This is a genomic window from Mesorhizobium sp. M0715, assembly GCF_040320355.1.
In the GTDB taxonomy this organism is placed as follows: Bacteria; Pseudomonadota; Alphaproteobacteria; order Rhizobiales; family Rhizobiaceae; genus Mesorhizobium.
This window is the reverse complement of sequence record NZ_JAMYPL010000012.1, coordinates 114,593-172,263: the sequence shown is the minus strand read 5'-3', so window position 1 is coordinate 172,263 and position 57,671 is coordinate 114,593. Positions and strand designations below refer to the sequence as shown.

Sequence of the window (57,671 nt, the reverse complement as noted above, 5' to 3'; positions counted from 1 at the left end):
GACAAGATCGTGCCGGGCCTGGTGATCGCAGCACTGACCTTCGGCCATCTGCCGGCGGTGTTCATTCCGGCCGGACCGATGACGACCGGCCTGGCCAATGACGAAAAGGCCAAGGTCCGCCAGCTCTACGCCGAGGGCAAGGCCGGACGCGCCGAACTGCTGGAGGCCGAGTCCAAATCCTATCATGGGCCGGGCACCTGCACCTTCTACGGCACGGCGAATTCCAACCAGATGCTGATGGAGATCATGGGCCTGCACACGCCGGGCGCTTCCTTCGTCAACCCCGGCACGCCGCTGCGCGAGGCGTTGACCCGCGAGGCGACGAAGCGGGCGCTGGCGATCACCGCGCTCGGCAACGCCTATACGCCCGTCGGCCGGATGATCGACGAGCGCTCGATCGTCAACGGCGTTGTCGGCCTGCACGCCACCGGCGGCTCGACCAATCACACCATCCACCTGATCGCCATGGCGGCGGCGGCCGGCATAGCCATCACCTGGCAGGATATTTCCGACCTGTCGGAAGCGGTGCCGCTGCTGGCGCGGGTCTATCCGAACGGCCTCGCCGACGTGAACCATTTCCACGCCGCCGGCGGGCTCGGCTTCCTGATCCGCGAACTGCTCGACGAAGGCATCCTGCATGAGGATGTGCAGACGGTGTGGGGCGAAGGCCTGCGGCCCTATGCGGTCGAGGCAAAGCTCGGCGCCGACGGAGGCGTGGTGCGCGAGGCCTCGCCGAAGGCAAGCGGCGACGAAAAGGTGCTGGCGCCGTTCAGCAAGGCATTCCAGGCGACCGGCGGCCTGAAGGTGCTATCAGGCAATCTCGGCCACGCCGTCATCAAGACTTCCGCGGTGAAGCCGGAGCGGCGTATCATCGAGGCGCCGGCCAGGGTCTTCGACAGCCAGCAAGGGCTGAACGATGCGTTCAAGGCGGGCACGCTGACCGGCGATTTCATCGCCGTCATCCGCTTCCAGGGGCCGAAGGCCAATGGCATGCCGGAACTGCACAAGCTGACCACGGTGCTCGGCATCCTGCAGGATCGTGGCCAGCGCGTGGCGCTGGTCACCGACGGGCGCATGTCGGGAGCCTCCGGCAAGGTGCCGGCGGCTATCCATGTCACACCGGAAGCGGTCGAGGAGGGTCCTATCGCCAGGATCCATGAAGGCGACATCATCCGGCTCGACGCCGAAGCCGGAACGCTGGAAGTGCTGGTGCCGGCCGGGGAGTTCGCTTTGCGCCGGACGGCGGATGCCGATCTCATCGGCAACGAGTTCGGCTTCGGCCGCGAGCTGTTTGCCGGCTTCCGGCAACTGGTCGGCCGCGCCGATCATGGCGCCAGCGCCTTCGGCACGACATGACGGCAATTCTGCGTAGTTCATGAAAAAGGGCGGCACATGGCCGCCCTCTGGCGGTTGTGCATACGCTTCTAGTGCACGGTTAGCTCCGCTCGCTCGCCGGCCTTGACCGTCACGTTGCCTTCTTTGGAACTGTTATCGGATTTCTCCGAGACGACGGCATAGTCACCCGCCGGGATCGCTGCCTGATACTTCTGGTCGAATGCATAGCCAAGCGACTTGCGGTTGCCGTTGATGTCCTTCTTGGCCTCGAAAATCTCGATCTTCGAGGCTCCGGGCGCGGTGATCGCCAGCACGCCGGCATTCATTGCGACCTTCAGATCCTGAAATTCGCCCACCTTGACAGTGAACGGCTGCTCGACGACGGCGAGATCAACCGCCGCAATCAACACATAGTCATCGGGTGGCAGATCGAATTTGCTGTCGGGTCCGTAGGCATAGGTCACCTCGTCCCTGGTTCCATCGATCTTCTTTTTTGCCTTGAGCACCTTGAAGCCGATGCCTGAACCGTCCGCCTTGTCGCCGCCGGCAGCATAGTAAGCATTGGCAACGACATGGCCGACACCGGCAATCATGTCCTTTTCCACGGTCTTGCCGGCAGCCAGCGGAATCGTCTCGGTAGCCGCGCCCTGCCCGATCGTGACAGTCACCTTCTGGTCGCCGGCCGGCAACACGGCTTTCGTCGTCCCATAAAAGGTCGCGGGCATGTCTGCACCCGGATAATCGATGACGACAGCCGCGCCAACGACGACATCCGCCCCCGCGCTCGGTCGCGGGTGGATGATGAGCGTGCCGGCATTCAAGTTGAAAAGCGGCTTGTAGACCTGGCCGGCCTCGATCTTGACCTTCTGCTCGGTTTTCGCCTGGCCGTCACTGGCCACGACGATATAGTCGCCCGGTTCCAGATTGGCCTTATAGGCACCGTATTCGGTGCTGACGTAGTCGCCGCGCGTACCGTCGGGTTTGGCCTTGTAGATTTCCCAGGCGTTGCCGTCAGTGACGGGATCGCCGCCCTCGGCAAGCACCGCTATCGGCAGGAAATTGAATTCCGCTTTGGCCGGCTCCGGCGCGGGCGCAGGTGCCGGAGCCGGTTCAGGAGCAGGCGCCGCCACTGTCTCGACAAGCGCCTCCTGCAACGCCTTCTCGTCGGAGGCCTGGATGTATTTGCCGCCGGTGTTGTCGGCGAGGCAGGCGATCTGCTTGCCCTCGTCGGCGGTGAGGCCGAAACCGACGACATCGGCGGTGAAGTCGACGCCGGATGCCTCGAGCTCCTTGCCAAGCGCGCAGGGATCGCCGCCGCATGTTTCGAGCCCGTCGGTGATGAGCACGACGGTCGCCTTGTCCTCGGTGTATTTCAACGCCTCGGCCGCCTGCTTGACGGCAGCGGTCAGCGGTGTCTTGCCGAGGAATTTCAGGCTGTCGGCGGCGGCCGAAATGGCGCTGCCCGAACCTGCCTGCGGCGGCACGATCAGCTGGATGTCGTCGCAGCTGCCCTTTTCACGATGGCCATAGGCCATGAAGCCGATCTCGTCGTCGGTGGGGACCGATTGAAGCACGGTTCGAAGCGACTCTCGGGCGATTTCGAGCTTGGGCTTGCCGTCGATCTGCGCCCACATCGAGCCGGACGCATCGAGAATGATGATGACCTTGTTTGCGGCGAAGCCTAACGTCGTCATCGACAAAAGGAGGATCGCCGCAGCGACGCCCCGTGCAAGTCCCGCCATCGAAATCTCCTAAATCCGCCCCTGATCCGGGCGGCAAGCTATTTGACGCGGCGCCGGGACACAAGTCCGGGCGCCCGGTGCGTAGGGCTGCGGACCCAGCTTAACAAAAATACTGGCGACAGCCAGTTCGGCGGTGTCGGCAGCCTTTTTCCCCGGTAATAGGAATTTTTTCTTGACACCATGCCCTCAGCTAAGGTACATATTTGGCTATGGTGCTGATTTGCACCGGTGGCCCGCCGCAATAGGCGGGTTTTTTCGTTTGATGCACCCGTCAGCCTACGCGCGGCGAAGGCTCCGAAAGAACCCATTAACCCGAATTCATGGCCCTGGCCCAATGCGCCGGGGCCGAATGCCGCACTTTTCAACGAAAACGAAACCCGCTCAGTAAGTCGTGCGGCGCTCTTCCGAGGGCGGCCTGCCGAATTGCAGCCGGTAGCTCTGGGCGAAGTAGGAATGCGAGGTGAAGCCGGTCGCGATCGCCACGTCGAGGATCGGCATGTTGGTCTGGCGCAGCAGTTCGCGCGCCCGCTCCAGCCGCAACCGCATGTAATAACGGCCGGGCGTGACGCTGAGATGGCGCAGGAACAGGCGCTCGACCTGGCGCACCGAAAGGCCGGCGGATTTGGCCAGCTGTACCGCCGACAGCGGCTCGTCGAGGTGGTCGGCCATCAGTTCGACGATACGCCTAAGCTTCTCCGACTTGCCGGTCAGGTCGCGTTCCGGCCCGACGCGCTGACGGTCGCCGGCCGAGCGGATGCGTTCGTGCTGGAACTGGTTGGCGACGCCATTGGCGAGGTTCGAGCCGAAATCGCCGCGCACGATCTCCAGCATCAGGTCGATCGAAGTGGTGCCGCCGGCACAGGTGTAGCGCTTGCGATCGATCTCGAAGACGTTGCCGGTGCAGTTGATGTCGGGGAAGCGTTCGACGAAGCCGGCACGGTTTTCCCAATGGATGGTGCAGCGATAGCCTTCGAGCTGGCCGGCCTCGGCCAGCAGATAGGAGCCGACCGACAGGGCACCCAGCGCATTGCCGCGCCGGCCCCAGCTTCGCAAAGCCGCCAGCACCTTGCTCTTGCCGGGGAATTCCGTCGTCAGCCCAACCGAGACGAACAGGATATCGACCGGCGGCAGGTCGGCAACGGCATAGTCGATCTTGAGCGGCAGGCCGTTGGAAGCCATCACCGGATCGCCATCGGCCGACACCGTCGTCCAGCCGTAGAAGTCACGGCCGAGCAACCGGTTCGCCGACCGGAACGTATCGATCGCGGCAGCCAGCGAGAACATGGAGAACTTGTCGACCAGCAGGAATGCGAACTGCCGGCCACCTTGAACGGGGTCCGCGATGACCGGCCGTTCTGAGGGAACACTGGGGTTCGGCAAAGCTGCGGCTTTCTGGCGGGTCAGAAGGACGGCCGTTTCAATCCGGCCGCAAGGTAGGCCGAGGCTAACGTATTGGCCATCAGCATGGCAATGGTCATAGGCCCGACACCGCCAGGCACCGGCGTGATGGCGCCGGCGGCCTTGGCCGCTTCGGCATAGGCGACATCGCCGACGAGGCGGGACTTGCCCTCGCCCTTCTCGGGTGCGGGAATGCGGTTGATGCCGACATCGATGACGGTAGCGCCTGGCTTCACCCAATCGCCCCTGATCATCTCCGGCCGGCCGACGGCCGCGACCAGAATGTCGGCGGTGCGGGCAAGTGCCGGCAGGTCTTTGGTACGGCTGTGAGCGATGGTGACGGTGCAGTTGGCGGCGAGCAGAAGATTGGCCATCGGCTTGCCGACGATGTTGGAGCGACCGACGACGACGGCATTGAGGCCGGACAAATCCTTGCCGCGCACACGTTCGATCAAAAGCATCGAGCCGGCCGGTGTACAGGGCACGAAGGCAGTCTCGAGTTCACCGGTGCCGAGCTTGCCGACATTGATGAAGTGGAAGCCGTCGACGTCCTTTTCCGGCGCGATGGTCTGGATGATCTTGCCGGCGTCGATATGGGCAGGCAGCGGAAGCTGCACGAGGATGCCGTTGATGGCGGGATCGGCGTTGAGGTCGCCGATGATCTTCAGCAATGCCGGTTCCGAGGTTTCGGCCGGCAGCGTGTGCTGGACGGAATGAAAGCCGCATTCCTTGGCGGTGCGCGACTTGGACGCGACATAGACCTGGCTGGCGGGATCCTCGCCGACGATGACCACGGCAAGACCGGGCTTGGGCTTGCCCTTGGCGACAAGCTCGGCCGTCAGGGACTTGACCGTCCCCACAACGTCCCCGGCAACGCTCTTGCCATCAATCACTTCAGCCATGGACCACCCTCAACACCAGAATGCCCAAGCGCGTCGGGTCCCGAAGCGACGCGGGTTTAGATCTTTCACCGCGTGGCATTTTCACGAAAATTCCATCATGCAATCCCGCCAAAGCGCCGTCCCATGCCGTTTACGCGAAACCGGCATGTTTTTGTACGGCACCGCGCAGATTTTTGTGGCTCAGAAGTAGCGGCGGCGCGCGCGGCTCTCGGTCAGTTCGCGAACCGCTTCGCGGAATTCGCGCAGGCTGGCGCGGATTTCCTCGATTGGCGCTTGCTGCTCGGCATCCTCCGCGGCCCGCGACGGCTCCGCCGATTGCTGATGAGGCTGAGGCGCCTGTTGCTGCTGGAGGGGCGGTTGTGGATAGGACTCGGAAGCAGGCTGAGCCGGATCGGGCTGCTGCCCGGCGTTGGCGGCCGGCATCGATGGCAAATAGGGATAGCCCGGCGGCTGCGCGTAGCCCAATGGCTGCGCGTAGGGATAGAGCTGCGGCCCGGAATATGGCCGCTGCGTCACCATGGGAGGCGGCAGTGGCGGCTGCGCCGTCTGCTGCGGATGGCCGCCGGGCTGGAAAGGCGGCGCCGGGTATGCTGTCGCGGCCGCCTGCCGAGGCTCGAAGGCCGGCGCCGACTGGGGATAAGCGCGGTATTGCGGATCCTGCATTGGTTTCGCGTTTTCGGCAGAGGCCCATTCAACGGTATCGAACGGCTCCTCCCGGGATGGCCTGCGGGAGACGGACTTATGCAGTCTCGACAGCAAGGCACCGATCCGGCCGGGACCTTCGGCCGGCGAGACCTCGGCTTGCTGGACAGGCGGTGGCGCGGCCGGCGGTGGTGATGCAGGCGGGGGTGTCGATGGCTGCGGCGCTGGTGTTTGTGGCGGCGCCGGCGGCGCTGCCCGATATGCCTTGTCTTCGTAAGGCGTCCGGCGTTCGTCCGTGCCATGGTCGCGGCGCGAGCGCGAATTGGCGGTGTCACGCAGGCTCTCATAGGCGCCACGCATGGCTCCGAGGCCAATGCCGGAGGCAAAGCCCAGCAACAGGCCGCCGAGCGCGACCACGACCCGCGACGGCCCGTTTGCCTCGAGCGGCGCGAAGGCCTTCGAGATCACGTTGATGTTGGCTGTGTTGATGTCCTTCTGCTCGCCGGTTTCCTTGGCGCGCAGCAGATACTGTTCGTAGACGGAACGCTTGGCGGTCGCCTCGCGCTCCAGTTCGCGCATCGACACCAGGTCGCTGTTGACGTCGCCGCTGCGGACCTTCAGCTGCGCCAGGCGAGAGGCAAGGTCCTGTTCGAGCTGGACCGCGCGCTTGAGGTCGACCTGCAGCGACGAGCCTATACGGCGCAGCTCCGCGGCGATGCGGTCGCGTGCGCCGGCAATCTGGGCATTGAGCGCCTGGAGTTCGGGATGACGCGGGCCGAACCGGATGGCGGCGCGGTCAGCCTCCTGCTTGAGCGACGCATATTGCGAACGCAGATCGCTCATCGTGTTGGAGTTGATCTCCTCCGGCAAGGTGCCGGTGAGGACCGAATTGACGTCGACCGACCGCGCCGAAGCGGCCCGGGCATTCAGCTCCAGCGTGCGGGCGCGGGCAATCGACAGTTGCTCGTTGAGCTTCAGCATCTCGTCATCGCTGATGAGATGGCCCTGCGCGTCGACAAGGTCGTGCGTGGCCCTGAAATCTTCGACCTTGCGCTCGGCGGCCTCGACTCCCTTGCGCAACTCGTCAAGCCGGGCCGTCAGTTCGTCGGTGGCGCGGCCTGCGGTGTCCGACTGTATCTGGCCGAAAGTCTGCAGAAAGACATCCGTCATCGTGTTGGCGATGAGGGCCGATTTCTCGCCATTCTGCGTGGTGGCACTGACGGTGATGACGAAGGTCTTGCCGCCGCGCTCGACCGAAAGGCTCTCGGCCAGATTGCCGACAGCAAGCGCGCGGCGGCGGGCGTCGTCGACACCGCCCGGCCCGTCATTGCGGGACAGGACGGAGCGGATGAGCGACATGACGCTGAGGCCGCCGCCGTCTTGCCCATTGAATTCCGGATCATTGACCAGATTGAGCTTGTCCACGACCTTGTTGAGAACGGTGCCTGATGTCAGCACCCGGACCTGGTTCTCGACGATGGCCAGCGTTGCATCGGAAGCCACGACCGACTGGGTGAGGTCGCGATCGGTGAGCTTCAGGTCGCGTGGGTCGACGATCAGTTCGGTGGTGGCTTCGTATTTCTTCGGCGTCGACAGCGCGATGGTGATGCCGAGCGCGGCGCCCAGTATCGTCGTCGTCACGATCAGCAGCTTCGACTTGCCGACACCGCGCACGACCTGCATCGGGTCGATCAGCGGCTTCCACTGCTGGCTGTCCATGCCGTCGTTTCGGGATACCGACGCGTCGCCTGCAGCGTAAGGGTCCGATGCACGATCGGCGCGACGGGCGCCAGCGGTTTCGGCGGCACCAATTTGTGTCCGTGGCGTGGTTTGCGCGCGGTGCGGCGATGAAGCCCGCTCCTGATGCCCGTCGGTCGCGACCGGATCCGACAGTTTCGGGTTGCGCGCCTCGCGCTGCGAACGGGCGAGGCGATGACGTGTGGCGGCATCCTCGCGCCATGACGGGTCTGCCCGGTCGCCTATCGAGACCAGCGACGCGTCGGGTTCGTCGCCGCGCACAGCCTGGCCAAGCGCCAGCAATGAGCGCTCGCGCTTCCAGTCTTCGCGGTTTTCCCTGTCGACCATCGTCTGGAACTTTACCTTTGGCGACCTGCAAACGGCGATTGGCCATTCGTTAAGCCACGCTAAACAGGCATGGAAAACAAAAGGTTAATTTTCCCGCGCCGAAGCGTCGGTTTCTCGCTTCGGTTGCATCTATTTTCGACACAAGCCCAAGCTCCAGAACGGCACGTTAAGTTTTCCGGCCTAGGCTCTCCTCGAGACATGACGCAGGCCAGTGACATACCGCAAAGGCGGCCCCTCGCCCGGATCGGCAGCTTTTTGGCCGAACGACGGGGGCTGCTTCGCGACTATTTCTCGGCGATCAGCGGCGCCGGCGGGCGACTGGTGTTTTCGCTGGCCTATTTCATCGCGTTGGCCAACACGCTGTCCATTTCCGAATTCGGCATGTTCGCCACCGCATCGGCGGCCGGTGTCATGCTGTCGCGCATCCTCGCTTTCGGGTTCATCTCGGCGCTCTACCGCACCGCCACCATCCGCCCCAATCTGATCGGCACCTTCTCCGCCGGCTTCCTGCTGCTCGGCGTGCTGTCGCTGCCGCTGCTGGCCGCGGCCTCGTTCGGCGTCTATCTGCTTTTCTTCGCCGACACCGTGCCGCTGTCGGTGTTTGCGGCAATCGTCTTTGCCGAAGCGCTGTTGTGGCGGCCGGTCGAGGTAGCACTGATCGTCAACAACGGCCTGGGCAAATTCGGCCGCGCCGCGCTGCTGGCCATCCTGGCGACCGCGCTGCGGGCGCTCGGCGCGGTGCTGTTCATGTTCTCAGCACAACACAGCGTCTGGATATGGTCTTGGTTCTATATCGGCGCCAATGCCGCCTCGCTGCTGATTGCCTTCGGCTTCTTCTACCCGCGCCAGAGGCTGCGGCTGCGGGTCGCTCTGTATCTTCGGCGATTGGCCGATTCCATCTATGTGGCCGGCGCCGAAGTGCTGTTCTACCTGCAGATGGAGTTCGACAAGCTGCTGGTGCTGGCGATCGGCGGCCCGCATCTGGCTGGCATCTACGCCATCATCATGCGGCTGGTAGACCTGACGGCCATTCCGATCCGCACCTTCTCGATGATGCTGGTGCAGCGCATGATGCGCGCACCGGAACTGTTGTCACGGCTGGCGGTCAAGAGCGGCATCGAAGGCGGTGTGTTCGCGGTCTCCACGGCAGCGCTGCTGACGCTTGGCATCGTGCTGCACTTCTTCCCCAACGCACTCGGCAAGAATGTCGCCGAGGCTGCCCCGCTGGTGGTGCTGGCGATCTGCGTGCCGGGACTGCGCAATCTTGTCGAATACCAGGCCGAACTTTTGTTCGCGCGCGGCCAGACGCTGGTACGGGCGCTCAATCTCGGCCTGCTCGCCGCGCTGAAGGCACTGTTGCTGACCTATGTGCTGACGACCATCCTCGACACGCCGAATCTGGTGCTATCGCTCAATGTCGTCTTCCTGCTTCTGTATCTCGCCTCGACGCTGCTCACCTATTCGGCGATGCGCAAGCCGGCGAAGGCGATTTAGCACTAAGAGCGGTCTAGCCCGATCAGACGGCGGATGCGGCCGATGTCGGTGCCGATGAAGGACTGCATGCCGATCGCCACCTGCTCCGGCGCCATGGCGGCAACGAAGCGGCGGAACTCGTCATCCGAAAGCGCTTCGCCGGTCCAGTGCACACGGCAGAACTCTTCGGAACCGTGGAAGTGGCCGGCTCCGTCCAGCAGATCATCGACATAGCGGCCGTAGATCATGCATTCGGAGAATTTGCGCGCCCAGCCGACGACCTCGACCCAGTCGCGGCCATGGACCTTCTCGATCTCGCCGCACATGGCCAGCACGCTGTCGCGCCGCCACGCGATCAGCGTCGAGATATAATCATGGATCGACGTCCGGGACGGGTCGATGCCGAGTGCCGATCCCGCATTGCGCGACCAGATGCGATGCTCCTCATGACCTTCGTCCGCCAGGACACCGTCGCGGCGAAACAGGCGCACCTTGCCGTCGCGCCAGAAGGCGCCGCAGTCGAAAGGTTTGAGGAAAGCGACGTCTGAATCGCAGAAGATGAGCACGTCTTGAGATGCATGCCCCGAGATGGCGATGCGGCGCAATTGCTGCACATGCCAGCCGCGCAGCGGCTGGGTCTTCAGGCTGAGCCAGACGCGCCGGCGAAACAGGCTGAGCGGATCGTCGACGGCGTGCAGCCAGCGCGGCAGCAATTCACGCTCGTCGACGACCGTGCGGCGGCCGGTTTCCAATTGGCGAAACAGACTGACGTCGCGATGTTCGACCAGGATGTAATGGTGCGCCGCGCCCGAAACGTGGCGATCAAGTGTCTCGCACAGCAGGCGGCAGCGCTCGAAGTCGGGCGCGTAGCTTGCCGTCACGATTGCCGCCGTCGGTGTCTGCCGCAGCGGGCTTGGCTCGACAGCGGCACCTGGCACGAACCTGCTGTTCACTTGATATCCCTCGCTGCTTCGGGTGTCCGCGAGAATTTCTGCCTGACGACGCGCAGCAGGAACAGGGGGTTGCCGACCACATAGCGGCGCCACAGGCGGCTCGGTTCGACAGCCAACCGGAACAGCCATTCGAGCCGCAGCCGGCGCATCCACAAGGGCGCGCGGGGCACCGCGCCGCTCAGGAAATCAAGCAACGCGCCGACGGCGATCGGCAGCGTGCAATGGCGCGCGTCGATGTGGCGTTCGATCCACAATTCCTGGCGTGGCACGCCCATGGCGACGAGCAGCACGTCGGGCCGAAGCGCGGCGATCCGGTCGACGATTTCCTGCTCCTGCGAAGCAGGGAAATAGCCGTCATGGATCACCACGAAGCTGTGCTGCACCGCCAATGCGGCCAGCTTGACCGACGCCGCTTCGGCATTGACGCGCGTCGCGCCGAGCAGCCCGACGGTGAGCGGCGTCGTTGAGGCCTGCAGGAAGGCCGGGACGAAATCGGTACCGTTCAGATTGTCGGGAAATGGCGCCCCGTAGAGGAGTCTCGCCGCCAGATCGATACCGATGCCGTCGGGCAGGATGAGGAAATCATCGAGTGCCTCGGCGAACACCGGGTCGGTATAGGCGATGTTGGCGTTGTGGGCGTTGAGGAAACTGACCTTGGTGAAGCGCCGCTCGGCAATCAACCGGTTCAGCAGGGCGATGGCATCGTTCCAGCGGACCGCAACCACCGGGATGCCAAGGATCGTCTTCAGCTTGTCGAGCCCGGACGCGGCGCGGGCGGAATGCATGTTCACGCAAACGCCTCCTGCCTGACGGGAGCGAGTTTTTCGAGGCCGAGCCGGATGGCGGCGTCGAGCGCCTTGACCTGCGAGCCCCGGAACGCGCTGCCGTCAACGTCGCGGATGTCGGCCGCCGCGGCCTCGAGTGCCCTGGCGAAGGCGGCGGGATCGTCGGTGACGACGCAATTGGACGGACGGTGGTCGATGCCGCGCAGCGAACGGCTGGTGGCGACGGAAGGCAGGCCGAGCTCGAAGGTTTCGATTGTCTTCAACTGGACGCCGCTGCCTGCGGTGCTGATCAGCGGAATGACGGCAGCACCGCGCACGAACGCCTGCGCGTCGGGCACGCGGCCGACAAATTCAACACCCGGATGCTTCGACGTGACGCCCGAAGGCATGTGGCCGGCGATGCGGATGCGAAAGTCGGGCCGCAGATGCGGCACGACTTTGCCCAGGAACCAGTCGAGGCCGATGCGGTTCGGCTGCCAGGTCCAGGTGCCGATCAGGGCGGCGTCGCAGTCGATGCGGCGCGGGCCTTTCAGGGTTGGCGCGTGGGCACCGGTCACCAGTGGCAGCACCGCCGAGCGGTCGTGCGAGGCGACACCGAGGGCGGCGCGGTCTTCTTCGGCCAGGGTGAAGACGAAGCGCGCCCGGCGGCAGAGACGCTCTTCGACGATCTTGAGCAGCCTCGCCTCGCGGCGAAACAGCAGGCGCTGGAAGAGGCTGCCAGCGGCAGCGGCATTCTCCCGCGCCGAAAGATGCTCGACATTGTGGGCAACGAAGATCGAAGGCCGGTCGGTGAACAGTTTTTCGAAGGCACCGGCGAACTGCACGGAATTCAGGACATAGCCATCAACCGGTCCAGCGCGCTCAATGGCAGCGAGAACATCGCTGTCGGACACGGCGCGCAGCTTGGCCGAGGCGAAGGTGAGGCCCGAAAGCAGCGCCTTGCCGACCCAGGCCAGCTTTTGCCGCGCGGAGGCATTGTCCGTGCGCACGTCGATGGCACCCAGAACCACGGTGTTTTCGGGGTCGGCCGCGGGTTTTCCCGGCCAGGTGAAGCCGATGACGGTTACGCGCGCGCCAGCGCGCCGCAAGGCAGCGATGATCGCAGCGTTGGCGATCTCGTAGCCCGAGGCGAGAGCGCCGTCAGGCACGATCGATGTGGCGAACAGCAGATGCATCTCACCTATCCTGTGGTGTAGCCGGTAGCAAAGTGCGGTGAACCCTTGATTAAGCCAGCACATTCGACGGCCGAAAGTCCCTGTCTGGCGGGCTTCTCCGTGGAAGGTGATTAACGAAACCTTATCAACCGTGGTGCTACCAGAGCCCAACTCACCATGTGGCTGGACGCGGATGATCCCTTTGCCATCGGACGGTTCGGTATCGATCGCTGGACGCACGCCGCGGCTCGACGTCGAGGCCGTCGAAGCCGTCGTCACCTTGCCGACCTTCAAGCGCCCCGAGCAGGTGCTGGAAACGCTGGCGTCGCTGCGCGCGCAGCAAACCGGCAGGCGCTTTGCCGTGATCGTCATGGAAAACGAAGCCGAGGCGCGGGCCGGCGCCAAGGCAGCGCTGCCGCTGTTCGAGCGGGGCGAAATGTCGGGCCTGGTGATCATCGCGCATGAGCGCGGCAATTGCAGCGCCTACAATGCCGGCTGGCAGACGGCCATCCTGCAATTCCCGAACTTCAGGCATCTGCTGGTCATCGACGATGACGAGATCGCCGATCCGCAATGGCTGGAACGGATGTGCCAGGCTGCCGAAACGCTTGGCGCCGATATTGTCGGCGGCCCGCAGGTGCCCATGTTTGCCGACCCTGCCCATGCGCGATGGGCCGAGCATCCGGTGTTCGCGCCGCCTTATCGGGAAACCGGACGCGTGCCGGCGCTCTATTCGTCCGGCAATCTTCTGGTCGGGCGCAACGTGCTGATCGCCATGGGTCCGCCCTTTCTCGATCTCAGATTCAACTTCATGGGCGGCGGCGATTCCGACTTTCTCAGCCGGTCGGCGCAAAAGGGCTTTGTTCTGGGTTGGTGCGCCGAGGCCAAGGTGCTGGAAACCGTTCCGGCGCGGCGTATCGAAGCCGACTGGATCCGTGCCCGCAGCCTGCGCAACGGCGTGATCTCGACACTGGTCGAAAAGAAGAAGCGTGCCGGCACGCCAATGGCCGGCGCCAAAGTGTTGCTGAAGAGCCTGGCACTGCTTGCCGCTTCGCCCTTTCGCGGCCTGATCCGGCTGGCGCGGACCGGATCGCCTGATATCGCCATCTACCCCGTCCATGTGGCGCTGGGCCGCGTGCTGGCCGAATTCGGATATGCCAATGAGCAATACCGCCAGCCTGAGAAAAACTGAGCACGCGCCGCTCAGCGCCGCGTTCACGCGCGAAGGCGTGGCCACCGCCATTGCCGCGCTGCTGTTCACCGTCATCATGGTGTCCTTCCGGCCGTTCCAGCCGGGCGGCGCAGAACTTACCGGTCAAGGCGGCGACATCGTCAACCAGCTTGGCTTCGGCTCGCTCGGCGCCATGTCGATCTTCTCGCTGATGGCCTTTGCCGATCCGCGCGTCGTGCGCTCGCTGCTCAGCCCATCCTGGGTGCTGATGCTGGGCTTCTTTTTCCTGTCGGTGGTCCTGTCGACCGATCCGCCTTCGGCGATGCGCGCCGCCTCCTTCACCCTGATCGGCATCCTGACGATGGCGACGATCCTGGTGCTGCCGCGCGACGCCGAAGCCTTCTCGAAGGTGATCATCTTCACCGCCGTCGTGGTCATGGGCCTTTCCTATCTCGGCCTCATCGTCTTTCCGCACGAGGCGATGCACACCGCCGACTCGCAGGAGCCCGAGCATGCCGGCCTGTGGCGCGGCGTGTTTACCCACAAGAACATCGCCGGGCCGATCATGGCCTGCCTCAGCTTCGCAGGCCTCTATCTCTACCGGCGCGGACAGCGCTACTGGGGCGCCGGGATCTTCCTCGCAGCGATGATCTTCATGCTGCACACCGGCTCCAAGACGACTGCCGGCCTGGTGCCGTTCTCGATCCTGATCGTGATGTTCCCGAGCCTGATAGGCATGCGGCTCGGCACGCCGATCCTGTTTGCGCTGGCGATCGTCGCGACAGCGGTCGGCACGCTGGGCATCGTCTTCCTGCCGCCTGTAAAACATCTGGCGGCGATCTATTTCCCCGGCATGACCTATACCGGCCGCACGACGCTGTGGGAGTTCGCCGGCAGCATGCTGGCGAGGAAGCCATGGACCGGCTACGGCTATGAAAGCTTCTGGGGCACGCCGCTCTTGCTCAACCAGGACCAGCCCTTCGACCGGCCGTGGGACATCAGGACCATCGTGCACGGCCATGACGGCTATCTCGACATCGCCGTGCTGATGGGCATTCCGGCACTGTGCGTGGCGGTCTACACTTTCCTCATCGCGCCGCTGCGCGACTACATGCGCATTCCGTTGCGCAGGGAAAACATCTTTCTCGGCGACTTCTTCATGATGGTGGTGCTGTTCACGGCGCTGAACGCCTTCCTCGAAAGCTTCTTCTTCCATCGCGGCGACCCGGTCTGGCTGTTCTTCGTGCTCGGCGTGCTTGGCCTCAGGCAAGTGTCGCTGCGGCCAATCGCGGTACGCGATCCCGATCGTGGCTCGCGATCCTGACAGGGCTTCCCCAGGGAAGCGCCAGCGTCTATGTGATGGCTTCCTTCGGAGGGCTTTCGATGACGATCAGACTTGTTCTCGCCGGCTGCGGCAATATGGGCTACGCCATGCTCTCGGGCTGGCTGAAATCCGGCAAGCTTGCGCCGTCGGCGGTCTTCGTGGTCGAGCCCAATGCCGATCTGCGCAATCGCGCGGCAGCGCTGGGCTGCGCGACATCAGCCGATGCCGATGGCATACCGGCCGATGCCGTGCCCGATCTCGTCGTCATCGCGGTGAAGCCGCAAGTGATCCGCAACGTGATTGCCGCCTACAAGCGCTTCGGCGACGGCCGCACCACCTTCGTCAGCATCGCCGCCGGCACGCCTGCCGCCACCTTCGAGGAAATCCTCGGCAACCGCGCGCCGGTCGTGCGCTGCATGCCCAACACGCCCGCGGCGATCGGCAAGGGGATGATGGTGGTGTTCTCCAACAGACTGGTGTCCGACGATACCAAGCGTTTCGTCGCCGACCTTTTGTCGGCGAGCGGCGAAGTGGCCACCATCGACGACGAGGGCTTGATGGATGCGGTGACCGCCGTGTCCGGATCGGGGCCGGCCTATATCTTCCATTTCATCGAGGCGCTGACCGTGGCCGCCGAGAAGGCCGGGCTGCCAGCCAAAACCGCCAAGCTGCTCGCCATGCAGACCGTCTACGGCGCTGCCTCGCTTGCCGCAGAAAGCAGCGAAGAGCCGGGCGTGCTGCGCCAGCAGGTGACCAGCCCCAAAGGGACGACGGCCGCGGCGCTGGAGGTGCTGATGGGCGAGGACCGGCTGACAAATCTGCTGACGCAGGCGGTGGAGGCGGCGCGGTTGCGGTCTGTCGAGCTGGGGAAATAATCCTCAGCTTGCCCCGTACAGCATCTCGTCCTGCAGCCGGCGCAAGGCGAACAGCCTCGTCGTCTGGTCGGGCGATGCATTGTCGGCGGTCAGCAACTCGCCTTTCCTGACCGGTTTCAGCACCCTGCCGCCCTCGAGCAGACCGACCGGCACGGCGCGCTGGGCACGGGCTTCGCCGACGGTCATGGTCCAGGAACGGTAGCAGGTCTCGCCGATCGCATCGAAGGTCTCGGCGGCGGCAAGGTCGCGCTTGGCGACGGCGCACACTTCGGCCACCGGCCTCGGCAACGGCACCATGTCGGGCTTGCCGAAAAGCACGATGCGGGCGGCGGTCAGCGGCACCTCCAGCGACGTCAGATGATAGGGCCGGAACAGGCTGTAATAGGGGCCGTGGCCGATATGCAGATCGTCCATGCGCTCGATGATGCGCGGATGCGTCGCCTCGACGATGACGAAGACGCCAGGCGCGACGCCTTTGCCGACCGTGTAGTCGACGACGCCTTTCTTCAACAGCAGACCGCCATCCTCGCGCGGAATGAGCACCTTGGCGAGGTCGTCGCGGTCGGCCTTGGGGCCGTGCATGCCGGGCACATCGGGCACCAGCCCGGTGGCGTTGGCGATGGCGCACATCTCGACCATGGTCTTGGAGCCGTCGACGAACTCGACCAGCATGCGCGGGTTCATGTTGCGGCGGATCGCTTCGGCGCGATAGTCGTCCGGCACGGCATCGTGGTTGAGCGGGTTGTTCTTGCCCTTGCCGGCCGAGACGATGGTCAGCCCGAGTGCCGACGCAAACTCGATCAGTTCCATGCAGCTCGACGGCTCGTCGCCCGCACCCACCGAATAGACGACGCCAAGCCGGTCGGCCTGCTGCTTCAGATAGCAACCGATGGTGACGTCGGCCTCGACGTTCATCATCACAAGATGCTTGCCGTGCTCCATCGCCATGAGGTCGAAGTCGGCGGCGACACCCGGCTTGCCGGTGGCGTCGATGACGACGTCGATCAGCGGATTGGTGACCAGCATCTCGTTCGAGGTGATGGCGATCTTGCCGCTCTCGATGGCGCCGGTGACTTTCGACGCGGTGTCGGCTTCGACCGCCATGGCTTCATCGCCATAGGCGATGCGGATGGCATCGCGCGCGGTGTGCGGGCGGCGCGTCGAGACGGCGCAGATCGAAATGCCTGGCATCAGCATGCCTTGCGTGACCAGATCGGTGCCCATTTCGCCCGAGCCGATGACACCAATGCGCACCGGGCGGCCTTCGGCGGCACGCCTGGCGAGATCACGGGCAAGGCCGGTCAGGGCGACGTTGATCATGCAGGAATGTCCACAGCTTCGTGATTTGGGATCGGATAGCAGGGAACGGGTTCTATTTGCCAACGAAACCCGGTCGCGACCGGCAATTTCCACGAAATCGTCTCGGAAGGACGTCCTTCGGGGCTCGATTGGCCGAAGCGCAACCAATTGACATCGCAGCGAACAACCCCAATAAAACATTCGTTTGTCAACAAAGGCAAATGTTCACCGACGCGACAGTCGGGAAGCATTCGCCTCTGGCGCAAATTGGGGAGTGTCTTTGCGCCACGGCGTCAAAGGCTGGATGGAGCATCATTGCGAGGCGTCGAGCGAAGGCTCGCGGCTCCAGGGGAGGAAAAATGGATACTGTTCTCGCGGGCCTCAAAGGGGCCATCGATACGCTTGGCCCGACGATCCTGCTGCCAATTGTCATTTTCATCATCGCCGTGGCTCTGGGCGCCAAGGTCAGCAAGGCTTTTCGCGCCGCCGTCACCATCGGCGTCGCCTTCATCGGCATCAATCTGGTGCTTGGCCTGATGTTCACGTCGATTGGCGATGTCGCCAAGGCCATCGTCACCAACACCGGCATTCATCGCGACATCATCGATGTCGGCTGGCCCTCCGCGGCCGCGATCGCCTTCGGCTCGTCGGTCGGCCTCTGGGTCATTCCGGTCGGCATCCTGGTCAATATCGTGCTGTTGCTGACACGCATGACGCGCACGCTCAATGTCGACGTCTGGAATTTCTGGCACTTTGCCTTTGTCGGCTCGCTGGTGGTCGCCGCAACCGACAATCTGGCCTATGGCATCGCGGTCGCAGCACTTGTCGCAGCACTCTCGCTGCTGTTCGCCGACTGGTCCGCGCGCGCGGTACAGCAGTTCTACGGCGTGCCCGGCATTTCGGTGCCGCATCTCGCCTCGGCACAGATTCTGCCGATCGCCATTGTGCTCAACTGGATCATGGACCGCATTCCCGGGATCAACCGCATCAACATCAACACGGACACGATCGAGCGCAGGTTCGGCGTGTTCGGCGAACCTGTCGTGATGGGCCTGATCATCGGCCTCGTGCTTGGTGCGATCGCCTTCTACAATGCGGGTGATCTCAGTGTGGTGCTGGCAAAGGTTCTGGGCACCGGCATGACGCTGGCCGCGGTGATGCTGCTGCTGCCGCGGATGGTCAAGATCCTGATGGAGGGGCTGATCCCCGTTTCCGACGCCGCACAGGCGTTCGTGCGCAAGCGCACCGGTGACCGAGAGCTTCTCGTTGGTCTTGATTCGGCGATCCTGATCGGCCATCCGGCCGCGATCTCGTCGTCGCTGATCCTTGTGCCGATCGCGATCATCCTGTCCATCATACTGCCGGGCAACCGCGTCATCCTGTTCGCCGACCTCGCGGTCATCCCCTTCATCGTCGCGATGACCGCGCCGCTGGTCAAAGGCAACGTGTTCCGCATGGTGGTGATCGGCACGGTGACGCTGGCCATCGGCTTCTACGTCGCCAACGCGCTGGCGCCGCTGTTCACAAGCGCTGCTGTCGCATCGGGCTTCAAGTTGCCGGCGGACGCGCTGCAGATCACCTCGGTGGTCGACGGCTTCCTGTGGGTGCCTTACGTGGTCATCGAGGCGATCCAGGGGATGGGGCTTGTCGGCATCATCGTGATCGCGGTGGTCATCGCGGCATTGTTTGTCCTCTACCGCCGCAATCCGCTCGGCTGGGAGCGGGCCGCGGGCGCCGAGGACGAGCCGGCCGAAGAGACGGCCTGACCTGATAGCGTCCACCCTTTAAACCGATCGTGCGCCCTTTCCGGGGCGCACGATTTCATCGACGGAGCAAAGAATGTCCGACGGCCTCATGCAGCTTCTGGACCCCGACGCGATCGTGCTCGGATCCGATGCCTCGACCAATGAGGAGATCATCCGCATCCTGGCGGGCCGGCTGGAGAGACTTGGCTATGTCAAAAGCAGCTATGCCGACGCGGTCGTGCGCCGCGAATTGACCATCCCGACCGGACTGCCGCTGGAACGCTCCGACAATGTCGCGGTGCCGCACACCGATCCGGAGCATGTGCTGAAGCCTGGCATCGCGATGGGCACATTGAAGCAACCAGTCACCTTCGCCAACATGGAGGATCCCGACGAGATGCTGCCGGTCGGCTTCGTCTTCCTGCTTGCCATCAACGACAAGGACAAGCAGATTGAGGCGCTGCAGGCCGTCATGGCCACCATCCAGAACCCGCAAGCCTTGGATGATTTGAGGTCGGCCAGAACCCTCGAAGACGTGCGAGCCGTACTCGGCTGAAACAAGGAGAAGCAGAGATGTCCAGACAGAAAACCATTCTCTTTGCCTGCGGCACGGGCATCGCCACCTCGACCGCGGTCAATGTCGCCGTCACCGAGGAAATGAAGAAACGCGGCCTCACCTTCAACGCCCAGCAGGCAAAGGCCACCGAAGTGCCTGGACTGGCCGACAATGTCGACTTCATCGTCGCAACCACACCGATCTCCGCTTCGGTGACCAAGCCGGTGATCAAGGGCCTCGCCTTCCTCACCGGCATCGGCAAGGACAAGGTGCTGGACGAGATCGAGGCGCAGTTGCGCAAATGACGGCACAGACGCTACGCGCAGGCTGACGCGGCTTCACACCACCCTGACATAGCTCGTCATTCCCGATTTCTGGTGCTCGATGATATGGCAGTGCAGCAGCCAATCGCCGGGATTGTCGGCGACGAAGCCGAGCTGAACCTTCTCGTTGGGCTGGATGAGATAGGTGTCGGAAATCGCAGGCTGAACCTGGCGCGTCGAGGATGACAGCACCTTGAAGCTCATGCCGTGCAGATGCATCGGATGGGATTGCGGCGTCAGGTTCTCCATGTCGATGACGTAGCTTTGGCCAAGCTTCAGTTCGGCCAGAGGCGCGGTCGGATCCTTGGTGTCGCCGGGCCACGGCACTTTGTTGATGGCCCAGAAACTGTAGCCAAGCGAACCGCAGATGCCATCGCTCGGGACGTTTTCCGCCGTGGCGCTCAGTGCCAGGGAAATATGCCTGGCGCTGGCGAGATCCACTTCCGCCACCGGATTGAGCTCCAGCGGCGCGAGATCGCGAATGTCCCGTTTGAGCGAGTTTCCAGTCGCACGCAGGGTCGCCAGGATTTTTGGCTTGGTGCCCCTGACGTCCCTCAAGCTGACGATCGCACCTTCCTCGTCGGGCATGCGCATGGCCAGCTCCATGCGCTGGCCGGGTCCAAGCAGCAAGGCATCGGGCGAAAAACGTTCAGGCACCGGATTGCCGTCGAGCGCCATGACACTCGCCTCCGCACCGTCGACGCGAAAAGCGTAGATGCGCGTGACGTCGGTGATGGCGACCCTGAGCCGCACCAGCCCTCCCGCCGGCGCGTCATATTGCGGCTGATCCAGCCAATTGGCGGTGCGCACCGTGCCGTAAGTGCCGGTTCTCGCGGCATCGCGCGGCCGGAACTGGTCGATGAACTGACCGTCGTCGCCGAGGCGCCAGTCGCGCAGGTTGAGGACGATTTCGGCATCGAATTTCGGGTCGTTGGGATTCTCGACCACGATCACGCCGGTCAGGCCATGGCCCATCTGCTCCAGTGTGTTGCAATGCGGGTGGTACCAGAAGGTGCCGGCGTCGGGCGGCGTGAAGGCGTAGTCGAAATGATCGCCGGTATAGACGTAGGGCTGGACCAGGAACGGCACGCCGTCCATCTTGTTTGGAACGCGAATGCCGTGCCAGTGGATAGTCGTCGGATCGTCGATCGCGTTGACAAGGCGTGCAGCGAAGGGCTCGCCCTTTTTCATTCTGAGCATGGGCGGCATTCCGGCGTTACCATAGGTCAGCACATCCCTGGTCTGGCCGACATCCATCAGCTTCGCCTGGATCTTTGCCGTCTGCAAAACCACCGGCTCAGTTGTGGCAGCTGCCAAGCCGCCAAGCCGACCCATGGCCGAAAGCCCGACCCCGCCCGCGCCGGCTATCGCTGCCGTTTTCAAAAGCCTGCGGCGTGTGAGTAAGGTCATTCGGCGCTCCAACTGCAAAGGCGACTGCCCGCGAAGGTGTAACCGCCGCGCCATGGATCACAAGCCGGGAACCCGCGCAAATTCTGTTGAGGGCATGCCGTCGCTATTCAGCCGCCTCGGCGTAGTGTGCCGGCACGTAGTTGAGGATGGGGCCAAGCCAGCGCTCGACCTCGGCCAAGGGCATTGCCTTGCGGCGTGCATAATCTTCGACCTGGTCGCGTTCGACCTTGGCGACGCCGAAATAGTAGCTTTCGGGATGCGACAGATAGATCCCCGACACGGACGAGCCCGGCCACATCGCATAGCTTTCGGTCAGGCTCACGCCCGCATTGCCCTCACCGTCAAGCAGCCGGAACAGCGTCGCCTTCTCGGTGTGATCCGGCTGCGCCGGATAGCCGGGCGCCGGACGGATGCCGCGGTAAGGTTCGCCGATCAGCTCGTCGGGCGCCAAGGCTTCGTCGGGAGTATAACCCCAGAATTCCTTGCGCACCTTCTCGTGCATGCGCTCGGCAAAGGCTTCGGCGAAGCGGTCCGCCAGCGCCTTGACCATGATCGACGAATAGTCGTCGTTCGCCCGCTCGAACCGTTCGGCGATCGCCACCTCCTCGATGCCGGCGGTGACGATGAAGCCGCCGATGTAGTCGGGCTTTCCGCTGTCGGCCGGCGCGACAAAATCCGACAGCGCGACATTGGCCTTGCCGTCGCGCTTGGTCAGTTGCTGGCGCAAGGTAAAGAAGGTCGCCAGTTCCTGCGACCGCTTTTCGTCCGTGAACAGCCTGATGTCGTCGCCGACGGCATTGGCCGGCCAGAAGCCGATGACGCCGCGCGGGGCGAACCATTTTTCGGCGATGATCTTTTTCAGCATCGCCTGCGCATCCTCGAACAGCTGGCGCGCGGCGGCGCCTTGCGCCTCGTCTTCGAGAATTTTGGGATAACGGCCCTTCAGCTCCCAGGTCTGGAAGAACGGCGTCCAATCGATGTAGCGCGCGAGTTCGGTGAGATCCCAGTTCTCGAACACCTTGACGCCGGTAAAAGACGGCTTCGGCGGCTCGTAGGCAGACCAGTCGATCCGGTGCGCATTGGCCCTCGCCTTGGCCAGCGGCAGCCGTTGCTTGTCGGCTTCGGAGCGGGCATGTGCATCCGCGACCTTCTTGTATTCGGTGCGCACCGTGTCGACATAGCCGCCCTTGCTCTCGTTCGACAGCAAGGACGACACGACGCCGACCGCCCGGCTGGCGTCGGTGACGTAGACCGTCTGCCCCTTGCTGTAGCGCGGGTGGATCTTCACCGCCGTGTGCACGCGGCTGGTCGTCGCGCCGCCGATCAGCAGCGGAATGTCGAAGCCTTCACGCTCCATCTCGGCGGCCATGTGCACCATTTCATCGAGGGATGGCGTGATCAGGCCGGACAGGCCGATGATGTCGACATTTTGGTCGCGCGCCGTCTGCAGGATTTTCGCTGCCGGCACCATGACGCCGAGATCGATGATCTCGTAATTGTTGCAGGCCAGCACGACGCCGACGATGTTCTTGCCAATATCGTGGACATCGCCCTTCACCGTCGCCATCAGGATCTTGCCCGCGGTCTGGCGTTCGCCATTGTCGATGCCGTTGGCGGCGTTGGCCACCTTCTCGGCCTCCATATGCGGCAGCAGCCCGGCCACCGCCTGCTTCATCACACGCGCCGACTTAACCACCTGCGGCAGGAACATCTTGCCCGCGCCGAACAGGTCGCCGACGACGTTCATGCCGGCCATCAGCGGGCCTTCGATGACATGGAGCGGGCGCTCGGCGGCAAGCCGCGCTTCCTCAGTGTCGGCGTCGATGAATTCGGTGATGCCGTTGACCAGTGCATGGCCGATCCGCTGTTCGACAGTCCATTCGCGCCAGGCGAGATCGCGCTCCTGCGCTTCCTTGCCGGCCGTGCCCTTGAAGCGTTCGGCGATCTCCAGCATGCGTTCGGTGGCGGTGCCGCCGGCCTTGGGCATGCGGTTGAGCACGACATCCTCGCAGGCTTCGCGCAGTGCCGGCTCGATCGTATCGTAGACGGCGAGCTGACCGGCATTGACGATGCCCATGTCCATGCCGCGCTGGATGGCATGGTAGAGGAACACGGCATGCATGGCCTCCCGCACCGGCTCGTTGCCGCGGAACGAGAAGGAGAGGTTCGACACACCGCCGGAAATGTGGACATGCGGCAGCGTCGCGGTGATCTCGCCCGCCGCCTCGATGAAGTCGACGCCGTAATTGTCGTGCTCCTCGATGCCGGTGGCGATGGCGAACACGTTCGGATCGAAGACGATGTCCTCGGGCGGGAAGCCGGCCTGTTCGGTCAAAAGCTTGTAGGCGCGGGTGCATATCTCCACCTTGCGCGCTTTGGTGTCGGCCTGGCCATCCTCGTCGAACGCCATGACGACCACGGCGGCGCCATAAGCGCGCACGAGCCTTGCATGATGCAGGAATGCCGCCTCGCCTTCCTTCATCGAGATGGAGTTGACCAGCGGCTTGCCCTGCACGCATTTCAGGCCAGCCTCGATGATCTCCCATTTGGAACTGTCGACCATGACCGGGACACGGGCGATGTCCGGTTCGGCGGCGATCAGGTTGAGATACTCCACCATCGCCTTCTTCGAATCGATCAGGCCTTCGTCCATATTGATGTCGATGATCTGCGCGCCATTGGCGACCTGGTCGCGCGCCACGTCGAGCGCGGCGACATAGTCACCCGCCGTGATCAGCTTCCTGAACTTGGCCGACCCGGTAACATTGGTGCGCTCGCCTACATTGACGAAGGGAATTTCGTCCGTCAGCGTGAACGGCTCCAACCCGGACAGGCGCATCTTGCGCTCGATGTCGGGAATGGCGCGTGGGGGATACTTTTTCACCGCCTCGGCGATGGCGCGGATGTGCTCGGGCGTCGAACCGCAGCAGCCGCCGACGACATTGACCAGTCCCTCGCGGGCAAACTCCTCGATCTGCGCGGCCATGAAGTCCGGGCTCTCGTCATACCGACCGAATTCATTGGGCAGGCCGGCATTCGGATAGGCGCAGGTGAAGGTGTTGGCGACGCCTGAAATCTCGGCCAGATGCGCGCGCATGGCGTTGGCGCCGAGCGCGCAGTTGAGGCCGATGGTGAACGGGCTGGCGTGGCGCACCGAATGCCAGAAGGCCGTCGGCGTCTGGCCCGACAGCGTGCGGCCGGAGAGGTCCGTGATGGTGCCCGAAATCATCACCGGCAGGCGCACGCCCTTCTCGATGAAGATCTCTTCCGCTGCAAAGATCGCCGCCTTGGCGTTCAGCGTGTCGAAGATGGTCTCTATCAGGATGATGTCGGCGCCACCGTCGATCAGGCCGCGCAGCTGCTCGCCATAGGCGAGGCGCAGATCGTCGAAGGTCACGGCGCGATAGCCGGGATTGTTGACGTCGGGCGACATCGAGGCGGTGCGGTTGGTCGGCCCGAGTGCACCGGCGACAAAGCGGCGCTTGCCGTCCTGCTGCTCGGCCCGAACAGCGGCGCGCCGCACCAGCCGCGCGCCATCGCGGTTCAGCGCGTAGACGGCATCCTCCATGCCGTAATCGGCCTGGGCGATCGAGGTCGAGGAGAAGGTGTTGGTTTCGAGGATATCGGCGCCTGCGATGGCGTATTGATAGTGAATCTCCTCGATCGCCTTCGGCTGCGTCAGGATCAGAAGATCGTTGTTGCCTTGCTGGTGGCAGGCGCAGCCGGCGAAGGCCTCGCCGCGAAACTGGTCCTCGTCAAAGCCGAGGCCCTGGATCTGCGTGCCCATGGCGCCATCGAGGATGAGGATGCGTTCGCGTGCTGCTGCCGTCAGCGCGGCAAGCACTTCCGAGCCGTCCGGTTTTGCCGCGACGGGGCCGAACAAATCGTCCAGCGATGCAGAATTCTGCGACATTTTTTATCCCTTTGGCGACAGGCCTTTTCATGTCACATAAGGATATCTTTATGTCAATATACGGTAGGTGCACGTGATTGTCACCCACCTGTCTCGAAGGCGGGGTCTGTGGCGCCGGTTTTCCGACGGACCTACGCTCTGTCGAAGCTTGCCAGGAAGCGGGCGAAGACCGGATTGAAGCGATCCGGCGAATCCCAGAACGGCGCGTGGCCGGATTTGTCGAGCAGATGGGCCTTGCCTTCCCATAGATTGGAGAATTTCACAGCGGAGACGAAATCGGTGTTGACGAATGGCTCGTCGATGCCGTTCAGAACGGCGATCGGCGGCGTCTTGCCGGCCACGATCTCGCGCTGGTTCCGCCCGGTGCCGGCCGCGAACTTTTCGAACATCAGGCGCCGCGCCCTTCCATCGGTGCGCGCCACCGTGTCGATGAGAAACGGCTCGAACGGCTCGCCGCAGGTGCTGCGCGCATAGGCCTGGACATCCGCGTCAGTGAAGGTTTCCTGCCCGGCAAGGTGCATATGCGGGCTCGGCTTGAAGCCGTTGCCGACCTCCTCGGGCGAGACGGGCGGCGTGCCGGTGATCATCAGGCCAAGCAGGCCGGGAAAGCGGTCGATCATCTCAAGCCCGATATGGCCGCCGAGCGACCAGCCGAAGACGATGGCCTTGTCGATGCCGAGCAGCCCGAGCACTTCGGTCATGGCGTCGGCATAGCCTTCCATGCTGTAGGAACGCTCCGGATCGATCGCATCGGCGGACGCTCCATGGCCGGGCAAGTCGGGAGCGATGAGATGGTAGCGCTCGCCCAACATGCTGTCCAACTGGTTGCGGAAAACGGCGCTGGAAGATGAATTGCCGTGGATCAGCATGACAGCGGTGCCTTCGCCACCGGTCTGGCGAACAGCGATCTTGCCGTGGCTGGTTTCAAGGGTCTTCTGCGAGATCGTCATTGTCCGCTCCGTCGGGAATTGCCCTGTTTTAACGCAGTTGCGCAGCAAAGCGCCACGGCTTCCATACCTTTGCGGGAACCATCTTCCCGGCTAGGTTGCGTTGAAAAATCCTTTTCAAATAAGAACAATTATGCGTAGATTGTCAATTATCCAACTCCCGATGAACGGGAGGAAAACAGGGAACAGCACGATGAAGCCCAAATCCGCCGCAAGTCGAATCCGCCATATGCTGATGAGCACGACGCTGATCGGCATGTTTGCCGTGTCAGGCGCCCCCGCCTTTGCCGAAATCGTCAAGATCGGCCTGCTTGCGCCGCTGACCGGCCCTGCCGCGGCGGACGGCCAGGAATTCCAGCGCGGCGTGCAGATGGCCATCGACGAGGCCAACGCAGCCGGCGGCGTTGCCGGGGATACGTTCGAACTGGTGGTCGGCGACGTCAAGGATCAGTCCGCCGGCAACGTCACCAGCGCGGTCGAGCGCCTGCTTGGCGATCCGGGCGTGCACTTCATGCTGACCGGCTATGCCAGCCTGACCAATTTCGAGATCGACAACATGGCCGAAGCGGAAATGCCTTACATGCTGGCGGCCACCTCGCAGCAGACCAGGGACATCATCGCGCCGAGCCCCGATAAATACATGTGCTGCTGGTCGCTGACGCCTTCCTTCGACGCCTACAACACCGACGTCACCCTGTTCGTCGAGAAGCTCGCGGCCGACGGCAAGATCACCTTGCCGACCAAGAAGGTCGCCATCATCTCGTCCGACAACGCTTATTCGAAGACCATCTCCGAAGGCATGAAGAAGACCTTCAAGGAGAAGGGCTGGACCATCACCGTCGACGAGATCGTGCCCTTCGGCGAAGTGACCGACTGGCGTTCGATCCTCGCCAAGGTGCGCGAGAACGTTCCCGACGTCGTCATCAACACCGACTATCTGCCGGGCAATTCGGCGTCCTTCCTGAACCAGTTCCTCGAGCAGCCGACCAAGAGCCTCGTCTTCCTGCAATACGCACCGAGCGTTCCGGAATTCGTCGAACTGACCGGCAAGAAGTCGGATGGTGTCATCTACAACCTGCTCGGCGGCGCGCTGACGACGCCGAAGAACCCGCGGGCCGACGAGGTGGCAGCCAAGTTCAAGGCAAAATACGGCGTCGAGAGCGGCACCTACGGCATCGGCCTCTACGAAATGACCAATGTCTATTTCGACGCGGTCAAGAAGGTCGGCGGCGCATCCGACCATGCGGCGATCATGAAGGCGCTGTCGGAGACCGACAAGCAGGTCGCCGAAGGGCGGCTGAAATTCGATCCCGCCACCCACCTTGCCACACAGGGCGACGACTACATCCCGATCACCTTCTTCCAGATTTGGGACGGCCAGCGCACGCTGATCTCTCCGGAGAAATACGCCACCGGCGCCTTCAAGCTCCAGCCCTGGATGAAGTAGGGAATGGCCCTGCTTGAACTGGACGACGTGTCGAAGGCCTTCGGTTCGCTGAAGGCCGTCGACGGCGTGTCGTTCAAGGTCGAGGCCGGCGAGATCTTCGGTATCGCCGGCCCGAACGGCAGCGGCAAGAGCACGCTGTTCAACATCATCACCGGCATCCCGTTCGGCCCCGACCGGGGCAACATCCGCTTTGACGGCATTGCCATAAACGGCAAATCGGGACACGCCATCGCGCGCCTCGGCCTCGCCCGCACGTTTCAGCGCGAGACCAGCTTCGACGGGCTGACCGTGTTCGAGAACGCGCTGATCGGCGCCAGTTACGGCAAGCAGGAAAAGACAGCGGCCACGGCCCGCAATGCCGCCGCCGAGGCGCTGGAGTTCGTCGGTCTGGGATCTCAGTCGTTCGGCCGGCTTGCCGGCGAATTATCCGTGTTCGAGCGCAAATGCCTGATGCTTGCCACCGCGATTGCCATGCAGCCGCGCATGCTCTTGCTCGACGAGCCGGCATCGAGCCTGACCAAGCCCGAGATCGAGACGTCGATCGGCCTGATCCGCCGCACCGCCGAGCGCGGCATCACCATCCTTCTGATCGAGCACGTGCTGACCTTCCTGATGAGCCTTTCGCAGCATCTGCTGGTGCTCAACAATGGCCGTGTCCTGGCCGCCGGCGATCCGGCAGGCGTAATCGCCGATCCGCGCGTCATCGAAGCCTACCTCGGCACGAGGAGGTCGGCGGCGTGAACCCCATTCTCAGCGTCGAAGGCGTCACCGCCGGCTATGGCCGCGTCACCGTGCTGCACGATATCTCGCTGGAGGCCGGCCGTTTCGGCAATGTCGGCCTGTTCGGCCCCAACGGCCATGGCAAGACGACGCTGCTGCGCGCAGTCTCCGGGCTGCTGCAGCCGAAGAGCGGCCGCATCCTGTTCGACGGGCAAGACATTGCCGGCCGCAGCGCACGCGCCATCGTCGGCGCCGGCCTGATCCATGTGCCGCAAGGCAACCGGCTGTTTCCCGATCTCTCGATCGCCGACTGCATGGCGCTCGGAGCCTATTCGCCGCGGGCCCGGCCGCATGAGGCGGAGAACCGCGAGAAGGTGATCAAGCTGTTTCCGAAACTGGCGGAACGCTGGCGCCAGCGCGTGCGCACATTGTCGGGCGGCGAGCGCCAGATGGTGTCGATCGGCACCGCGCTGATGAGCCATCCGCGCCTGCTGATCCTCGACGAGCCGACGCTGGGGCTGGCACCCAAGATCAAGGACGAACTCTGCGCCTCCGTCATGGACATTTCGCGCGGCGGCGTGCCGCTGATCGTCGTCGAGCAGGATATCGAATTTCTGCTGGAACTGACGCAGCAACTCTACCTCGTCAACCATGGCGCCGTTGCGACCGAGATCAAGCCGGGCGAAAGCCTCGACCACGGCGAGATCATGTCGATGTATTTTGGCCATTAGGAAAATCCGAAGATGAGCGCATTGGCGGAAATCCTGTTCGGCGGCCTGTTCCAGGGCTCGCTCTACGCCATGATGGCGGTTGGGCTCGCTCTCGTCTGGACGACGATCGGCGTGTTCAATTTCAGCCATGGCGTGTTCATGATGCTGGGCGCCTACATCGCCTGGCAGCTGGTCGAACTCGGCCTGCCGGCGGCGGTCGCCTTTCCCATCGCCGTCGTCGTCATGGCCGGCGTCGGCTGGATCCTGCAGGCGAGCGTCGTGCGGCCGCTGATCGGCCGACCCAACATCGTGCTGGTCGTCGTCATCACCACGCTGGCAGCCGGGTCGCTGATCGAGAACGGCGCGCTGACCATCTGGGGACCGCGCTCGAAGCAGATCCCGGCGCTGATCGCCGGCAACACCACCATCGGCGGCGTCGGCGTCTCCCTGCACCAGATCGCCATCATCGTCATCACGCCGCTGATCCTGACCGCACTTTGGATGTTCCTCAACCGCACGCGGCTCGGGCTGGCGCTGCGCGCCGTGGCGCAAAACGAAGATGCCAGCCACCTTGTCGGGCTGAACGTCACCGCGCTCTATGGGCTGGCCTTCGCCATCGCCGCTTCGCTCGCCGGGCTCGCCGGCATCTTCATGGGCGGCTACCGTTTCATGTCGCCGGTGATGGGCAGCGACCCGCTGCTCAAGGCGCTGATCGTCGTCGTCTTCGGCGGCATATCGAGCATATCGGGCCCGATCTTCGCCGCCTATCTGATCGGCTTCTTCGAGGCAGCCTGCAGCTATTATTTCGGCTTGTACTGGACGCCGGCGCTGCTGTTCGGCGTGCTCATCCTGACCCTGATGGTGCGCCCCGAGGGCATCTTCGCCAGCCGCTCCCGAGGCCTAGCATGACCGACACGACATCGCTGATCGCGCCTGGCCACGCCGAGGCGGCAACCCCGATCGCTCCAGGCCGCACGCCGTGGAAGCAGGAGGCCATCGGCTTCGTGCTCGGCTTCGCGCTGCTGGCGCTGCTGCCGCTGATCTTCGGTGACACCTATGCCCGCCACATCCTGATCATGGCCTTCATCTATGCGATCGTCGCCTCGAACTGGGATCTTAGCCTCGGCTATGGCGGCGTTTTCAATTTCGGCCATCTGGCGCTGTTCGGCATCGGCGTCTATGCCTACAGCCTGCTGACCAAGCTGGCCGAATTCGACCCGTGGATCGCGCTGTTTGCCAGCGGTGTCATCGCCACGCTGGCGGCGATCCTTGTGACCATCCCGATCCTGCGGCTGAAGGGCATCTACATCATCCTGGTCACTTTCGGCTTCGCGCAGCTGGTCATGCAGGTGATCATCAGCCAGTCCGCCATCACCGGCGGCACGCAAGGGCTGGTGCGCATTCCCGGACTTTACGTGTTCGACCACAATATGGTCCGTGACGGCAAGTCAGCCTATTTCTACATCGCGCTGGCGATGCTGGTGGCGAGCACGCTGTTCCTGCGCGTGTTCGTGCGCTCACGCGCCGGGGCCAGTATCGTCGCCTTGCGCGACAATGAGGAATACGCCGTCAGCCGCGGCGTCTCGATCGTCCGCCAGCGCATGCTGACGCTTGCCGCGAGCGCCTTCTTCACCGGCATCGCCGGCGCCTTCTACGCCGCCTACCAGCGCAATGCCTCGATCGACGTCTTCGGCATGAGCCTGGCGACCATCATCCTGTCGATGGTGCTGCTCGGCGGCACCAGCACCATTTACGGCGCCATCATCGCTTCGTTCGTGCTGACGATCTTCGCCGAATGGATGGCCGATTTCGGTGCGTGGCGGCCGATGATCACGGCGGTGCTGATCATCGGCGTGATGCTGGCCTACCCGAGCGGCCTGGTCGGCATGATCAAGGCTTCATGGGGCGCCGTCGCCGGACGCCTGAAACGCCCGGCCTGACCGTTTCGGAATAGCGGCTCCGCCTCAGCGGATGCCGCACCAGTCGATGACCGAAGCAGCGATCACCTTGGCGGTCTCGACCACCGATTCGACCTCGACATATTCGTCGGAACCGTGAAAACCGTCGCCCGACGGGCCGAAGATGACACCGTCGACGCCGGCGCCGGCATAGTGCGCGGCATCGCACACAGCGACGAAGCCGCGCGCCTGCGGCGCCTTGCCGACCATGGCCTTGCGCTTCATCAGCGAGGTCACCAGCGGATGATCGACCGGGGTGTTCATCGGCGGGAAATACAGCCCGCCGAGCTCCCATTGGATCGCAGGCGGGTTGTCGCGCAGCCACGCATCGGTCTGGGCGAAATGGTGGACGAACGTCTCGAAATCGCGGCGGTAGTCGGCCGAGTTCTCATCGGGCAGGAATTTCATGTCGAGATCGAGCACCGCGACGTCGGGAATGATGGCCGGGTTGGTCATGACGGTCGGCAGGCCGTGTTCGCCAAGGCCGGTGCCGCCATGCATGACGCCGATGTTGATCGTGTTCATACCGAGCGGCAGCAATGGATGCGATTTCGCCCGCGTCCGGTCCAGTTCATACTGGCGCACGGCGGCGATGAAGCGAGCGGCGATCTCGATGGCGTTGACGCCCGGCTCGAGCCGGTCCTTGTCGTGGCGCTGCGGATAAATCTCGTTGTAGCGCAGCGCCGAATGGGCGTTGCGGCCGCGGATCGTCACCCGCGCCCATTCGAGCCCGCCTTCGACGGGCAGGACATCGCCCCAGGTCGGTTCGGCGACCAGCACCGCCTTGGCGAGCTTGCCCTTCTTCACCGCGTCCATGGCGCCGAAGCCGCCGGCTTCCTCGTCGACGACGGAATGGATGGCCAGCCGGCCCTGCAGCGTGATGCCCGCCTTGCGGATCGCATGTGCTGCGGCGACGCAAGCGGCGACGCCGCCCTTCATGTCGACGGCGCCGCGGCCATAAAGGCGGCCATTGGTGATCTCGCCGCCGAACGGATCCACCGACCAGTCCTTCATCGCGCCGACCGGCACGACGTCGATGTGGCCGCACAGGATCAGGCTGCGGTCCTCGTCTCCCGCCCATTCGCCGACCAGATTGGGCCGGCCGGGCAAGGCATCCCATTGCTCGGTCTTGAACCCGTCCTGCCTGAGGATCGGTTCGAGCAGCGCCTGGACATCCGCCTCGCGGTTGATCGCCGGGTTGGGCTCGAATTTGGGGTTGACCGAAGGGATGCGAACCATGTCGCGGGTCAGGCCGATCAACCAGTCGCGATCGGTCTCGATCTCAGCCTGCACGGCATCGATGATGGTCTGGTTGTCGGGCATTGTCGCTTCCTTCTCTGCGTCGCGGCGCTTTGCAATCGCTGCACTGGGCGCAACGACACTATTTCCTTGTGGTTTTGGATTTGGCGGCGTCGTCGGCCGATGACGACAGGGCGGTATCGAGCGTGACCGCATTGGCGCTGCGGATCCTTTCGATGTCCTCGATGCGCTTGCGCACCCCGGCGCCGTGGCTCTCCAGCGCGTGGGCAAACACGGTTTCCATCTGGGCAACGGCCGTCGCCAGCGTGTCGAACGGCGAGTTGGCGTCGATCGCGGCGACCATGGTCAGGTCCGCTATGTCAGATATCGGCGACAGCCAGACATCGGTGAACAGCAGGATGGAGACGCCGCGCTCCTTGGCCTGCTGGGCAAAGCTCACCACGTCCGACTGGTAACGCCGGTAGTCGAACACGACGAGGAGGTCGCGCTTGCCAAGGTCGATCAACAGGTCGAAATCGGCGGGGCTCAACGAACCGATGTCGCGCACGCCGGAGCGGAACTGCAGGAGGTAGCCGGCCAGCATGGAGGCGATATGCCGGCTGAACCGGCCGCCCAGCAGCACGACCTGGCCCTTGCTCTCCAGCAGCATGTTGACGGCGCGCGTGTAGGCCTGCACCGGCACTGCCGTGCGGGTGCGCTCCAGGCTGTCTGAAACCGAATGGAAATAGGTAAGTGCGGTGCCTTCGCTGGAGCCGCCCGGACGCTTGGCCTCCATCATCAAAAGCGGCGAATGCAGCCTGGATTCGACTTCGGTGAGCAGGCGTGCCTGGAAGTCGGCAAAGCCGACATAGCCAAGCTTGGTCATCAGCCGCGTCACGCTCGGGTCGCTGACGCCGGCGCGCCGTGCCAGCCGGGTCGCGGTGCCCAGCCCCGACATCGGATAATCGGCGAGCAGGACCTGGACGATCTTCTCTTCCGCGGAGGTGAACGCCACGGTCGTATTGGCCAGTTCTTCGCGGATCGACATTGTCATCGCCTATCGTCGACGGAAAGACAATTATCTTACAATTTCGCACATGTTTGTCAAATTTGGAACTTTTCTTACAGAACCATCGAGAGTTCGGCATGACTTGCAATCCCATGACAGCCAAGCCAGTCGTGCAACACATCCACGTCGGCTCGAACGAGGGCTTGCGTCTATCTGAAGCTGGCGATGGGCAGGAACTTGACCGCTGAACCGGTGAAGCGTCGGTGATCGGAGGTCTGTCCTCGCGGCTGGAATCCATCGAGATAGATGTGCTCCGGCGCTGTGCGGATGAGATTGGCGGCAATGACGGACGCCGCCGCAGGGCTAGCTCCGCCGGCGATGCCACGACCCGTCTCAATCAGCCGGCCGGACAACGCTGCCGGCACGATGACCGCGGTGGCTTCGGGATCGAGATTTGGCTGGACACGGTCGGCCTTCGGGCTGGTCCTGACGCGATCTTCGGGCTTCGATTGGGCAACCGAGACCCGCTGGCCGGCCAACCCATTGTGGCCGTCATCGGCGTGGTTCAAGGCCAGCAAGGCAGCGACCGCATCGCCGGCTTTGTCTGCTTCAGGCTGGCGCATCGGGCTTGTCAAGCTTTCCGGTCGCCATGTCGGCAACGGGATGTTGAGCGCCACAAGGTCCGGCGCGCCGCTCGCGGGGCCGGCATCCGACTTGCCCGAGGGAATTTCAGCATCGGTTGCCGCTGGATTGGCCAGTTCGGCCCGCGCCGTGGAAGCGTTGGCTGTTGCAAGTTGCGCGATTTGCGGGGTCGGAATGCTGGTCGTTGGCCCGGTGCGCGGGGCGAAGGCTGGCAGCGGCACTGAGCCCGGCGCCATCGCCATGACGATCGCTTCAGGCGTCTTTCCTTCCGGCCCAATCGACGATTCTTCGACCCGATCGACGGAAGCCATCTGGATGTCAGCGCGCTGGGCATCCTGCGGCGGCACGATCGCGATGCCGGCGGGCCTGGGTTCAACGGACTTGGCCGGCTTGCGTGGCGCCGGCACCGCTTCGGCGACATCATCGGTCTCGTCCGCGCCGCGCCCGCCCAAAAGCGTCGCCAGCAGGCCGCGCGGCCTGCGTTGGCCGCCGTCGGCACTTGCCAGGTCGATGTTGGGCGCGCCGGTGCCCTTGCGCGACTTGTAGGCGGCAAACGCCTGCCCATAACCGGGCAGCGGTTTGCCGTCGCTCGGCACATGCAGCGTATTGCCGTTCGGGAATACCCTTGCGAGTTCCTGGCGGCTGATGCCAGGCCAATGCCGCACATTGCCGACATCCATATGTATGAAAGGCGAGCCGGAGGTCGGGTAATAGCCTACGCCGCCGCCCTGCATCTTGAGGCCGATGTCGCGCAGCTTCTTCAGCGGCACATCCGGCAGGAAGAAGTCCATCGCGCGGCCAACCATGTGTTGGCTTTCCCGAGCCACGCCCTTCGAGCGGCTGCGCAGCATGGCGTTCGTCGCTGGCGACCGATAGGCGCTGACCACGTGAATATAGGCTGTCGAGCCGCTGGCGCGATAGGCCTGCCAGACAAGATCGAGCAGGCGCGGATCCATCTTCGTCGGTTCGTTGCGACGCCAGTCGCGCAGCATCAAATTGATCTTCTTCAATCCCGCCGGATCATAGCGCCCATTGCGCTTGAACACGATTTCAGCCTTCTCGCCCGTATGGAGATGTTGAATCTTCAAAGCACGCGTCTCCGCGAACGCGCCGGTAACGAACAGACATAAGAACGCTGCCATGATGGCCGGCAGTGTCCAAAGACGGGAAGCACCGGGGGCGTTTTGCACGTTTTCGCTCACGTTCATGCCTTGCACGTTCTTTTGTTTCGGGCGGTTTTAGGTTCCGCCCAGATCAGGAGCCTTTCGGCCCTCTTCCTGACAAGCATGGACTTGACCGACGCAGACGGGCATCCATGCCACAATACGTCATGTCGATGAACAGCATCTTGGTTAACGAATCGTGTCTTGCCGGGAATGCGCTTCGGCTGGAGTTGCCTGTGGCAGCCATTTTCTGGAGCAATGCACCGCTGATGAGGTCCGCCAGCACGACGGCCGCGCCGTTCCCGTGTAGCCGCCTCGCCCTTGCAAATGCAGAGGACGAATGTGCGGCAACAAGGATGTTGGAAACTGGTGCTGCGAGAGAGGATTGAACTCTCGACCTCTCCCTTACCAAGGGAGTGCTCTACCACTGAGCTACCGCAGCCGCTGATGGCGGGGCTTCTGCCATATCGAACCGGCAAGCGCAAGGCCAAGCGCAACGCTTCTGTGAAAGCCTTTGCCGGATAGCTTTTAATGACATGGGGGCGCCACAATGTTGGCTATCCCTGAATGGCGGGCTGGCTGCTCACGGGCCAGAGCGGGACAATGGATGACAAGGCAATTCCAGTGAAAAAGGATGGTCCACCGAATAACAGCGCAACAATCCGCAAGGATCGGCTGGCAGAGCAATTGCGCGCCAATCTGCAGAAGCGCAAGGCGCAGTCACGCTCGCGGCGCACCGGAGATGCAGATCAACGGCCGGACGGGCTCGCTGCATCGAAGGAAATACAAAAAGATTAACTCAAATCGGCCACTCTTGGCCCGGGGTGGGCGAAATCCCATTTCTTGAACCAGCGTAATTCTTGAACCAGATCGGCCAATGGTCTAGACGGGCCGCTACTCAAACGATTGAACCGGCCCTGTTTGGCCGAGAGGGACTTTCTTCCATGGATCGCATCAGAATTGTCGGGGGCAACCAGCTCTCCGGAAGCATTCCGATCTCGGGCGCGAAAAACGCGGCGTTGCCTTTGATGATCGCCTCGCTTTTGACCGACGACACGCTGACGCTGGAAAACGTGCCGCATCTGGCCGATGTCGAGCAACTGATCCGCATCCTGGGCAACCACGGCGTCGATTATTCGGTCAATGGCCGCCGCGAGAAGCAGAATGAGGGCTATTCGCGCACCATCAACTTCTCCGCCCGCAACATCGTCGACACCACAGCGCCCTACGAGCTGGTGTCGAAGATGCGCGCCTCGTTCTGGGTGATCGGCCCGCTGCTGGCCCGCATGGGCGAAGCAAAAGTGTCGCTGCCGGGCGGTTGCGCCATCGGCACGCGGCCGGTCGATCTGTTCCTCGAGGGCCTGCAGGCGCTGGGTGCCGACATCGACGTCGACACCGGCTATGTCATCGCCAAGACAAGGAATGGCCGCCTTGTCGGCAACCGCTATATCTTCCCGAAGGTCTCGGTCGGCGCCACCCATGTGCTGATGATGGCCGCGGCGCTCGCCAAGGGCGAGACGGTGCTGGAAAACGCGGCTTGCGAGCCCGAGATCGTCAACCTCGCCGAGTGCCTCAATGCCATGGGTGCGAAGATTTCCGGCGCCGGCACGCCGACAATCACCATCGACGGCGTCGAATCGCTCTCCGGTGCGCGCGTACGCGTCATTCCCGACCGCATCGAGACCGGCACCTATGCCATGGCCGTCGCCATGACCGGCGGCGACGTCGTGCTCGAAGGTGCGCGTCCGGATCTGCTGCAGACCGCACTGGACGTGATCGCCCAGACGGGTGCGGAGATCACGCCGACCAATTCCGGCATTCGTGTGAGGCGCAACGGCGCCGGCATTGCGCCGGTCGACGTGACGACGGCGCCGTTTCCGGCCTTCCCGACCGATTTGCAGGCGCAGTTCATGGGCCTGATGACGATGGCCAAGGGCAAGTCGCGCATCACCGAGACGATCTTCGAGAACCGCTTCATGCATGTGCAGGAACTGGCGCGGCTCGGCGCTCACATCACGCTTTCGGGCCAGACGGCGATCGTCGACGGCGTGCCGAAACTGAAGGGCGCGCCGGTCATGGCGACCGATCTTCGCGCCTCTGTCTCGCTGGTCATCGCCGGCCTGGCGGCGGAAGGCGAGACGACGGTCAACCGCGTCTACCATCTCGACCGCGGCTTCGAGCGGCTGGAAGAAAAGCTATCCAACTGCGGCGCGGTGATCGAGCGGATTTCCGCATAGGCCAATCGCAAGGCCTCGCGGTGCGGTTGCGCGGACGGGAAAGACCGCCTAACAGAAGGTTCAGTTATCAACCTTCAGGTGCGAAATCCGCATGACTGCCCTTAAGCTTATCGCGCTCGACGATCAGGATCTGAGCATCGTTTCGGCCCATGTCCAGGATGCCGTGATGAAGGTCAGCGACCTCGAATTCCTGCCTGCGGCCAAGCGTTTCCTGCTGACCATGAACCGTTTCGTCTGGGAGGCCAAATCCGGCCTGTTTCGCCAGCACAATGAGCGGCGGCAGGCGGTGCTGCATTTCGACCGGGTGCTCGGCGCCAAGACCAACGGCATCGCCCGCGACAAGCCCAATGAGGTCCTGTCGCTGCTGGCGATCAGCTTCATCGAGATCAGCAAGCCGGCGGGCATCGTCGAGCTGATCTTTGCCGGCGGCGGCACGATCATGCTCGACGTCGAATGCATCGAGGCGCGCCTTGCCGATATTGGCGGGGCGTGGGAAGCCACCTCGCGCCCCATCCACAAGGCCTGAGCGTCCGATGGCCATCAAGCTTCGTCAGTCCGACGCCGATTTCGAGCAGCGTTTCGCCGCCTTCCTGTTGACCAAGCGGGAAGTGTCCGCCGACGTTGATGCCGCGGTGCGCGACATCATCGCGCGCGTGCGCGCCGAAGGCGACGCGGCGCTGATCGACTATTCACAGAAATTCGATCGCGCCGATCTGACTGGATTGGGCATCGCCGTCTCGAAGGACGACATCGCTCAAGCTTACAAGGCTGCCGACTCAAAGACGATCGAGGCGCTGGAATTCGCGCGAGACCGTATCCGCTCCCACCATGAGCGGCAGCGGCCGAAGGATGATCGCTATACGGATGCCGCCGGCGTCGAGCTCGGCTGGCGCTGGACGGCGGTCGAGGCGGTCGGGCTCTATGTGCCGGGCGGCACGGCGAGCTATCCAAGCTCGGTGCTGATGAACGCCATACCGGCCAGGGTGGCCGGGGTCGAGCGCATCGTCATGGTCGTGCCGGCGCCCGGCGGCATCATCAATCCGCTGGTGCTGGTGGCGGCCGACATATCAGGCGTGTCGGAAATCTACCGTGTCGGCGGCGCCCAGGCGATCGCAGCCCTCGCCTACGGCACCCGGACTATAAAGCCGGTCGCCAAGATCGTCGGCCCGGGCAATGCCTATGTCGCGGCGGCCAAGCGCCAGGTGTTCGGCACCGTCGGCATCGACATGATCGCCGGGCCGTCGGAAGTGCTCGTCGTGGCCGACGGCAGCAACGATCCGGACTGGATCGCGGCCGACCTGCTGGCCCAGGCCGAGCACGATGCATCGGCGCAATCGATCCTGGTCACCGACGATCCGGCCTTCGGCATCGCTGTCGAACAAGCGGTCGAGCGCCAGTTGCAGAGCCTGCCGCGGGCCGAAACGGCTGCGGCGAGCTGGCGCGATTTTGGCGCCGTGATCCTGGTTCCAACCATTGAATCCGCGCTGCCGCTGGTCGACCGCATCGCCGCCGAACATGTCGAACTGGCCATCGACGATGCCGAGGGTTTCCTGGCGCGGATGCGCAATGCCGGTGCCGTCTTTCTCGGCCGCCACACGCCGGAAGCCATCGGCGACTATGTCGGCGGCTCCAACCATGTGCTGCCGACGGCACGCTCGGCGCGCTTCTCGTCGGGCCTGTCGGTGCTCGATTTCGTCAAGCGCACGTCGATCCTCAAGCTTGGACCGGAGCAGTTGCGTATCTTGGCGCCGGCGGCGATTGCGCTCGCCAAGGCGGAAGGCCTTGAGGCGCATGGACGCTCCGTCGCCATACGGTTGAACATGTAGGCGGCGATGTCTGGCCCCGATCAAACCCGCGCCAGGCTGATCGATGTCGAACTCGATGAATCGATCGGCCGGTCGACACCCGATGTCGAGCATGAACGCGCGGTGGCGATCTTCGACCTGATCGAGGAGAACAGTTTTCAGCCCGTCAATGACAGCGGCGACGGCCCTTACCGGCTGAAACTGTCGCTGGCCGAGCAGCGCCTGGTGTTTGCCGTGGCGCGCGAGGATGGCACCGCCGTCGTCACTCATATCCTGTCGCTGACGCCGCTGAGGCGCATCGTCAAGGATTACTATATGATCTGCGAAAGCTACTACGACGCCATCCGTTCCTCGACGCCGAGCCACATCGAGGCGATCGACATGGGCCGCCGCGGCCTGCACAATGAAGGTTCGCAGACGCTGATGGACCGGCTATCCGGCAAGATCGACATAGACTTCGATACGGCGCGCCGGCTGTTCACGCTGGTCTGCGTACTGCACTGGCGGGGCTAGCCCTGGCACCCGGCGCCCTACCCCGTTCGATCCTGTTCCTGTGCGGCATGAATGCCGTGCGCTCGCCAATGGCAGAGCAGCTGGCGCGCCGCATGCTGCCCGCGGCCATCTTTGTCGCTTCGGCCGGCGTTCGCGCCGGCGAGCGCGATCCGTTCGTCGATGCGGTGCTTGCCGAGGAAGGCCTGTCGTTGGGCGAGCGTCACCCACGGACCATGGACGATCTCGAGGACGATTATTTCGACCTCATCGTCACGCTGGCGCCGGAAGCGCACCACGCCGCACTTGAACTCACCCGCTCGCTCGCTGTCGAGGTCGAATACTGGCCGACGCCGGACCCGACCGACGCCGCCGGCACGCGCGAACAGATCATGGCGGCCTACCGGGACGTGCGCGAGCGCCTGAAAGCGCGGATCGGGCGTCGATTCACACCTCCGGAGGCCGCCGATTAAGCGTGTTCACAAGCGGACGATTATCATATAGGTTCCGCCGAAATTCCGGCCAGGGCGCTGGAACTACCATCCAAGCAAAGGTATCGAATGCCGAAGGAAGAAGTCCTCGAGTTTCCGGGTGTCGTGACGGAATTGTTGCCGAACGCGATGTTCCGGGTAAAGCTCGAAAACGAACACGAAATCATCGCCCATACGGCCGGCCGCATGCGCAAGAACCGCATCCGCGTGCTGACCGGCGACAAGGTTCTGGTCGAGATGACGCCATACGACCTGACCAAGGGCCGCATCACCTATCGTTTCAAGTAAGCAAAGCCCGACTGGTCCGCGATGAGCATTTTGCAGAAGCTGGTGCTTGCCTCGGGTTCGCCGCGCCGAATCGAGCTCTTGCAGCAGGCCGGCATCGAGCCGGACCGCGTGCTGCCGGCCGATGTCGACGAAACGCCGCTGCGTGCAGAGCATCCGCGCTCGCTGGCCAAGCGGCTGTCGAAGGAAAAGGCCGAGAAGGCGTTCGCGTCGCTGAAAACCGAAGCCGACTACGCGCCGGGCTTCGTGCTGGCCGCGGATACGGTCGTCGCCGTCGGGCGGCGCATCCTGCCCAAGGCAGAAACCCTCGACGACGCCGCCAACTGCCTCGGGCTGTTGTCGGGCCGTTCGCACCGGGTCTATTCCGGCATCTGCCTGATCACCCCGGGCGGCAAGCTGCGTCAGCGGCTGGTCGAGACGCGGGTGCGCTTCAAGCGGCTGCCGCGCGAGGAGATCGACGCCTATGTCGCGTCGGGCGAATGGCGCGGCAAAGCGGGTGGTTACGCCGTCCAGGGTCTCGCCGGCGCCTTCGTCGTCAAGCTGGTCGGCTCCTACACCAACATCGTTGGGCTGCCGCTGTATGAGACCGTCGCGCTGTTGAGCGGCGAAGGCTTCAAGGTGCATGGCGGCTGGCTGGCGGGAACCCGGCTGTGAATTCCGACTCCAAAGTCACGCCCTTACGCCCAAAGCGCCCCTGCCCCGAATGCGGCAAGCCCTCGGCGCGCGACACCTTTCCGTTCTGCTCGACGCGCTGCAAGGACATCGACCTCAACCGCTGGCTGAAGGGCGCCTATGTCATCAAGGCCCGCGATGACGAGGAAGAGACGGACCCCGACGCTCCGAATTAAGGCTGGGCGCCGCCGATCAGGCGGCGGCCTCGTTCTTGCGCTTCAAGCGCGCCCAGGCAGGCAGCCATTCACCATGAGCAGCCAAGAGATCATCGACCAGTGACCAGATCTGGTCGAGATCGAGTTCGGCCGCGGTATGCGGGTCCATCATCGCCGCGTGGTAGATGTGTTCGCGGTTCTCCGTCATCAGCGCTCGCACCGTCAGTTCCTGCACGTTGATGTTGGTGCGGATCAGCGCGGTCAATTGCGGCGGCAACTCGCCAATATAGGTCGGCTGGATGCCGGAGGCATCGACCAGGCACGGCACTTCGGCGGCGCAATCCCGGGGCAGCGAGGTGATGCAGCCATTGTTGCGGACATTGCCGTAGATCACCGACGGCTCGCCGGTCCAGACCGAATTCATGATCGAGGAGGCATATTCCCGGGACTGCTCGACTTCGATGCGATCGGCCGAACGGTAGGCTTCCGCCTGCCCCTTCCAGCGCTCGATCTGCTCGATGCAGCGCTTGGGATACTCATCCAGCGGGATGCCGTACTTCTCGATCAGGTCCGGGCGGCCGTTCTTGATGAAATAGGGCGTGTATTCGGCGAAATGTTCCGAGCTCTCGGTGACGAAATAGCCGAGCCTGGTCAGCATCTCGTAGCGCACCTTGTTGGGGCAGCGCGGGTTCCAGCCGGGCTTCGGCGCGCGGCCCTCGCGATAGGCGCGCACGAGATCGGGATAGAGGTCGCGGTAGGAACCGTCCGGCTGGCGATGCTCGAAGCTGAGATAGAAGGCCATGTGGTTGATGCCGGCCGAGCGATAGCGGATCTCTTCGTAGGGAAGGTCGAGATCGTGCGCCAGCTCCATTGCCGTGCCCTGCACGGAATGGCAGAGACCGACCTGCCTGATGTCAGGGTATTTCTCCGCTATCGCCCAGGTGTTGATCGCCATCGGGTTGACATATTGCAGCATGATCGCCTGCGGGCAGACGGCGAGCATGTCCTCGCAGATCTTCCACAGATGCGGCACGGTCCTCAAGCCGCGCATAATGCCGCCGACGCCGAGCGTGTCGGCGATCGTCTGGCGCAGGCCGTATTTCTTCGGCACTTCGAAGTCGGTGACCGTGCAGGGCTCGTAGCCGCCGATCTGGAAGGCGACGACGACGAAATCTGCGCCCGCCAGCGCCTTGCGCTGGTCCGAATGGGTCTCGGCCTTCGCCTTGACGCCGAGCGTCGCGATCAGCTTGTTGACGACGATGGCGCTCTCTTCCAGCCGCTGCGGATTGATGTCCATCAGCGCGATGGTCGCGCCGGAAAGCGACGGGCGCTGCAGCACGTCGCCGACAATGTTCTTCATGAACACCGTCGAGCCTGCGCCGATGAAAGTGATCTTGGGATTTCTTGCCATGCTAACCTCCGGCATATGTTCAGGCCACGTCGAAAGCGGCCCTGACGAGCCGTTCCGTGTAGGCGGTCTTGGGATTGGACAGGACGTCGTCGACGGGGCCCTGCTCGACGATCTTGCCGTTCTGCATGACGATCACGCGATGGCACAGTGCGCGCACCACCTTGAGGTCGTGCGAGATGAAGAGGTAGCTGAGGCCGCGCTCGTCCTGCAGCTTGCGCAACAGGTCGATGATCTGCGCCTGGACGGAGAGATCCAGCGCCGATGTCGGCTCGTCGAGCAGGATGAATTCGGGTTCGAGTGCGATGGCGCGGGCGATCGCGATGCGCTGGCGCTGGCCACCGGAGAATTCGTGCGGAAACCGTGACAGTATATCGCCCGGCATGCCGGCGCTGACCAGCGCGTCGCGCACCCGTTCGACCCGCTCGCGCCGCGTCGCCCCTATGCTGTTGACGATCAGCCCTTCCTCGATGATCTGGCCGATCGTCATGCGCGGGTTGAGCGAGGAGAACGGATCCTGGAAGACGATCTGCATGCGCGAGCGCAACGGCCGCATCTGCGCCCGCGACAGGCCGTGGATCGGCTTGCCGTCGAAACGGATCTCGCCGCGCTTGGCGTCGATCAACCTGAGCAGGGCCTGGCCGAAGGTGGTCTTGCCTGAACCGGACTCGCCGACCAGCCCCAGCGTCTCGTGGCGACAGAGTTTCAGGCCGAGATCGTCGACGGCGACCAGCTCTCGCCAGTCCGGTTTCAGGAAGGTGCCGTGGCGCAGCATGAATGAGACGCGCACGCCGCTGGCCTCCAGGATGGTGCCGCAGCCCTCCGGCAGCGGCTTCGGCTGCCCCTGCGGCTCGGAAGCCAGCAGCCGTCTCGTATAGGGGTGCTGTGGATTGGCGAACAGCCGTTCGGTGACGTTGTGCTCGCACATTTCGCCATGCTGCATGACATAAACGTAGTCGGAGAACTGGCGCACCACGGTCAGGTCGTGGGTGATCAGGATCACCGCCATGCGCAGTTCTTTTTGCAGGCTGCGGATCAGGTTCAGGATCTGCGCCTGGACGGTGACATCGAGCGCTGTGGTCGGCTCATCCGCGATCAGCACATCGGGATTGTTGGCCAGCGCCATGGCGATCATCACCCGCTGGCGTTGCCCGCCCGATAGCTGGTGCGGGTATTGCTTGAGCCGCGCGGCGGGATCGGGAATCTGCACATGCTGCAGAAGTTCCAGTGCGCGCGCCCAGGCCTGCTTGCGGCTGACTTTGCGATGCACCCGGATCGCCTCGACGATCTGGCTGCCGACCGTATAGATCGGGTTGAGCGAGCTCATCGGCTCCTGGAAGATCATCGAGATGCGGTTGCCGCGCAGCTTGCGCCGGGCGCTCTCGGGAAATTTCAGGATGTTTTGCCCGTCATAGCAGACGCTCGATCCGGGGGACACGGTGGCGCGCCGCGACAGAAGGCCCATGACGGTGCGCGCCGTCACCGACTTGCCCGAACCGGATTCGCCAACGATGGCGATCGTCTCGCCGCGATAGAGCTGAAACGAGATGTCCTTGACCGCGTCGACGACGCCATGCTCGACCTTGAAGGCCACGGCGACGTTGCGGGCGTCGATGATCGGCTGGCCCCGGCGTCCGTCATGGTCGTGACGGACGGTTGGTGCGAAGGATTCGGCGAGCGCGACGGACATCTCAGGCACCTCAATAAGGGTCGACGGCGTCGCGCAGGCCATCGCCCAGCGCGTTGAAGGCAAAGACGGTGACGAGCACGAAACCGACCGGCGACAGGATCCAGGGATAGGTGCCGATGACGGAATAGGTCGCGGTGTCCTGCAGCATCAGACCCCACGAGATCAGCGGCGGCTTGACGGCGAAGCCGAGGAAACCGAGGAAGGATTCGAGCAGCACCACCGTCGGGATCGCCAGCGTCACGGCGACAATCACATGGCTCATCACATTGGGGAAGATGTGCTGCATGATGATGCGACGGTCGGTGGCGCCGACCGCCATGGCGGCGCGCACATACTCGATCCGCGCCAGCGCCAAAGTCTTGCCGCGCACCTCGCGAGACATCTGCGCCCAACCCAAGGCCGACATGACGATGATGACGAAAGCGAGGAAGACGTTGGTGGGAGCGGTGACCGGGATCAGCGTCGTCAGCGCCAGATAGAGCGGCAGCTGCGGGAAGGCGAGCACCAGTTCGACGAAGCGCTGCATCCAGACATCGAACCTGCCGCCAAAATAGCCGGAGACCATGCCGACGGTGGTGCCGATGACGGTGATGATGAAGACGACCGTCAGCGCGATCATTAGCGAGACGCGCGAGCCATGGATGGCACGCGACAGCACGTCGCGGCCGAACTTGTCGGTGCCCAGGAAATGCACCGGCTGGCCGTCCAGCGAGCCGAACAGATGCCGGTCCGCCGGCAACAGCCCGAAGAGCTTGTAAGGCGCGCCATGCACGAAGAAACCAAGCAGCCTTGGATGATCGTAGTCGGGACCGACGACGGGCTGGAAAGTGACCGGATCGAGGTCCGCCGAATCGGCCAGCGCATAGACCCTCGGCCGCGCGACGAAACCGCCATCTCTGTCATGGAAAACAGGCACCTGCGGAGGCGCGAAGCCGACATCCGTCACCTTCGGGTCCATTGGCGCGATGAACTCGGCGAACACGGCCATCACCAGCAGCAGCACGACGAGCCAGAGCCCGGCCATGCCGGTCCAGGAGCGCTTCAGCCGGCGCCAGACAAGGGCGAGGTAGCTTTCGTTACCGCGCGCCGGTTTGGCTACGATGCGACCTTCGGCCGGCAGCGGTGGAGGGGATGGATCGCGCGCCAGCATCTCAGCGCTCCCCGAACTGGCGCACGCGCGGATCGAGCAGCACGAGCAGCATGTCGGCGATGATGTTGCCGACGATCAGCGTCGCCGACAGCACCATCATGAAGGTGGCGGTGACATAGACATCGCCGACAGCCATGGAGCCGACGATCGCCGGGCCGACAGTCGGCAGCGCGAAGATGATCGCCGTCTCGATTTCGCCGGTCAACATGTAAGGCAGCACCACACCCTGATACATGATGAGCGGGTGCAGTGCGTTAGGCACGGCGTGGCGCATGACGACGGCGGCGCCGGTCAGCCCCTTGGCCCTTGCCGTCTCGACATATTGCGCGTTCAGCGTATCGAGCAGATTGCCGCGCATGACGCGCATATTGTAGGCGAGCCCGCCGAAAGTCGCGATCGCCACCACCGGCCAGACATGCTTGACCAGATCGACGAATTTGGCCCACGACCACGGCGCGCCCCCATATTGCGGCGAGAAGAATGAGCCGATCTCCGACACGTTGAATTGGAAGACCAGGAGATAGACGATGATCAACGCCATCAGGAAGCGCGGCACCGTCATGCCGAGGAAGGAGATGGCCGACAGCGCCGAGTCGATCCAGGTGTATTGCCGGGTCGCCGCCCATATGCCGAATGTTATGCCCAGCACCGAAGCCAGCAGATGGCAGACCAGCGCCAGGAGAAGCGTGCGCGGCAGGCGCTCGCCGACCACGTCGGCGACCGGTTTGTTGTAATAGAGGCTGTAGCCGAAATCGCCTCGGGTGACGATGCCGCCGATCCAGTTGAGATACTGGAGGGGAAGCGGCTTATCGAGACCATGCTCGATGCGGTAGGCCTTTGCCTGCGCGTCGGCCTCGGCGAAGGAGGCTCCACCCTGGTTGATCGCCTGCGAGCGGATGTAGTCGGCATAATCGCCCGGCGGCGCCTGGATGATGGCAAATGTGGCCAGGCTCAAAATGGCGAGGACCGGGATTGCCGACGCTATTCGCGTGAGCAGGAATCGCAGCATGGACGGTTCGTTTCCTCGTCTCGCCGATCGCGCCCTTGGTTGCGTCCGGAGGTTGGTTTGTCCGGCCGCGCCAGCGGCGCGGCCGGAGGTCTCTCAGTCAGGGAGGTAAACCTAATTCATCGGCCCCTTCTCTCCGGGTTTGCCGGGCAGTTCTTGCGGGAACAATTCGTATTTCGCCTGCTTGTCGGCCGCGACAAAGACCCGTTCGCGGATGATCGAATCCTCGGCCCAGTTGAACATGAAGATCGGCGTGCCCTGTGGGATGTTCGAGAAACGCTTGTTGACGATCAGCGCGCCGGGATACTCCGTCAGGCCGACATTGTAGACGTGCTCCGTCGAGATCTTCTGGAATTGTTTCATCAGGCTGGCGCGCTGGTCATTGTCCTGGGTGGAGACGAACTTGTTGACGATGTCGACGAGGTCCTTTTCGAACGGCATCACATCGACCTCGCCGTTCTCCGGCGCACGATGGTCCCAGCTGGTGCGCGGACCGACCGGGGCAAGCTGCACGGTGTTCTGCACCACCGACGTCAGTTCCTGTTCGTTGCGACGGACCAGCCAATCGAAGCGGCCGGAATATTGCGAAGCGTCGCGTTGGGTCCCGTTGAGGCCGTTGAGCACGACCCGAAGCCCGAGCTTTTCCATCTGGGCGACGACGCCTTCGGCAAGGCTCTTGTCGGTCGTGTAGTCGTTGTTGACCAGCATCACGATCTCGACATTCTTGCCGCCGGCGGTGCCGGAAGGGAAATTCACGAAGCCGTCGCCGTCCGTATCCGTGAGGCCGGCCTTGGCGAGTTCGGCCTTGGCGCCCTCGAGGTCGAAGGGGTAGTAGACCGTCGAAGCGCGGTCGTAGAAGCTGGTTCCTGACGACAGGCCGCCGGGATAGATGGCGGTGAACGGTCCCTTGACCAGCGAGTCGCCGAGCGCCTTGCGGTCGAGCGCCATGGTGACGGCCTTGCGGAAATCCTCGTTGCGGTTCAACTCGCGGATCGCCTGGCCGCGTTCGTCCGGATTGCCCCAGCCATTGGCAGAAAAATTAAAGCGCAGATTGTAGCCGATGAGCCGCGGGCCGAAAGCAAGACGGGCCGGCGCGTTCGCCTCTGCCGCACGCTTCAGCGAGGCGACGAAGTTTTCCGGCTGCTCCAAATTGGAAAAATCGGCCGCGCCGGCCACCGCCTGGACATCGCGGTCGGCCCAGGTCGACAGCTTGTAGTGCAGTTCGTTGAGATAGGGCAGTTGATTGCCCTTTTCGTCGACCTTCCAGTAATAGGGATTGCGGCGCATGACGATGATGTCGTCCGGCCGGTATTCGACCGGCACCCAGCCACCCATCACCGGCATGTTCATGAATTCCGGCGGGAAGGCATTTTTGAACTGATCATAGGTATTCTTCGAGTATTTCGGATGCTGCGGCTTCAGGATGTGCGCGGGGCCCGGACAGAAGGTGCCGTAGGCCATGGCGTACAGGTACTGCTTCGGGAAGGCATCCTTGAAGGTCCATTCGATGGTGTAGTCGTCGATCTTCTTCAGCGTCGTGCCGACGCCGAAGGTTTCCGGCGTCGCACCGTTCAGCGGCGAGACGTTAGGATCGACCACCTCGTCGTCCCAGTAGAACATGACGTCGTCGGCATTGAAGGGCACGCCGTCCGACCACTTCGCTCCTTCGATGAGGTGCATGGTCAGCCTGTGGCCATCGCTCGACCAATCCCAGCTCCTGGCCAGGTTCGGCAGCGGCTCGGTGTCCTTGGCCTCGACCTGGAACAGCGGGGCGGTGCGCGTCAGGCATTCGGAGAGGCCGATGTCGATGCCGCCCCAGCCTTGCGTCTGACCGGCGCCGTAGTTCCAGCCTTCCGGCCGCCCGCCGATGACGTGGCGCATCGTATCGCCATAGACGCCGATGCCGTCCTGCATGTTGCCCGTCTTGTAGACCAGCGGATCTTTCGGCAGCCTGTCTTTCACCGGCGGCAGCTTGCCGGTCTTGACGTATTTCTCGGTGACCCAGTCGGGCTCGTGATATTCGGGAAGCGCCTTGAACTCCAGGATCGAGTCTCGCGCGACATAGTTGATCTTGCCCTCGGCGGGAAACGGTGTCGGCGCCGGCGGAACCGTCGGCTCGGAAGCGTAAGCACTGAGTGCCGAGACCGAGACGCTCAGCGTCAGTCCGGCAGCAAGGCCGATATTGCGTAAATTCCTCACGGTCTCTCTCCCTCTTGTTTGTCCGGAGCGTTTGCACCCGCTCCGCCTCTCCTCGAATTCAAACGGCTTCGTGGCAATGAATCCGCCTCCCATGGATCCACCATCACCGCATGAATTTTCAGCCGGCCCGCCTCAGCCGGCTTGCTTCAGCGCGGCTTTTTCGGCGCGCAATTCCTCGATCGAGCGAACGCTGCGCCGTGCGGCGCCCGCCCACTCGCGGGTCTTCACCTGAGATGTCGACAGCCGCTCCCTGGCGGCCGGAACCGCATGGGCATATTGCGGCAGCCAGGCTGCCTGGGCGACGACCATTTCGTCGACCATCTGCCAGACCTCCTCCGGCGTCGAAACCGCGCCGACCAATGGGTCATGCAGCACGGCGAGCTTCAGAAGATCGATCTCGCCTGATATCGCGGCATGCACCGACATGCGCTGGACGTTGATCGAAGCGATGCAGGTGGCGGCGCAGGCTTCCGGCAACGTGATGCCGGCGGCCATGTTGATGCCAAAACGGTCGACGAAGCCCGGCGACTCGATGATGGCGTCCTGCGGCAGGTTGGTAATCACGCCATTGTTCTTGACGTTGAAGTGGCCGCGATAGACCCGGTTGGTCTCCAGCGCCTCCAATATGTGGCTGGCATGCTCGTTGGAGCGCTTCTCCCGGTCGATCGGCTTGGACGCCGCTTCGAGGAACTGCGGATATTCCGTCTCGAACCAGTTGCGGGTTTCGGTGGAGTAACGGAGATAGCCGCCAGTCTCGCCATGGATCCAGTCGGACATATCGATCCAGCGCGTGATCTCGTCGGGACGTTTGCGGTACCAGGGCAGATATTCGGAAAGATGGCCGTTGCTTTCGGTCGAATAGACGCCGAAGCGCTTCAGGACATCGATGCGCAGTTTCTCCTGCCTGGAATAGACGGGATGCGCCTCGAAGGCAGCCACCAGTTCGTCCTTGCCGATGGAGCGGCCGTTCAGGCGCAGGCCGATGAACCAGGTCTGGTGGTTGATGCCGGAACAGACATAGTCGAGCTCCTGCGTGGACTTGGCGCCAAGCACCTCGGCGATCTGCTCGGCGCCGTGCTGGACGCCGTGGCAGAGCCCAACAGTGTCGACCTTGCCGTATTCGATCGCCGCCCAGGTGTTCATCGCCATCGGGTTGGCGTAGTTCAGGAACTTGACGTTCGTCTCGGCGACCTCGCGCATGTCCTTGCAGAAATCCAGGATCACCGGGATGTTGCGCTGGCCATAGAGAATGCCGCCGGCACAGATCGTGTCGCCGACGCATTGGTCGATGCCATATTTCAGGGGAATGCGGATATCGTCGGCATAGGCTTCGAGACCGCCGACCCGCACGCAGCTGATGACGTAGCGAGCGCCTTCGAGAGCCTGGCGGCGGTCGGTCGTCGCCGTCACCCTGGTCGGCAATCTGTTTGCCTCGACGATCTTGTCGAGGATCGCCTTGATCATCTGAAGGTTGTGCTCGCTGACATCGGTCAGCGCGAATTCGATGTCCTCGAATTCGGGCACGCACAGGATGTCGGTGAACAATTTCTTGGTGAAGCCGACGCTGCCCGCGCCGATGATAGCGATTTTGAAACTCATCAGCCGCACCTCATTCCACTTCGAATTGCAGGCAAGGAATGACAATGGGAAGCTGTAGCCACATGCCGACATGTATGCAGGACAAGCCGGAATCGGGCTCGCCAACCTCCCCGTCCGCTCCTCGACTGCGGATCTCTCTCGCTTTTCGACGGGGATTATGCGCTTATTCGCGAGCGCGACCAGAGAAGGATTATGCTTTCGGGGGTAATTTTGTGCTGCAGGATTTGATACAAAACGGACAGTCCATGCGCACGATCTCGCTGCCGCGCGGCCGCCAGCGCCTGCATGCCATGCCGACGAGCACGGGCTATGAAGTGCGCGAGGACGAGATCTACGACTGGGATGGGCGAAAGCGCGGCCAGACGCCGTTCACCGTGCTCCAGCACACGATCAGCGGGACTGGCCGGCTGCGCTACGAGAACCGCAATTACCGCCTGCAGAAGAACGACACATTGCTGGTGCTGGTGCCGCACAACCACCGCTACTGGCTGGCTGAGGACGAGCGCTGGGAGTATTTCTGGATTTCAATGAACGGCGAGGAGGCGTTGCGCATTCACAAGTCGATCCTCAGCGTCTCGGGTCCTGTATTTCGGCTGCAGCCGGCGACGATCGATCATCTTGCCGATTGCAGCCTGCGCCTGATCAAAGGCGCCGCTTCGCCGGGTGCTGCTTCGGCGGTCGCCTACGAGGCTGCGATGGCGCTCTATGACGATGTCTTCGGCTCCCATGCCTTTGCCGAAAAACAGAGCGCCATGCAGCCGGTCATCGATCACATCAACGCAAATCTCGACAAGCCGCTGCCGGTGGCGGACCTTGTCCAGATCAGCGGCCTCAGCCGGGCCCATTTCTCACGCTGTTTTGCTGAAAGCGAAGGCTTGCCGCCTGCCGAGTTCGTGCTGCAGCAGCGTCTGCAACGCGCGGCGAAGCTGCTGACCAAGGCGGATTTTCTGCCGGTGAAGGAGGTCGCCATCCTGTGCGGCTTCGAGGACGCGAACTATTTTTCGAAGGTCTTCCGCCGCTGCTACGGCATCACGCCGAGCCAATTCCGCACCACAGGCATGTACGCCAATTTGCGGACTCCGGCCAGGCGTGGCGTCAGGGCGCCTGATGACGAGACCTGACGCCGCGACCGTTAAGCCGGCAGCCAGCTAGGCAGCGCGCAGACTGCCGCCATCCAGCCATTCGAGATCGGCTTGCGAAAGCGTGATGTCGAGAGCGCGCAGGCTGTCGTCCAACTCATCCAGCGTGCGTGGCCCGATCAGCGGGATGGATGGGAAGGGCTGAGCGAGCACATAGGCCAGCGCAATATGGATCGGGCTCTTGCCCAGTCTCGCGGCAAGTTCGATCGCCCGGTCGCGGCGGCCGAAATTCCGCTCGGAGTACCAGACCCGCACCAGCTCCTCATTGTCTTGCTTGTCCCGACCTGCGCGATCGGTGAAGAAGCCGCGCCCCTGGCTCGACCAGGCGAAATTCGTCATCTGCCTGGATGTCAGCCAGGCCTTCCATGCATCCGTGGAGGACGTGACGCAGCCTGCCCAGATCGGCTCCAGCATTTCAGCCAGCGAGAAATTGTTGGACAGCGCGCCGGGCTTTTGCTTGCCGGTGCGTTCGGCATAGGCAATCGCCTCATCCATGCGTTCCATCGTCCAGTTCGAGCCGCCGAACGGGCCGCGGATGCGGCTTGCCTTCACCTCACGATCCATCGCATCGACGAATTCGCCGACCGGCACATCCGGATTGTCGCGGTGCATGAAGTAGACATCGACATGGTCGGTCTGCAGGCGTTCGAGCGACTGGTCGAGCTGCTTGCCGATCACATCGGGATAGCACAGCGGCGAGTGCGCGCCCTTGGCGATGACCACCGATTGCGCGCGTACGCCACGGTTTTTCAACCACTCGCCAAGCAGCTTCTCGGTATAGCCGCCGCCATAGACATAGCCGGTATCGAAAAGATTGCCGCCGGCCTCGAAAAAGGCATCGAGCAGGATCGAGCCTGAGGAAAAGGTACGGAAATCCTCGAAGCCGAGCGCCACCACCGATTCCGGCTTCGACAGGCCAGGAATGGTGCGCTTGGCGATCGCCGTGCCGCCGGACCGCAAAGGCCGGCCGGAGATGGTATTGATGCGTTGCTGGGCCTTCTCGATCCCGTATTCGAGGCCGGCGGCCGCCCGCCATTTGTCCAGTACACGCAAGGTGCCGAGGCTTTCCGCCCATGCCATGCCGGGCCAGGCGAATTCTTGGCCGCCGGCGCGGATGGCCTCACCGGCTGCGTCGACCTCGAAGGAATAGACATGACGCTTCTCGTTGACGCTGATGGTCTCGCGCGTGCCATCGGATGCGATGACGTCGATCCGGCCGAGACCAACGTCGCGGTTGCCGCCGGCGAACCAGAAGTCCGGCACCTCGATGCGGCCTTTGGTGCCGAGGATGCGCAGAACATTGTCCTGGTTAAGCGAGATGCTGCAGGAGACTTCGGCGACAATGCCACCCGGGAAATGCAGCAGCGCCGAGGCCCATTCGTCGACGCCGGACTGGCCAAGATGGGCAGTACCGACCACCTTGTCAGGCTCGGCGAAGGGTTTTCCGGCCGCGGCGCCGGCAATCAACCGCACCATCGAGACGGGATAGCCGCCGACGTCAAGAATGCCGCCGCCGGCGAGATCGTTGGCGTAGAGCCGGTGCTCCGGCATGAAGCGCGGCATCGCAAAACCAAAGCTCGACTTGATCATTCTGATCTCGCCGATGACGCCCGATCTGATCAGTTCCACCAGCTTCAGCGTCTGCGGATGCAGCCGGTACATGAAGGCTTCGCCGAGAAACGTGCCGGCCTTGCGCGCGGCATGCATCATGGCGTCGGCCTCGAAGGCGGTCAGCGCCAGCGGCTTTTCGCACAGCACATGCTTTCCTGCCTCGGCCGCCTTGATCGCCCATTGCGCATGGCCGGGATGCGGTATCGAAATGTAGACGGCATCGATTTCGGGATCAGCAAGCAGCGCATCGTAGCCATCGACGATGCGGGCGCCGGGGAAACTCTCGGCGAGGCCGGGCTTGGCGGGATTGCGGGCACCGATGGCGACCAGCTTTCCGGTGCGCGAATCGGCCACGCCACCGGCAAAGGACTGGGCGATGCTGCCCGGTCCGAGGATGCCCCAGCGAATGGGCGTGGTTGCGGTCATTGTCATTCTCCTTGAAGGCTGGAAACGGCGGCCGGTCAGCGCAGCCGCAGTCCTTTTTCGTCGAACAGGTAGGATTTGCGGATGGAAACGGTGATCTCTGATGTGTCGGGGACCTTTGTCGCGTCGCGCTGGATCACCACGTCGTCACCATTGGCCGTTCTTGCGTAGAGGAAACTTGTGCCGCCCAGGTGCTCGACCACGTCGATGGCAACCACAAGGTCGGCGTCGCCCTCTCCGGCATTGCCGAAATGTTCGGGCCGCACGCCGACAATGACCTTGCTGCCGATTTTTGGGCTGCCCATTTCGGGTGCAGCGCCGGTCAGCGGTTGCGTGATGCGGGTCTTCTCCTGACCCGCCAGATCGACCACCACGCCACCCGCATCGTGCCCGACAACCCGGCCCTTGATGAAGTTCATCTTCGGCGACCCGACAAAGCCCGCAACGAACTGATTGTCGGGGTTGTCATAGAGATCGAGCGGCCGGCCGATCTGCTCGATATGGCCGGCGCGCATCACGACGATCCTGTCGGCGAGCGTCATCGCCTCGGTCTGGTCGTGCGTGACATAGATCATTGTCGTGCCGAGTTCCTTGTGCAGCCGGGAGATCTCGACGCGCATCTGGACGCGCAATTCGGCGTCGAGGTTGGAGAGCGGCTCGTCGAACAGGAACACCTGCGGTTCGCGCACGATGGCGCGGCCGATGGCGACGCGCTGGCGCTGTCCGCCGGAGAGTTTTTTCGGGCGCCTGTCCATCAATTCGCTGATGCGCAGGATCTCGGCCGCCCGCTTCACCCGCCGTTCGGTGTCGGCCTTTGGATTGCCGGTCATGCGCAAGCCGAAAGAGAGGTTCTGTTCGACGCTCATATGCGGATAGAGCGCGTAGGACTGGAAGACCATGGCGATGCCGCGGTCGGCCGGCTCGACATCGTTGACCACCTTGCCGCCGATGGCGATCTCGCCGCCGCTAATGTCCTCGAGCCCGGCGATCATCCTGAGCAGCGTCGATTTTCCGCAGCCGGAGGGGCCGACGAAGACGACGAACTCGCCGTCCTTGATGTCGATGCTCGCGCCATGGACGACCTCGAAGACGCCGAAGCGCTTGACGACACTGTTAAGCGTGACCGTTGCCATGCTGCCCCTTACTTGACCGCGCCGGCGGCGATGCCGGCGATGAAATGGCGCTGCAGCAGCACGAAGACCACGAGCATCGGCACCGTCAGCATCACCGCACCCGCCATGATGCCGCCCCATGACACCTTGGTGAGGCCGATCAGCGTGCCGAGCGCTACGGGTGCTGTCATCGAACCCGGCTGGCTGTTGATCAAAAGCGGCCACAGATAATTGTTCCAGGAGGCGAGGAACAGGATGATGGCGAGTGCGGCCAGCATCGGCCGCGCCAAAGGCAGCGCGACGAAGAGGAAGATGCGCCATTCCTTGACGCCCTCGACGCGCGCCGCATCGAAGAGATCGTCCGGCATCATCGAAAAACTCTGCCGCATGAACAGCACGCCGAGCGAATTGAACAGCGGCGGGACGATCAGCGCCACCCAGGTGTTGGCGAGCTTGAAGTCGCGCGCCACCATGATGAATTGCGGGATCAGCACGACCGCATAGGGCAGCGTTATGGTGCCGAGGATGATGGCGACAACCACGCCCTTGCCGAAGAACTGGTAGCGGGCCAGCGCCCAGCCGGCCATCGACGTCAGCAGCACCGACAGGAATGTGTAGGTCACCGCCACCGAGACCGAAATGCCTATGGCGCCGACGAAGTTCGTGTCACGCTGCAGATTGTTGAAATTGTCGATGAAATTGCCGTGCGGCAAAAGCTCGATGCCGGGGCTGAAGATGCCGTTGTCCGGCATGGTCGAGAACACGACCATCATCCACAGCGGAAACAGCCAGATCAGCGCCAGCGGCGTCAGGAACAGATGCAGAGCGATGCTGCGTCCCAATCTGGCTGCGGAGCGCGAACTCATTTCGGTTCCCTCGTCAGCCACAGCTGCGCCAGCGTGATGGCGATCGCCAGCCCGGCCATGGTGTAGGCGACGGCCGAGGCGTAGCCGAAATTGAGCGACCGAAAGCCCTGGCGGTAAAGCAGCAGGCCAAGCGTCTCGGTGCCGCCGCCCGGCCCGCCGCGCTCGGTGATCAGGAAGGGCTCGGTGAACAGCTGCATGGTGCCGATGATCGACAGCACGAGGCAGAACACGATGACCGGCTTGAGCAACGGCAGGGTGATGTAGAAGAACTGCTTGAGCTTGCTGACGCGGTCGAGCGTCGCCGCCTCGTAGACATCTTCGGGAATGGACTGCATGCCGGCGAGCAGGATGATGGCGTTGTAACCGGCCCAGCGCCAGGTCACCGCGATCATGATCAGCGCCATCGCCGGAGTGACGTTGGAAAACCAGTCGACCTTGGGCAGGCCGATGCTGTTCAGGAGCTTGTTGATGATGCCGAAATCGAGGTTGAACATCAGCCGGAACACCGCCGAATAGGCAACTTCGCCGACCACCACGGGGGCGAAGAAGGCAAAGCGGTAGAGGCCGCGCGCCTTCAAGAGCGGCGAGTTCAAAAGCACCGCCATGACGAGCGCCAGCGAGATCATCACCGGCACCTGGATGACCAGGATGAGCAGCGTGTTCTTCAGGGCGTTGAAGAAGGCCGGATCGCCGATCAACCGGCCCCAGTTGAAGCCGGGCGCGAACCGCCACGGCACGGTACGCGTCGCCTGGAAGGAAATCATGAAGGAGCTGATGATCGGCCATACCCAGAAGATCGCGAAGATCAGCAGATAGGGCGTGAGGAAGCGATAGGCCGTGGCGTTGCGATTGCGCATCTTCCTCCTCCTTCATTTCGTTGCCGCTTCGGCCATGGCCCGCAGCAGCGGAGCCGGTTTGCCAGCAAATACAGGTCCCGTGGGAGAACCCCACAGGCCGCGACCAGGTCCGGGCGGCGCAAACGCCTGTCCCGGACCCGGCTTGGGAGGTTATGACTTGACGGGCAGTCCGGTTGCCGCCGCGATCTGGCTTGCGGCATCGTCGAGTGCCGTCTTGGCGTCGGGGTAGCCGCCGGCCAGATACTTGGTCTGCACGGCGCGGACGATGATTTCGGCGTCGCTCTGGAACTGCGTGCCGCGGCTCGGAACAACCTTCGGCAAGGTGCCGAGAATGTCCTTCCACACCGCCTGGCCGCCCCAATAAGGCAGGCCTTGCGCGACATAGGGATCGTCAAGCGCCGAGATCAGGGACGGCACCAGGCCGAACTCCTTCAGCATCGTGATCTGGCCTTCATTGGTTCCGAGCGTGTATTTCAGATAGGCGTAGGCGGCCTCCTTGTTCTTCGACGCCGAGGTGATAGCCAGTGAGGAACCGCCGAGATTGGCGGCGCGCGGCCCGTCGGCGGTGAGGCTCGGCATCAGATAGACGCCCCATTTGCCGTTTTCACCGGCAGATTCGGTGCGAATGGTGCCCTCATACCAGCCGCCATAGATCTGGGTGGCGACGGTGCCGGCGGTGTTGTTGGTGATCTTGGTGCCCCAGTCGGCCGACGAGATGATGCCGGCGTCCTTCATCTCCTTGACCTTGGTCATGGCATCGACGCATTTGGGCTGGTTGACCGTGATCGATTGTCCGTCCTCGGAGAAATAGGCGCAGCCCTGTTCGTTGGAGATCATGCGGAAGAATTCCGAGTCACCGTTGAAATCGGCATTGGTCATCGAGACGCCTGGGTTGGCGGCCTGGATTTTCTTGCCGGCGGCGATGAAATCATCCCAGGTCTTGATCGAAGTCGGATCGACGCCGGCCTTTTCGTAGAAGTCGCGGCGATAAAAGGCGGCCACCGGGCCGGAATCCCACGGCATTGCGTAGGCCTTGTCGCCCACTTCCAGCTCGGTGCGCTTGAAATCGGGGAACTTTTTCTGGTCGTCGGCTGTGTAGCCCAGCGTATGCAGGTCGACGAAGCAGTCGGGGAACTGGCTCCAGTAATTCTCGGCCTCACCGTTCTCGACGGTGACGATGTCGGGCAGGCCTACGCCGCCGGCGGCGCAGCCGGCGATCGACTTGTCGTAGGTTGGCTGGTTGCCGAGATCCTGGACCGTGACCTTGACGTCGGGAAATTGCTTGTTAAAGCCGGCAATGGTCGCCTTCAGCGATGAAGCCGCGACATTCCAGCTCCAGATGGTGATTTCGCCGGATTGCGCGAAGGCCGGGGCTGAGCCCAGGGCAAGCGCGAGCGCGGCGCAGGTCATTGTGATGCGCATTGAAATCCTCCCATTCATTTGCTCTCTCACTGTGAGCGTGGCTAGACTATGCAGTGGGCAAGGCCTGTCGCCGTCAAAGGGAATATGAAATTGGCGGAAAGTAAGATGCCTGAACGGCCGTTCTACCAGCCTGGG

49 protein-coding genes and 1 tRNA gene (2 of these 50 running past the window's edge) are annotated in these 57,671 nt (G+C 63.4%); 24 read left to right on the top strand and 26 right to left on the bottom strand.

The window, feature by feature from the left end; genetic code table 11:
• A protein-coding gene (gene edd / locus NKI21_RS16945; protein ID WP_352553680.1) for a phosphogluconate dehydratase crosses the window boundary here: on the top strand, positions 1–1,356 show its 3' portion. Its footprint begins 468 nt before the window's first position; only the last 1,356 of its 1,824 coding nucleotides appear in the window; its start codon lies beyond the left edge, outside the window; its stop codon occupies positions 1,354–1,356.
• Between the two features lie 68 nt (positions 1,357–1,424).
• Here the strand turns inward: edd and NKI21_RS16940 are convergent, their stop codons facing one another.
• The 4 genes from NKI21_RS16940 to NKI21_RS16925 form a co-directional block, all read right to left on the bottom strand.
• Complete coding sequence (locus NKI21_RS16940; RefSeq protein ID WP_352866426.1) at positions 1,425–3,077, bottom strand: vWA domain-containing protein; 1,653 nt, start codon at positions 3,075–3,077, stop codon at positions 1,425–1,427.
• Positions 3,078–3,458: 381 nt separating this feature from the next.
• On the bottom strand, positions 3,459–4,457 hold the full coding sequence (locus tag NKI21_RS16935; RefSeq protein ID WP_032908654.1) for a GlxA family transcriptional regulator: 999 nt from the start codon (positions 4,455–4,457) through the stop codon (positions 3,459–3,461).
• A gap of 20 nt (positions 4,458–4,477) precedes the next feature.
• A complete protein-coding gene (gene folD, locus NKI21_RS16930; protein ID WP_023809192.1) occupies positions 4,478–5,377 on the bottom strand; it encodes a bifunctional methylenetetrahydrofolate dehydrogenase/methenyltetrahydrofolate cyclohydrolase FolD in 900 nt (299 codons plus the stop codon).
• Between the two features lie 180 nt (positions 5,378–5,557).
• Entirely contained in the window at positions 5,558–8,104 is a 2,547-nt protein-coding gene (locus tag NKI21_RS16925; RefSeq protein WP_023809193.1) for a GumC family protein, read from the bottom strand.
• A gap of 198 nt (positions 8,105–8,302) precedes the next feature.
• On the opposite strand from NKI21_RS16925, the gene NKI21_RS16920 reads away from it, so the two are divergent.
• Positions 8,303–9,598 (top strand): lipopolysaccharide biosynthesis protein, encoded by a 1,296-nt coding sequence (locus NKI21_RS16920; RefSeq protein ID WP_023809194.1) that lies wholly within the window; start codon positions 8,303–8,305, stop codon positions 9,596–9,598.
• 2 nt (positions 9,599–9,600) lie between these two features.
• Here NKI21_RS16920 and NKI21_RS16915 read toward each other — a convergent pair whose 3' ends face one another.
• From NKI21_RS16915 to NKI21_RS16905, 3 genes are read right to left on the bottom strand one after another with little or no spacing between them, the layout of a single operon-like run.
• Positions 9,601–10,530 carry a DUF6492 family protein gene (locus NKI21_RS16915; protein WP_023809195.1) on the bottom strand — a complete coding sequence of 310 codons (930 nt, stop codon included), beginning with the start codon at positions 10,528–10,530 and terminating at the stop codon, positions 9,601–9,603.
• Positions 10,527–11,321: a WecB/TagA/CpsF family glycosyltransferase gene (locus NKI21_RS16910; RefSeq protein WP_023809196.1), complete on the bottom strand. Its 795-nt coding sequence runs from the start codon at positions 11,319–11,321 to the stop codon at positions 10,527–10,529. The genes NKI21_RS16915 and NKI21_RS16910 overlap by 4 nt, the downstream gene beginning before the upstream one ends.
• Complete coding sequence (locus NKI21_RS16905) at positions 11,318–12,490, bottom strand: glycosyltransferase family 4 protein (protein ID WP_352722960.1); 1,173 nt, start codon at positions 12,488–12,490, stop codon at positions 11,318–11,320. The genes NKI21_RS16910 and NKI21_RS16905 overlap by 4 nt, the downstream gene beginning before the upstream one ends.
• A 172-nt stretch (positions 12,491–12,662) precedes the next feature.
• Between NKI21_RS16905 and NKI21_RS16900 the strand changes: the two genes are divergently transcribed.
• Genes NKI21_RS16900 through proC form a run of 3 tightly spaced genes read left to right on the top strand, consistent with a single transcriptional unit; the run spans position 12,663 to position 15,839 of the window.
• Positions 12,663–13,661: a glycosyltransferase family 2 protein gene (locus tag NKI21_RS16900; protein ID WP_023809197.1), complete on the top strand. Its 999-nt coding sequence runs from the start codon at positions 12,663–12,665 to the stop codon at positions 13,659–13,661.
• Positions 13,630–14,964, top strand: coding sequence for an O-antigen ligase family protein (locus tag NKI21_RS16895; RefSeq protein ID WP_023809198.1), 1,335 nt, complete (start codon positions 13,630–13,632; stop codon positions 14,962–14,964). Before NKI21_RS16900 ends, NKI21_RS16895 begins: the two co-directional genes overlap by 32 nt.
• Positions 14,965–15,023: 59 nt before the next feature.
• Complete coding sequence (gene proC, locus NKI21_RS16890; protein WP_023809199.1) at positions 15,024–15,839, top strand: pyrroline-5-carboxylate reductase; 816 nt, start codon at positions 15,024–15,026, stop codon at positions 15,837–15,839.
• Between the two features lie 3 nt (positions 15,840–15,842).
• On the opposite strand, the gene NKI21_RS16885 is transcribed toward proC, so the two are convergent.
• Positions 15,843–17,159 carry an NAD(P)H-dependent oxidoreductase gene (locus NKI21_RS16885; protein ID WP_352461267.1) on the bottom strand — a complete coding sequence of 439 codons (1,317 nt, stop codon included), beginning with the start codon at positions 17,157–17,159 and terminating at the stop codon, positions 15,843–15,845.
• A gap of 338 nt (positions 17,160–17,497) precedes the next feature.
• Here NKI21_RS16885 and NKI21_RS16880 point away from each other — a divergent pair, with 338 nt between their 5' ends.
• From NKI21_RS16880 to NKI21_RS16870, 3 genes are all read left to right on the top strand, one after another.
• Complete coding sequence (locus NKI21_RS16880; RefSeq protein WP_128302666.1) at positions 17,498–18,904, top strand: PTS galactitol transporter subunit IIC; 1,407 nt, start codon at positions 17,498–17,500, stop codon at positions 18,902–18,904.
• A gap of 73 nt (positions 18,905–18,977) precedes the next feature.
• A complete protein-coding gene (locus NKI21_RS16875; protein ID WP_127267974.1) occupies positions 18,978–19,439 on the top strand; it encodes a PTS sugar transporter subunit IIA in 462 nt (153 codons plus the stop codon).
• A 17-nt stretch (positions 19,440–19,456) separates the two neighbouring features.
• A complete protein-coding gene (locus tag NKI21_RS16870) occupies positions 19,457–19,744 on the top strand; it encodes a PTS sugar transporter subunit IIB (protein ID WP_023809203.1) in 288 nt (95 codons plus the stop codon).
• A 33-nt stretch (positions 19,745–19,777) separates the two neighbouring features.
• On the opposite strand, the gene NKI21_RS16865 is transcribed toward NKI21_RS16870, so the two are convergent.
• The 3 genes from NKI21_RS16865 to NKI21_RS16855 all read right to left on the bottom strand — a co-directional run bounded on the left by NKI21_RS16865 (position 19,778) and on the right by NKI21_RS16855 (position 26,035).
• Positions 19,778–21,172, bottom strand: a complete 1,395-nt coding sequence (locus NKI21_RS16865) for a multicopper oxidase family protein (protein WP_352866421.1) — start codon at positions 21,170–21,172, stop codon at positions 19,778–19,780.
• 103 nt (positions 21,173–21,275) lie between these two features.
• On the bottom strand, positions 21,276–25,085 hold the full coding sequence (gene metH / locus NKI21_RS16860) for a methionine synthase (RefSeq protein ID WP_352441058.1): 3,810 nt from the start codon (positions 25,083–25,085) through the stop codon (positions 21,276–21,278).
• Between the two features lie 131 nt (positions 25,086–25,216).
• Positions 25,217–26,035 (bottom strand): alpha/beta fold hydrolase, encoded by an 819-nt coding sequence (locus NKI21_RS16855; protein WP_352441060.1) that lies wholly within the window; start codon positions 26,033–26,035, stop codon positions 25,217–25,219.
• Positions 26,036–26,225: 190 nt separating this feature from the next.
• Here NKI21_RS16855 and NKI21_RS16850 point away from each other — a divergent pair, with 190 nt between their 5' ends.
• Genes NKI21_RS16850 through NKI21_RS16830 form a run of 5 tightly spaced genes read left to right on the top strand, consistent with a single transcriptional unit; the run spans position 26,226 to position 30,849 of the window.
• Entirely contained in the window at positions 26,226–27,479 is a 1,254-nt protein-coding gene (locus tag NKI21_RS16850; RefSeq protein WP_352441061.1) for an ABC transporter substrate-binding protein, read from the top strand.
• Between the two features lie 3 nt (positions 27,480–27,482).
• Entirely contained in the window at positions 27,483–28,220 is a 738-nt protein-coding gene (locus NKI21_RS16845) for an ABC transporter ATP-binding protein (protein WP_352441062.1), read from the top strand.
• A complete protein-coding gene (locus tag NKI21_RS16840; RefSeq protein ID WP_127269236.1) occupies positions 28,217–28,930 on the top strand; it encodes an ABC transporter ATP-binding protein in 714 nt (237 codons plus the stop codon). The genes NKI21_RS16845 and NKI21_RS16840 overlap by 4 nt, the downstream gene beginning before the upstream one ends.
• Positions 28,931–28,942: 12 nt before the next feature.
• Positions 28,943–29,818, top strand: a complete 876-nt coding sequence (locus NKI21_RS16835) for a branched-chain amino acid ABC transporter permease (protein ID WP_352441064.1) — start codon at positions 28,943–28,945, stop codon at positions 29,816–29,818.
• Positions 29,815–30,849 (top strand): branched-chain amino acid ABC transporter permease, encoded by a 1,035-nt coding sequence (locus NKI21_RS16830; protein ID WP_352866417.1) that lies wholly within the window; start codon positions 29,815–29,817, stop codon positions 30,847–30,849. The genes NKI21_RS16835 and NKI21_RS16830 overlap by 4 nt, the downstream gene beginning before the upstream one ends.
• Positions 30,850–30,873: 24 nt before the next feature.
• Here NKI21_RS16830 and NKI21_RS16825 read toward each other — a convergent pair whose 3' ends face one another.
• The 4 genes from NKI21_RS16825 to NKI21_RS16810 form a co-directional block, all read right to left on the bottom strand.
• Positions 30,874–32,190, bottom strand: coding sequence for a M20 family metallopeptidase (locus NKI21_RS16825; RefSeq protein ID WP_352441067.1), 1,317 nt, complete (start codon positions 32,188–32,190; stop codon positions 30,874–30,876).
• A 58-nt stretch (positions 32,191–32,248) separates the two neighbouring features.
• Positions 32,249–33,154, bottom strand: a complete 906-nt coding sequence (locus NKI21_RS16820) for a MurR/RpiR family transcriptional regulator (RefSeq protein ID WP_128302676.1) — start codon at positions 33,152–33,154, stop codon at positions 32,249–32,251.
• Positions 33,155–33,324: 170 nt separating this feature from the next.
• Positions 33,325–34,965, bottom strand: a complete 1,641-nt coding sequence (locus NKI21_RS16815; protein WP_502895929.1) for a peptidoglycan L,D-endopeptidase MepK — start codon at positions 34,963–34,965, stop codon at positions 33,325–33,327.
• A gap of 322 nt (positions 34,966–35,287) precedes the next feature.
• A tRNA-Thr gene (locus tag NKI21_RS16810) sits at positions 35,288–35,362 on the bottom strand.
• Between the two features lie 161 nt (positions 35,363–35,523).
• Here NKI21_RS16810 and NKI21_RS16805 point away from each other — a divergent pair.
• The 9 genes from NKI21_RS16805 (at position 35,524) to yacG (ending at position 41,075) form a co-directional block, all read left to right on the top strand.
• On the top strand, positions 35,524–35,718 hold the full coding sequence (locus tag NKI21_RS16805; protein ID WP_023809256.1) for a hypothetical protein: 195 nt from the start codon (positions 35,524–35,526) through the stop codon (positions 35,716–35,718).
• Between the two features lie 146 nt (positions 35,719–35,864).
• The gene (murA, locus tag NKI21_RS16800) at positions 35,865–37,157 is read left to right on the top strand and encodes a UDP-N-acetylglucosamine 1-carboxyvinyltransferase (protein ID WP_023809257.1); all 1,293 of its coding nucleotides are present in this window, start codon (positions 35,865–35,867) and stop codon (positions 37,155–37,157) included.
• Positions 37,158–37,248: 91 nt separating this feature from the next.
• Positions 37,249–37,683: a DUF2948 family protein gene (locus tag NKI21_RS16795; protein ID WP_023809258.1), complete on the top strand. Its 435-nt coding sequence runs from the start codon at positions 37,249–37,251 to the stop codon at positions 37,681–37,683.
• 7 nt (positions 37,684–37,690) lie between these two features.
• A complete protein-coding gene (hisD, locus tag NKI21_RS16790; protein ID WP_352441082.1) occupies positions 37,691–38,983 on the top strand; it encodes a histidinol dehydrogenase in 1,293 nt (430 codons plus the stop codon).
• 6 nt (positions 38,984–38,989) lie between these two features.
• Entirely contained in the window at positions 38,990–39,475 is a 486-nt protein-coding gene (locus tag NKI21_RS16785) for a UPF0262 family protein (protein WP_013530198.1), read from the top strand.
• Positions 39,463–39,924, top strand: coding sequence for an arsenate-mycothiol transferase ArsC (locus NKI21_RS16780; protein WP_081734750.1), 462 nt, complete (start codon positions 39,463–39,465; stop codon positions 39,922–39,924). Before NKI21_RS16785 ends, NKI21_RS16780 begins: the two co-directional genes overlap by 13 nt.
• Positions 39,925–40,011: 87 nt before the next feature.
• The gene (gene infA, locus NKI21_RS16775; protein ID WP_006200926.1) at positions 40,012–40,230 is read left to right on the top strand and encodes a translation initiation factor IF-1; all 219 of its coding nucleotides are present in this window, start codon (positions 40,012–40,014) and stop codon (positions 40,228–40,230) included.
• A gap of 21 nt (positions 40,231–40,251) precedes the next feature.
• Complete coding sequence (locus tag NKI21_RS16770; RefSeq protein WP_023809261.1) at positions 40,252–40,881, top strand: Maf-like protein; 630 nt, start codon at positions 40,252–40,254, stop codon at positions 40,879–40,881.
• Positions 40,878–41,075 carry a DNA gyrase inhibitor YacG gene (yacG, locus tag NKI21_RS16765; protein WP_023809262.1) on the top strand — a complete coding sequence of 66 codons (198 nt, stop codon included), beginning with the start codon at positions 40,878–40,880 and terminating at the stop codon, positions 41,073–41,075. The genes NKI21_RS16770 and yacG overlap by 4 nt, the downstream gene beginning before the upstream one ends.
• 16 nt (positions 41,076–41,091) lie before the next feature.
• Here yacG and NKI21_RS16760 read toward each other — a convergent pair whose 3' ends face one another.
• The 6 genes from NKI21_RS16760 to NKI21_RS16735 form a co-directional block, all read right to left on the bottom strand.
• A complete protein-coding gene (locus tag NKI21_RS16760) occupies positions 41,092–42,465 on the bottom strand; it encodes an alpha-glucosidase/alpha-galactosidase (protein ID WP_352441083.1) in 1,374 nt (457 codons plus the stop codon).
• Between the two features lie 19 nt (positions 42,466–42,484).
• On the bottom strand, positions 42,485–44,152 hold the full coding sequence (locus NKI21_RS16755) for an ABC transporter ATP-binding protein (RefSeq protein ID WP_352676233.1): 1,668 nt from the start codon (positions 44,150–44,152) through the stop codon (positions 42,485–42,487).
• A 10-nt stretch (positions 44,153–44,162) separates the two neighbouring features.
• Positions 44,163–45,302 (bottom strand): ABC transporter permease, encoded by a 1,140-nt coding sequence (locus NKI21_RS16750; protein ID WP_128302683.1) that lies wholly within the window; start codon positions 45,300–45,302, stop codon positions 44,163–44,165.
• Between the two features lies 1 nt (position 45,303).
• Entirely contained in the window at positions 45,304–46,311 is a 1,008-nt protein-coding gene (locus NKI21_RS16745) for an ABC transporter permease (protein WP_127296635.1), read from the bottom strand.
• A gap of 111 nt (positions 46,312–46,422) precedes the next feature.
• A complete protein-coding gene (locus NKI21_RS16740) occupies positions 46,423–48,507 on the bottom strand; it encodes an ABC transporter substrate-binding protein (RefSeq protein ID WP_352866410.1) in 2,085 nt (694 codons plus the stop codon).
• Positions 48,508–48,639: 132 nt separating this feature from the next.
• Positions 48,640–50,106, bottom strand: a complete 1,467-nt coding sequence (locus NKI21_RS16735) for an alpha-glucosidase/alpha-galactosidase (protein WP_352676229.1) — start codon at positions 50,104–50,106, stop codon at positions 48,640–48,642.
• A gap of 245 nt (positions 50,107–50,351) precedes the next feature.
• On the opposite strand from NKI21_RS16735, the gene NKI21_RS16730 reads away from it, so the two are divergent.
• A complete protein-coding gene (locus NKI21_RS16730) occupies positions 50,352–51,227 on the top strand; it encodes an AraC family transcriptional regulator (protein ID WP_352676227.1) in 876 nt (291 codons plus the stop codon).
• Between the two features lie 27 nt (positions 51,228–51,254).
• On the opposite strand, the gene NKI21_RS16725 is transcribed toward NKI21_RS16730, so the two are convergent.
• The 5 genes from NKI21_RS16725 to NKI21_RS16705 form a co-directional block, all read right to left on the bottom strand.
• Positions 51,255–53,282 carry an aldo/keto reductase gene (locus tag NKI21_RS16725; protein WP_352866405.1) on the bottom strand — a complete coding sequence of 676 codons (2,028 nt, stop codon included), beginning with the start codon at positions 53,280–53,282 and terminating at the stop codon, positions 51,255–51,257.
• Positions 53,283–53,317: 35 nt separating this feature from the next.
• Positions 53,318–54,412: an ABC transporter ATP-binding protein gene (locus NKI21_RS16720; RefSeq protein ID WP_023809270.1), complete on the bottom strand. Its 1,095-nt coding sequence runs from the start codon at positions 54,410–54,412 to the stop codon at positions 53,318–53,320.
• Between the two features lie 8 nt (positions 54,413–54,420).
• Positions 54,421–55,257: a carbohydrate ABC transporter permease gene (locus NKI21_RS16715; RefSeq protein WP_352553766.1), complete on the bottom strand. Its 837-nt coding sequence runs from the start codon at positions 55,255–55,257 to the stop codon at positions 54,421–54,423.
• Positions 55,254–56,114 (bottom strand): carbohydrate ABC transporter permease, encoded by an 861-nt coding sequence (locus NKI21_RS16710; RefSeq protein ID WP_352441091.1) that lies wholly within the window; start codon positions 56,112–56,114, stop codon positions 55,254–55,256. Before NKI21_RS16710 ends, NKI21_RS16715 begins: the two co-directional genes overlap by 4 nt.
• Before the next feature lie 150 nt (positions 56,115–56,264).
• A complete protein-coding gene (locus tag NKI21_RS16705; RefSeq protein ID WP_023809274.1) occupies positions 56,265–57,536 on the bottom strand; it encodes an extracellular solute-binding protein in 1,272 nt (423 codons plus the stop codon).
• 84 nt (positions 57,537–57,620) lie between these two features.
• On the opposite strand from NKI21_RS16705, the gene NKI21_RS16700 reads away from it, so the two are divergent.
• Positions 57,621–57,671, top strand: partial view of a helix-turn-helix domain-containing protein gene (locus NKI21_RS16700; protein ID WP_196815295.1) — the 5' end (the start) only. It continues 843 nt past the right edge of the window; the window shows 51 of its 894 coding nt (coding positions 1–51); the start codon lies at positions 57,621–57,623; its stop codon lies off the right edge, out of view.

Coding starts and splice junctions, on each gene's coding strand:
- NKI21_RS16940 (WP_352866426.1), bottom strand. CDS start 3,077: ATGGCGGGACTTGCACGGGGCGTCGCTGCGGCGATCCTCCTTTTGTCG.
- folD (WP_023809192.1), bottom strand. CDS start 5,377: ATGGCTGAAGTGATTGATGGCAAGAGCGTTGCCGGGGACGTTGTGGGG.
- NKI21_RS16925 (WP_023809193.1), bottom strand. CDS start 8,104: ATGGTCGACAGGGAAAACCGCGAAGACTGGAAGCGCGAGCGCTCATTG.
- NKI21_RS16920 (WP_023809194.1), top strand. CDS start 8,303: ATGACGCAGGCCAGTGACATACCGCAAAGGCGGCCCCTCGCCCGGATC.
- NKI21_RS16905 (WP_352722960.1), bottom strand. CDS start 12,490: ATGCATCTGCTGTTCGCCACATCGATCGTGCCTGACGGCGCTCTCGCC.
- NKI21_RS16900 (WP_023809197.1), top strand. CDS start 12,663: ATGATCCCTTTGCCATCGGACGGTTCGGTATCGATCGCTGGACGCACG.
- NKI21_RS16895 (WP_023809198.1), top strand. CDS start 13,630: ATGAGCAATACCGCCAGCCTGAGAAAAACTGAGCACGCGCCGCTCAGC.
- proC (WP_023809199.1), top strand. CDS start 15,024: ATGACGATCAGACTTGTTCTCGCCGGCTGCGGCAATATGGGCTACGCC.
- NKI21_RS16885 (WP_352461267.1), bottom strand. CDS start 17,159: ATGATCAACGTCGCCCTGACCGGCCTTGCCCGTGATCTCGCCAGGCGT.
- NKI21_RS16880 (WP_128302666.1), top strand. CDS start 17,498: ATGGATACTGTTCTCGCGGGCCTCAAAGGGGCCATCGATACGCTTGGC.
- NKI21_RS16875 (WP_127267974.1), top strand. CDS start 18,978: ATGTCCGACGGCCTCATGCAGCTTCTGGACCCCGACGCGATCGTGCTC.
- NKI21_RS16870 (WP_023809203.1), top strand. CDS start 19,457: ATGTCCAGACAGAAAACCATTCTCTTTGCCTGCGGCACGGGCATCGCC.
- NKI21_RS16865 (WP_352866421.1), bottom strand. CDS start 21,172: ATGACCTTACTCACACGCCGCAGGCTTTTGAAAACGGCAGCGATAGCC.
- metH (WP_352441058.1), bottom strand. CDS start 25,085: ATGTCGCAGAATTCTGCATCGCTGGACGATTTGTTCGGCCCCGTCGCG.
- NKI21_RS16855 (WP_352441060.1), bottom strand. CDS start 26,035: ATGACGATCTCGCAGAAGACCCTTGAAACCAGCCACGGCAAGATCGCT.
- NKI21_RS16850 (WP_352441061.1), top strand. CDS start 26,226: ATGAAGCCCAAATCCGCCGCAAGTCGAATCCGCCATATGCTGATGAGC.
- NKI21_RS16845 (WP_352441062.1), top strand. CDS start 27,483: ATGGCCCTGCTTGAACTGGACGACGTGTCGAAGGCCTTCGGTTCGCTG.
- NKI21_RS16835 (WP_352441064.1), top strand. CDS start 28,943: ATGAGCGCATTGGCGGAAATCCTGTTCGGCGGCCTGTTCCAGGGCTCG.
- NKI21_RS16830 (WP_352866417.1), top strand. CDS start 29,815: ATGACCGACACGACATCGCTGATCGCGCCTGGCCACGCCGAGGCGGCA.
- NKI21_RS16825 (WP_352441067.1), bottom strand. CDS start 32,190: ATGCCCGACAACCAGACCATCATCGATGCCGTGCAGGCTGAGATCGAG.
- NKI21_RS16820 (WP_128302676.1), bottom strand. CDS start 33,154: ATGTCGATCCGCGAAGAACTGGCCAATACGACCGTGGCGTTCACCTCC.
- NKI21_RS16815 (WP_502895929.1), bottom strand. CDS start 34,965: ATGAACGTGAGCGAAAACGTGCAAAACGCCCCCGGTGCTTCCCGTCTT.
- NKI21_RS16805 (WP_023809256.1), top strand. CDS start 35,524: ATGGATGACAAGGCAATTCCAGTGAAAAAGGATGGTCCACCGAATAAC.
- murA (WP_023809257.1), top strand. CDS start 35,865: ATGGATCGCATCAGAATTGTCGGGGGCAACCAGCTCTCCGGAAGCATT.
- NKI21_RS16795 (WP_023809258.1), top strand. CDS start 37,249: ATGACTGCCCTTAAGCTTATCGCGCTCGACGATCAGGATCTGAGCATC.
- hisD (WP_352441082.1), top strand. CDS start 37,691: ATGGCCATCAAGCTTCGTCAGTCCGACGCCGATTTCGAGCAGCGTTTC.
- NKI21_RS16785 (WP_013530198.1), top strand. CDS start 38,990: ATGTCTGGCCCCGATCAAACCCGCGCCAGGCTGATCGATGTCGAACTC.
- infA (WP_006200926.1), top strand. CDS start 40,012: ATGCCGAAGGAAGAAGTCCTCGAGTTTCCGGGTGTCGTGACGGAATTG.
- NKI21_RS16770 (WP_023809261.1), top strand. CDS start 40,252: ATGAGCATTTTGCAGAAGCTGGTGCTTGCCTCGGGTTCGCCGCGCCGA.
- NKI21_RS16760 (WP_352441083.1), bottom strand. CDS start 42,465: ATGGCAAGAAATCCCAAGATCACTTTCATCGGCGCAGGCTCGACGGTG.
- NKI21_RS16755 (WP_352676233.1), bottom strand. CDS start 44,152: ATGTCCGTCGCGCTCGCCGAATCCTTCGCACCAACCGTCCGTCACGAC.
- NKI21_RS16750 (WP_128302683.1), bottom strand. CDS start 45,302: ATGCTGGCGCGCGATCCATCCCCTCCACCGCTGCCGGCCGAAGGTCGC.
- NKI21_RS16745 (WP_127296635.1), bottom strand. CDS start 46,311: ATGCTGCGATTCCTGCTCACGCGAATAGCGTCGGCAATCCCGGTCCTC.
- NKI21_RS16735 (WP_352676229.1), bottom strand. CDS start 50,106: ATGAGTTTCAAAATCGCTATCATCGGCGCGGGCAGCGTCGGCTTCACC.
- NKI21_RS16730 (WP_352676227.1), top strand. CDS start 50,352: ATGCGCACGATCTCGCTGCCGCGCGGCCGCCAGCGCCTGCATGCCATG.
- NKI21_RS16725 (WP_352866405.1), bottom strand. CDS start 53,282: ATGACCGCAACCACGCCCATTCGCTGGGGCATCCTCGGACCGGGCAGC.
- NKI21_RS16720 (WP_023809270.1), bottom strand. CDS start 54,412: ATGGCAACGGTCACGCTTAACAGTGTCGTCAAGCGCTTCGGCGTCTTC.
- NKI21_RS16715 (WP_352553766.1), bottom strand. CDS start 55,257: ATGAGTTCGCGCTCCGCAGCCAGATTGGGACGCAGCATCGCTCTGCAT.
- NKI21_RS16710 (WP_352441091.1), bottom strand. CDS start 56,114: ATGCGCAATCGCAACGCCACGGCCTATCGCTTCCTCACGCCCTATCTG.
- NKI21_RS16705 (WP_023809274.1), bottom strand. CDS start 57,536: ATGCGCATCACAATGACCTGCGCCGCGCTCGCGCTTGCCCTGGGCTCA.